Source organism: Bacillus sp. L381 (assembly GCF_030284525.1).
In the GTDB taxonomy this organism is placed as follows: domain Bacteria; phylum Bacillota; class Bacilli; order Bacillales; family Bacillaceae; genus Bacillus; species Bacillus amyloliquefaciens.
In genome coordinates this window covers 1,266,117-1,323,213 of the sequence record NZ_CP127224.1, presented here as the reverse complement: position 1 = coordinate 1,323,213, position 57,097 = coordinate 1,266,117, and the positions used below count along the sequence as shown (strand labels likewise).

The 57,097-nt window shown below is 45.7% G+C and carries 59 protein-coding genes and 5 riboswitches (1 of these 64 running past the window's edge); of the genes, 19 read left to right on the top strand and 40 right to left on the bottom strand.

The annotated features are described in order from the left end of the window. Window positions 1-243, bottom strand: the start of a protein-coding gene (glcT, locus tag QRX25_RS06755) for a glucose PTS transporter transcription antiterminator GlcT (protein WP_502872426.1). 603 nt of this gene lie to the left of the window's left edge; 243 of the gene's 846 nt are visible here — the first part of the coding sequence; the start codon lies at window positions 241-243; its stop codon lies beyond the left edge, outside the window. A gap of 71 nt (window positions 244-314) precedes the next feature. Next, entirely contained in the window at window positions 315-1,280 is a 966-nt protein-coding gene (locus QRX25_RS06750) for a LacI family DNA-binding transcriptional regulator (RefSeq protein WP_115997179.1), read from the bottom strand. A 98-nt stretch (window positions 1,281-1,378) separates the two neighbouring features. Here QRX25_RS06750 and QRX25_RS06745 point away from each other — a divergent pair, with 98 nt between their 5' ends. Next, on the top strand, window positions 1,379-1,504 hold the full coding sequence (locus QRX25_RS06745; RefSeq protein ID WP_257784737.1) for a hypothetical protein: 126 nt from the start codon (window positions 1,379-1,381) through the stop codon (window positions 1,502-1,504). A gap of 57 nt (window positions 1,505-1,561) precedes the next feature. Here the strand turns inward: QRX25_RS06745 and QRX25_RS06740 are convergent, their stop codons facing one another. From QRX25_RS06740 to ykzS, 6 genes are all read right to left on the bottom strand, one after another. Next, window positions 1,562-2,656 carry a M24 family metallopeptidase gene (locus tag QRX25_RS06740; protein WP_115997178.1) on the bottom strand — a complete coding sequence of 365 codons (1,095 nt, stop codon included), beginning with the start codon at window positions 2,654-2,656 and terminating at the stop codon, window positions 1,562-1,564. Between the two features lie 111 nt (window positions 2,657-2,767). Then, window positions 2,768-4,681: a heavy metal translocating P-type ATPase gene (locus QRX25_RS06735; RefSeq protein WP_212101192.1), complete on the bottom strand. Its 1,914-nt coding sequence runs from the start codon at window positions 4,679-4,681 to the stop codon at window positions 2,768-2,770. A 242-nt stretch (window positions 4,682-4,923) separates the two neighbouring features. Next, complete coding sequence (gene stoA / locus QRX25_RS06730; protein WP_014470467.1) at window positions 4,924-5,418, bottom strand: endospore biogenesis thiol-disulfide oxidoreductase StoA; 495 nt, start codon at window positions 5,416-5,418, stop codon at window positions 4,924-4,926. Window positions 5,419-5,480: 62 nt separating this feature from the next. Further along, complete coding sequence (locus QRX25_RS06725; protein WP_065981323.1) at window positions 5,481-6,821, bottom strand: polysaccharide biosynthesis protein; 1,341 nt, start codon at window positions 6,819-6,821, stop codon at window positions 5,481-5,483. 113 nt (window positions 6,822-6,934) lie between these two features. Beyond that, a complete protein-coding gene (locus tag QRX25_RS06720) occupies window positions 6,935-7,558 on the bottom strand; it encodes a cell wall hydrolase (RefSeq protein ID WP_014470468.1) in 624 nt (207 codons plus the stop codon). A gap of 273 nt (window positions 7,559-7,831) precedes the next feature. Further along, window positions 7,832-8,026, bottom strand: coding sequence for a protein YkzS (ykzS, locus tag QRX25_RS06715; protein ID WP_013352047.1), 195 nt, complete (start codon window positions 8,024-8,026; stop codon window positions 7,832-7,834). A gap of 163 nt (window positions 8,027-8,189) precedes the next feature. Between ykzS and QRX25_RS06710 the strand changes: the two genes are divergently transcribed. Continuing rightward, the gene (locus QRX25_RS06710) at window positions 8,190-8,375 is read left to right on the top strand and encodes a YkvS family protein (RefSeq protein ID WP_013352046.1); all 186 of its coding nucleotides are present in this window, start codon (window positions 8,190-8,192) and stop codon (window positions 8,373-8,375) included. A gap of 73 nt (window positions 8,376-8,448) precedes the next feature. Here QRX25_RS06710 and QRX25_RS06705 read toward each other — a convergent pair whose 3' ends face one another. From QRX25_RS06705 to QRX25_RS06675, 7 genes are all read right to left on the bottom strand, one after another. Further along, entirely contained in the window at window positions 8,449-8,724 is a 276-nt protein-coding gene (locus QRX25_RS06705; RefSeq protein WP_212101189.1) for a DUF3219 family protein, read from the bottom strand. Window positions 8,725-9,025: 301 nt separating this feature from the next. Then, window positions 9,026-9,520, bottom strand: coding sequence for a preQ(1) synthase (gene queF / locus QRX25_RS06700; protein WP_065981321.1), 495 nt, complete (start codon window positions 9,518-9,520; stop codon window positions 9,026-9,028). A gap of 18 nt (window positions 9,521-9,538) precedes the next feature. After that, the gene (queE, locus tag QRX25_RS06695; protein WP_212101186.1) at window positions 9,539-10,270 is read right to left on the bottom strand and encodes a 7-carboxy-7-deazaguanine synthase QueE; all 732 of its coding nucleotides are present in this window, start codon (window positions 10,268-10,270) and stop codon (window positions 9,539-9,541) included. Further along, window positions 10,263-10,703 (bottom strand): 6-carboxytetrahydropterin synthase QueD, encoded by a 441-nt coding sequence (gene queD, locus QRX25_RS06690; RefSeq protein ID WP_045506490.1) that lies wholly within the window; start codon window positions 10,701-10,703, stop codon window positions 10,263-10,265. The genes queE and queD overlap by 8 nt, the downstream gene beginning before the upstream one ends. Further along, window positions 10,704-11,363 (bottom strand): 7-cyano-7-deazaguanine synthase QueC, encoded by a 660-nt coding sequence (queC, locus tag QRX25_RS06685; RefSeq protein WP_003154679.1) that lies wholly within the window; start codon window positions 11,361-11,363, stop codon window positions 10,704-10,706. It abuts the gene before it with no gap. Window positions 11,364-11,460: 97 nt separating this feature from the next. Next, window positions 11,461-11,505: riboswitch (PreQ1 riboswitch) on the bottom strand. 109 nt (window positions 11,506-11,614) lie between these two features. Next, window positions 11,615-12,736 carry a hypothetical protein gene (locus QRX25_RS06680; protein WP_212101183.1) on the bottom strand — a complete coding sequence of 374 codons (1,122 nt, stop codon included), beginning with the start codon at window positions 12,734-12,736 and terminating at the stop codon, window positions 11,615-11,617. Window positions 12,737-12,834: 98 nt separating this feature from the next. Continuing rightward, window positions 12,835-13,872 carry a YkvI family membrane protein gene (locus QRX25_RS06675; RefSeq protein WP_071346919.1) on the bottom strand — a complete coding sequence of 346 codons (1,038 nt, stop codon included), beginning with the start codon at window positions 13,870-13,872 and terminating at the stop codon, window positions 12,835-12,837. Between the two features lie 399 nt (window positions 13,873-14,271). Between QRX25_RS06675 and clpE the strand changes: the two genes are divergently transcribed. The 3 genes from clpE (at window position 14,272) to motB (ending at window position 18,122) form a co-directional block, all read left to right on the top strand. Further along, on the top strand, window positions 14,272-16,368 hold the full coding sequence (clpE, locus tag QRX25_RS06670) for an ATP-dependent Clp protease ATP-binding subunit (protein WP_212101179.1): 2,097 nt from the start codon (window positions 14,272-14,274) through the stop codon (window positions 16,366-16,368). 172 nt (window positions 16,369-16,540) lie between these two features. Next, complete coding sequence (gene motA / locus QRX25_RS06665; RefSeq protein WP_045506501.1) at window positions 16,541-17,353, top strand: flagellar motor stator protein MotA; 813 nt, start codon at window positions 16,541-16,543, stop codon at window positions 17,351-17,353. Then, a complete protein-coding gene (gene motB, locus QRX25_RS06660) occupies window positions 17,325-18,122 on the top strand; it encodes a flagellar motor protein MotB (RefSeq protein WP_212101176.1) in 798 nt (265 codons plus the stop codon). Before motA ends, motB begins: the two co-directional genes overlap by 29 nt. Before the next feature lie 36 nt (window positions 18,123-18,158). Here motB and mhqR read toward each other — a convergent pair whose 3' ends face one another. Next, a complete protein-coding gene (gene mhqR, locus QRX25_RS06655) occupies window positions 18,159-18,605 on the bottom strand; it encodes a MarR family transcriptional regulator MhqR (RefSeq protein WP_065981314.1) in 447 nt (148 codons plus the stop codon). Between the two features lie 199 nt (window positions 18,606-18,804). Here mhqR and kinD point away from each other — a divergent pair, with 199 nt between their 5' ends. Beyond that, complete coding sequence (gene kinD / locus QRX25_RS06650; protein ID WP_115997171.1) at window positions 18,805-20,322, top strand: sporulation kinase KinD; 1,518 nt, start codon at window positions 18,805-18,807, stop codon at window positions 20,320-20,322. A gap of 208 nt (window positions 20,323-20,530) precedes the next feature. Here the strand turns inward: kinD and spo0E are convergent, their stop codons facing one another. The 6 genes from spo0E to QRX25_RS06620 form a co-directional block, all read right to left on the bottom strand. Further along, entirely contained in the window at window positions 20,531-20,791 is a 261-nt protein-coding gene (gene spo0E / locus QRX25_RS06645) for an aspartyl-phosphate phosphatase Spo0E (RefSeq protein ID WP_065981312.1), read from the bottom strand. Between the two features lie 281 nt (window positions 20,792-21,072). Beyond that, complete coding sequence (mtnD, locus tag QRX25_RS06640; protein ID WP_212101173.1) at window positions 21,073-21,609, bottom strand: acireductone dioxygenase; 537 nt, start codon at window positions 21,607-21,609, stop codon at window positions 21,073-21,075. Window positions 21,610-21,624: 15 nt separating this feature from the next. After that, window positions 21,625-22,254, bottom strand: coding sequence for a methylthioribulose 1-phosphate dehydratase (locus QRX25_RS06635; protein ID WP_212101170.1), 630 nt, complete (start codon window positions 22,252-22,254; stop codon window positions 21,625-21,627). Next, complete coding sequence (gene mtnX, locus QRX25_RS06630) at window positions 22,212-22,916, bottom strand: 2-hydroxy-3-keto-5-methylthiopentenyl-1-phosphate phosphatase (protein ID WP_212101167.1); 705 nt, start codon at window positions 22,914-22,916, stop codon at window positions 22,212-22,214. Before mtnX ends, QRX25_RS06635 begins: the two co-directional genes overlap by 43 nt. Next, window positions 22,913-24,127: a 2,3-diketo-5-methylthiopentyl-1-phosphate enolase gene (gene mtnW / locus QRX25_RS06625; RefSeq protein WP_212101165.1), complete on the bottom strand. Its 1,215-nt coding sequence runs from the start codon at window positions 24,125-24,127 to the stop codon at window positions 22,913-22,915. Before mtnW ends, mtnX begins: the two co-directional genes overlap by 4 nt. Before the next feature lie 81 nt (window positions 24,128-24,208). Beyond that, a riboswitch (SAM riboswitch) is annotated at window positions 24,209-24,308 on the bottom strand. A 36-nt stretch (window positions 24,309-24,344) separates the two neighbouring features. Further along, window positions 24,345-25,541, bottom strand: a complete 1,197-nt coding sequence (locus tag QRX25_RS06620) for a pyridoxal phosphate-dependent aminotransferase (RefSeq protein ID WP_212101163.1) — start codon at window positions 25,539-25,541, stop codon at window positions 24,345-24,347. A 92-nt stretch (window positions 25,542-25,633) separates the two neighbouring features. Here QRX25_RS06620 and QRX25_RS06615 point away from each other — a divergent pair, with 92 nt between their 5' ends. The 3 genes from QRX25_RS06615 (at window position 25,634) to mtnA (ending at window position 29,023) form a co-directional block, all read left to right on the top strand. Next, complete coding sequence (locus tag QRX25_RS06615; protein ID WP_212101161.1) at window positions 25,634-26,413, top strand: carbon-nitrogen family hydrolase; 780 nt, start codon at window positions 25,634-25,636, stop codon at window positions 26,411-26,413. Between the two features lie 92 nt (window positions 26,414-26,505). Continuing rightward, window positions 26,506-26,661: riboswitch (SAM riboswitch) on the top strand. 109 nt (window positions 26,662-26,770) lie between these two features. Next, window positions 26,771-27,955 carry an S-methyl-5-thioribose kinase gene (mtnK, locus tag QRX25_RS06610; protein ID WP_212101159.1) on the top strand — a complete coding sequence of 395 codons (1,185 nt, stop codon included), beginning with the start codon at window positions 26,771-26,773 and terminating at the stop codon, window positions 27,953-27,955. Window positions 27,956-27,961: 6 nt separating this feature from the next. Further along, window positions 27,962-29,023: an S-methyl-5-thioribose-1-phosphate isomerase gene (mtnA, locus tag QRX25_RS06605; protein ID WP_212101157.1), complete on the top strand. Its 1,062-nt coding sequence runs from the start codon at window positions 27,962-27,964 to the stop codon at window positions 29,021-29,023. A 241-nt stretch (window positions 29,024-29,264) separates the two neighbouring features. Here the strand turns inward: mtnA and QRX25_RS06595 are convergent, their stop codons facing one another. After that, entirely contained in the window at window positions 29,265-29,762 is a 498-nt protein-coding gene (locus tag QRX25_RS06595) for a methylated-DNA--[protein]-cysteine S-methyltransferase (protein WP_212101155.1), read from the bottom strand. After that, window positions 29,759-31,978: a PAS domain-containing sensor histidine kinase gene (locus QRX25_RS06590; RefSeq protein WP_212101152.1), complete on the bottom strand. Its 2,220-nt coding sequence runs from the start codon at window positions 31,976-31,978 to the stop codon at window positions 29,759-29,761. The genes QRX25_RS06595 and QRX25_RS06590 overlap by 4 nt, the downstream gene beginning before the upstream one ends. Window positions 31,979-32,234: 256 nt before the next feature. On the opposite strand from QRX25_RS06590, the gene QRX25_RS06585 reads away from it, so the two are divergent. Next, on the top strand, window positions 32,235-33,257 hold the full coding sequence (locus tag QRX25_RS06585; protein ID WP_212101149.1) for an acyltransferase family protein: 1,023 nt from the start codon (window positions 32,235-32,237) through the stop codon (window positions 33,255-33,257). A gap of 41 nt (window positions 33,258-33,298) precedes the next feature. Here the strand turns inward: QRX25_RS06585 and ykzE are convergent, their stop codons facing one another. From ykzE to htpX, 4 genes are all read right to left on the bottom strand, one after another. Continuing rightward, window positions 33,299-33,469, bottom strand: a complete 171-nt coding sequence (gene ykzE, locus QRX25_RS06580; RefSeq protein WP_013352024.1) for a protein YkzE — start codon at window positions 33,467-33,469, stop codon at window positions 33,299-33,301. Window position 33,470: 1 nt separating this feature from the next. Beyond that, on the bottom strand, window positions 33,471-34,145 hold the full coding sequence (locus tag QRX25_RS06575) for a DUF421 domain-containing protein (protein WP_065981301.1): 675 nt from the start codon (window positions 34,143-34,145) through the stop codon (window positions 33,471-33,473). Window positions 34,146-34,240: 95 nt separating this feature from the next. Beyond that, window positions 34,241-35,593 (bottom strand): Ktr system potassium transporter KtrD, encoded by a 1,353-nt coding sequence (gene ktrD / locus QRX25_RS06570; RefSeq protein ID WP_065521431.1) that lies wholly within the window; start codon window positions 35,591-35,593, stop codon window positions 34,241-34,243. A 157-nt stretch (window positions 35,594-35,750) separates the two neighbouring features. Beyond that, window positions 35,751-36,644 (bottom strand): protease HtpX, encoded by an 894-nt coding sequence (gene htpX / locus QRX25_RS06565; protein WP_045506544.1) that lies wholly within the window; start codon window positions 36,642-36,644, stop codon window positions 35,751-35,753. A 148-nt stretch (window positions 36,645-36,792) separates the two neighbouring features. Between htpX and htpK the strand changes: the two genes are divergently transcribed. After that, entirely contained in the window at window positions 36,793-37,494 is a 702-nt protein-coding gene (gene htpK / locus QRX25_RS06560; RefSeq protein WP_013352020.1) for a transcriptional regulator HtpK, read from the top strand. Window positions 37,495-37,630: 136 nt separating this feature from the next. After that, on the top strand, window positions 37,631-37,825 hold the full coding sequence (locus tag QRX25_RS06555; RefSeq protein WP_013352019.1) for an alpha/beta-type small acid-soluble spore protein: 195 nt from the start codon (window positions 37,631-37,633) through the stop codon (window positions 37,823-37,825). A gap of 6 nt (window positions 37,826-37,831) precedes the next feature. On the opposite strand, the gene QRX25_RS06550 is transcribed toward QRX25_RS06555, so the two are convergent. The 4 genes from QRX25_RS06550 to QRX25_RS06535 form a co-directional block, all read right to left on the bottom strand. After that, complete coding sequence (locus QRX25_RS06550; protein WP_212101146.1) at window positions 37,832-39,010, bottom strand: anti-sigma-I factor RsgI family protein; 1,179 nt, start codon at window positions 39,008-39,010, stop codon at window positions 37,832-37,834. Continuing rightward, complete coding sequence (gene sigI, locus QRX25_RS06545; protein ID WP_212101143.1) at window positions 39,007-39,762, bottom strand: RNA polymerase sigma factor SigI; 756 nt, start codon at window positions 39,760-39,762, stop codon at window positions 39,007-39,009. The genes QRX25_RS06550 and sigI overlap by 4 nt, the downstream gene beginning before the upstream one ends. Window positions 39,763-40,037: 275 nt before the next feature. Further along, entirely contained in the window at window positions 40,038-40,820 is a 783-nt protein-coding gene (locus QRX25_RS06540) for a TerC family protein (RefSeq protein WP_212101140.1), read from the bottom strand. A gap of 244 nt (window positions 40,821-41,064) precedes the next feature. After that, window positions 41,065-41,715: a DedA family protein gene (locus tag QRX25_RS06535; RefSeq protein WP_212101137.1), complete on the bottom strand. Its 651-nt coding sequence runs from the start codon at window positions 41,713-41,715 to the stop codon at window positions 41,065-41,067. 118 nt (window positions 41,716-41,833) lie between these two features. Between QRX25_RS06535 and QRX25_RS06530 the strand changes: the two genes are divergently transcribed. From QRX25_RS06530 to QRX25_RS06520, 3 genes are read left to right on the top strand one after another with little or no spacing between them, the layout of a single operon-like run. After that, a complete protein-coding gene (locus QRX25_RS06530; RefSeq protein WP_212101134.1) occupies window positions 41,834-44,239 on the top strand; it encodes a bifunctional diguanylate cyclase/phosphodiesterase in 2,406 nt (801 codons plus the stop codon). 60 nt (window positions 44,240-44,299) lie between these two features. Beyond that, a complete protein-coding gene (gene ku, locus QRX25_RS06525) occupies window positions 44,300-45,181 on the top strand; it encodes a non-homologous end joining protein Ku (RefSeq protein WP_065521434.1) in 882 nt (293 codons plus the stop codon). Window positions 45,182-45,183: 2 nt separating this feature from the next. Continuing rightward, the gene (locus QRX25_RS06520) at window positions 45,184-47,019 is read left to right on the top strand and encodes a DNA ligase D (RefSeq protein ID WP_212101131.1); all 1,836 of its coding nucleotides are present in this window, start codon (window positions 45,184-45,186) and stop codon (window positions 47,017-47,019) included. Window positions 47,020-47,028: 9 nt separating this feature from the next. Here QRX25_RS06520 and QRX25_RS06515 read toward each other — a convergent pair whose 3' ends face one another. The 4 genes from QRX25_RS06515 to ykzB all read right to left on the bottom strand — a co-directional run bounded on the left by QRX25_RS06515 (window position 47,029) and on the right by ykzB (window position 48,793). Next, entirely contained in the window at window positions 47,029-47,583 is a 555-nt protein-coding gene (locus QRX25_RS06515; protein ID WP_065981294.1) for a YkoP family protein, read from the bottom strand. 176 nt (window positions 47,584-47,759) lie between these two features. Continuing rightward, entirely contained in the window at window positions 47,760-48,224 is a 465-nt protein-coding gene (locus QRX25_RS06510) for a MarR family winged helix-turn-helix transcriptional regulator (protein ID WP_013352011.1), read from the bottom strand. Between the two features lie 142 nt (window positions 48,225-48,366). Continuing rightward, window positions 48,367-48,549, bottom strand: a complete 183-nt coding sequence (fbpA, locus tag QRX25_RS06505) for a Fur-regulated basic protein FbpA (protein ID WP_013352010.1) — start codon at window positions 48,547-48,549, stop codon at window positions 48,367-48,369. 88 nt (window positions 48,550-48,637) lie between these two features. Then, window positions 48,638-48,793 carry a protein YkzB gene (gene ykzB / locus QRX25_RS06500; protein ID WP_101605506.1) on the bottom strand — a complete coding sequence of 52 codons (156 nt, stop codon included), beginning with the start codon at window positions 48,791-48,793 and terminating at the stop codon, window positions 48,638-48,640. 193 nt (window positions 48,794-48,986) lie between these two features. Here ykzB and QRX25_RS06495 point away from each other — a divergent pair, with 193 nt between their 5' ends. Continuing rightward, entirely contained in the window at window positions 48,987-49,319 is a 333-nt protein-coding gene (locus QRX25_RS06495) for a MerR family transcriptional regulator (RefSeq protein WP_013352008.1), read from the top strand. A gap of 37 nt (window positions 49,320-49,356) precedes the next feature. Here QRX25_RS06495 and mgtE read toward each other — a convergent pair whose 3' ends face one another. The 3 genes from mgtE to QRX25_RS06480 form a co-directional block, all read right to left on the bottom strand. Continuing rightward, window positions 49,357-50,712 carry a magnesium transporter gene (gene mgtE / locus QRX25_RS06490; protein ID WP_212101128.1) on the bottom strand — a complete coding sequence of 452 codons (1,356 nt, stop codon included), beginning with the start codon at window positions 50,710-50,712 and terminating at the stop codon, window positions 49,357-49,359. Window positions 50,713-50,946: 234 nt separating this feature from the next. Next, window positions 50,947-51,112, bottom strand: a riboswitch (M-box (ykoK) riboswitch). Window positions 51,113-51,218: 106 nt separating this feature from the next. Then, window positions 51,219-51,356, bottom strand: coding sequence for a transcriptional regulator SplA domain-containing protein (locus QRX25_RS06485; RefSeq protein ID WP_003154740.1), 138 nt, complete (start codon window positions 51,354-51,356; stop codon window positions 51,219-51,221). A 90-nt stretch (window positions 51,357-51,446) separates the two neighbouring features. Then, window positions 51,447-52,709, bottom strand: coding sequence for a glycosyl hydrolase family 18 protein (locus QRX25_RS06480; protein ID WP_065981292.1), 1,263 nt, complete (start codon window positions 52,707-52,709; stop codon window positions 51,447-51,449). A 160-nt stretch (window positions 52,710-52,869) separates the two neighbouring features. Beyond that, window positions 52,870-52,983: riboswitch (TPP riboswitch) on the top strand. A gap of 181 nt (window positions 52,984-53,164) precedes the next feature. Here QRX25_RS06480 and QRX25_RS06475 point away from each other — a divergent pair. Genes QRX25_RS06475 through thiX form a run of 3 tightly spaced genes read left to right on the top strand, consistent with a single transcriptional unit; the run spans window position 53,165 to window position 56,124 of the window. Then, window positions 53,165-53,764, top strand: coding sequence for an ECF transporter S component (locus QRX25_RS06475; RefSeq protein ID WP_065981291.1), 600 nt, complete (start codon window positions 53,165-53,167; stop codon window positions 53,762-53,764). Beyond that, window positions 53,751-55,388, top strand: coding sequence for an ABC transporter ATP-binding protein (locus QRX25_RS06470; protein ID WP_212101125.1), 1,638 nt, complete (start codon window positions 53,751-53,753; stop codon window positions 55,386-55,388). Before QRX25_RS06475 ends, QRX25_RS06470 begins: the two co-directional genes overlap by 14 nt. Continuing rightward, window positions 55,363-56,124, top strand: a complete 762-nt coding sequence (gene thiX / locus QRX25_RS06465; RefSeq protein WP_115997140.1) for an HMP/thiamine ABC transporter permease ThiX — start codon at window positions 55,363-55,365, stop codon at window positions 56,122-56,124. The genes QRX25_RS06470 and thiX overlap by 26 nt, the downstream gene beginning before the upstream one ends. A 45-nt stretch (window positions 56,125-56,169) precedes the next feature. On the opposite strand, the gene QRX25_RS06460 is transcribed toward thiX, so the two are convergent. Then, window positions 56,170-57,003 (bottom strand): STAS domain-containing protein, encoded by an 834-nt coding sequence (locus QRX25_RS06460; RefSeq protein WP_212101122.1) that lies wholly within the window; start codon window positions 57,001-57,003, stop codon window positions 56,170-56,172. Window positions 57,004-57,097: the final 94 nt, after the last annotated feature.

Sequence of the window (57,097 nt, the reverse complement as noted above, 5' to 3'; positions counted from 1 at the left end):
GACGTCATTGGAGATGTCGACAAGTGTCTCGTCCACATAACCGAGGAGCTTTTTAAATTGTTTTTGTTCTTTTTCATCCTTTAAGATGAACATCTTGTCATATCCTTTATCTTCAATGACATCCGCTTGTTTTTTTCCAAAGCCGATCCCTTTCCCGATTAAGACGACCTCACTGTATCTATCATGTGTTGCGATGAGCACATTGTTATTTAATACCTTCTCAACTGTAAAGGACCCCTTCATGATCCTCAGCTCCTTTGTCATTCAATACCTCATATCGTACAAAACGAACGGAAAGCGCGTCAATTCTTTTTTTAGACGGATGATCGTTCAATAAGCCGGTAGTCAAGAACCTTCCTTGACGGAGGCTCGCCGCTGATCCGATTCTCAAGCATGTGAAAAGCCTGCTTTCCCATTTCTTTCGTTTGTATATCTATTGTGGAAATACCCAGCATCCTGCTGATATCATGATTGTCGATGCTCAAAATCGCAAGCTCTTCCGGAATTCTGGTCCCGTTTGCTTTGGCTTCAAGGTAAAGACCGGCAGACACTTGATCATTCGCCGCAAACAGCGCAGTCGGTTTGTCATCCCAGCTCCGCCATCTATGAAAAAGGGCTTTTCCGTCAAGCAGCGTCAGCGCCTTTTCCACAACCAGCTCTTCCCTGTAAGGCTGGCCGATCTTCTTCAGCGCCTCTTTGTATGCGGCAATGCGGACTTGACTGTTTTTTCCCTTTTTTCTCGCCAGGCTGATCGCTATTTTCCGGTGTCCCTTTTCTATTAAATAATCCAGACCGTGCCGAAATGCTTCCCGGTGCGGATTACTGATTGAGGAAAGCCCCGCCGTATCAGTATACTGGCAGAGGATGAGCGGTTCTTGCACGGAAAGCAGATGCTCATCAGGAATTGCTTTGGAGCAGAAAATCAGGCCGTCCACCTGGCGCTCCTGTAATTGTGATAAGGCAAAGCGTTCTTTTTGCTGCTGATAATCCGTCTGGTATAAAGAAAGATGCACGCCTGACGCTTCGGCAGCCTCGGCAATTCCCGCGACAAGGTCTGCAAAATACGGAAGATTTACGGACGGAAGCACAACGCCGATCATATCTGAAAAGCCTTTGGATAAATGCACAGCATGAATGTTGCGCGTATACCCGAGCGATTGCACCGCTTTTTTCACTCTTTCTCTTTTGTCTTCACTTACATACGGATGATCGTTTAATACTCTTGATACCGTTGTAACGGAAACCCCGGCAGCGCCGGCAATGTCTCTGATCGTAGCCATGGCGTCCCCCCTTTCTTTTTTCCCTTGATCTGGAATGCGTTTCATACAGTAAGCTAAAAACAGATACAGCCTATTCGTTTGAAAGGAGAATAACAGTGATGGGGATTCTTTGCTTAATCGGTTTATGTCTGGCCGTACTCGGCGGCAGTTATCTTGCTGTGCGGCCGCTGCGGGAAAAGCATGATATCAAACCATTTCAGCATTTTGATGATTTTTTCATTTAAAAGGTGATAAAAAAGGACGCTGCCTTCCAGAACCGTCCTTTTTTATCACGAAGCTTTCTATTTCAGGATCGTTAATTCTTTCGGATATTGCGTTAATGTTTCGACGCCGTCTTTTGTGACAAACACATCGTCTTCAATGCGCACGCCGCCTACATCAGGCACGTAAATCCCGGGTTCTATTGTGTACACCATTCCTTCTTGAAGGAGTGTGTCGTTCGCACTGCTCATTGATGGATATTCGTGCACTGAAATTCCGAGTCCGTGGCCGAGACGGTGCGGGAAATAGTCCCCGTATCCGGCTTTTTCAATAATGCCGCGGGCTTTTAAATCAAGATCGCCGATTCTGACGCCGGGTTTGCTTAATTGAAGCGCCGCCTGTTCAGCTTTAAGCACCGTTTCGTAAATCTCTTCCTGTTTCGGGCTGATTGATTGGTATGCGAATGTTCTCGTAATGTCTGAGCAGTAGCCGTCAAGAATAACGCCCAGATCAAACAGAACGAAATCGCCTTTTTTCAACCGGTCTGTACCCGGATTTCCATGAGGCTGGCCTGATTTTTCTCCGAACAGCACCATTGTTGAAAATGACATGCCCTGCACGCCTTTTTTCTTCAGCTCAAACTCAATCTGCGCCAGAACTTCTGTTTCACTCACACCCTCTTTAAGCGCCGCGACACCGACTTCAACTCCGTAATCCGCGAGTTTTGCCGCTTCCCTCAGAATGCTGATTTCTTTCTCATCTTTGACGAGACGGAATTGGTTGAGTGTTTCTTCTGCCGAAGCAAATGCGGCGCCCCCTGAAGCGTGCTTAAGTTGTTCTGAGCGCGAAAGTGAGATCGAATCCTTTTCAACCGCGATGGAATCAAGCCGCACATTCCGTCTTGCAAGCTCGGCTTTTATCAGCTCCCACGGATCTTCGTGATCACCGTATCCGATAATATCATGCTCCCACCCAGCGCTGCGGGCTTGTCCGGCTTCCATTCCGGGGCAAACGAAAAACGGCTCCTGTTCCTGAAACAGGAATAATCCCATCAGCCGCTCATGCGGGTCTGTATAAAAATCAGTCAAATAAAATACGTTTTCCTTTGTATGTATAAACGCCGCGTCATGCCCTTCTTTTTTCAGCCAAGATGAAACTCGTTCTAATCTGTTCATTTTTGTTTTTCCTCCTTACCAATGTGACTCTTTTTTCATTCTATCAGTTTTCCGGCGTTTATGCTGTGAACGAAAATTAAAAAACAGCCGCCCGGTGTGCGGCTGTTCTGCTTATTTTAATAATCTCAGTCCGTTCAGTATGACCAGAATCGTGCTTCCTTCATGTCCGATCACGCCAAACGGCAGTTCCATCACCTGCAGAAAGTTGGCGCAGATCAGCAGGCAGATGACCGAAAGCGAGAAAACAATATTCTGCTTAATAATCCGGTTCATTTTCCGTGAAAGCCTGCACATTTTCACAAGCTTATGAAGATCATTTTTCATGAGGACCAAGTCAGCGGTTTCTAAAGCCACGTCCGTCCCTCCGCCCATTGCAATACCGACGTCAGCGGTTTTCAGAGCGGGCGCGTCATTAATGCCGTCTCCCACCATGGCGATGGTGCCGTACGTTTCTTTCAGCTTCTTCACTTCTTCCGCCTTTTGGTCGGGCAGACAATCTGCAACAACCGTCGTCATGCCCGCCTCTTTTGCGATGGCAGCCGCTGTTTCAGGCTGATCGCCTGTGAGCATGGCTGTTTTAATGCCTAGTGATTTAAGTTCAGCCATCACCGCTTTAGCTTCAGGGCGGATTTGATCCTTTAAAGCAAAGCAGCCTGCTATCCGATCATCTTTCTTAACGAAAACAAGCGTAAAGCCTTTACCTTTTAACTCTTTTCCCGATGTTTTCAAAAAAGCGTCTGCTGCCTCTTCGCCTGCAAATCCCGCTTTTCCGACCATCCATTTGACTCCTTCTATATCAGCCTGAACACCGAATCCGGACGTCTCGTCAATTGATGTATGGCCTGCTGCGGCGGCGACTCGGCTTTCGGCAAATTCAGCTATCGCTTTTGCAAGCGGGTGGCTTGATTGCTTTTCAATCGCATACACCGCTTGCATAAGCTCATCTTCATTCACATGTTCCGCCGCTTGGAAAACCGCGACTGCCGGCTGTCCTTTCGTTACCGTGCCGGTTTTGTCAAACGCAATCATCCGAACGCTTCCCAGCTGCTCTAAAAATACACTTCCTTTGACCAATAATCCGTTGCGGGCCCCATTTGAAATAAGGGAAAGCGCAGCGGGCATAATGGAAGCGACTAGTGCGCACGGCGAGGCGACCACCATAAACACCATCGCCCGGTAAAAGGTTTCACTCCAGCTCCATCCTAAAGCAAAATGAGGAACAAATAAAAGCAAAGCCACGGCTAAAAGCACGCCTTTTACATAGACACTTTCGAATCGCTCAATAAACGCCTGGGCCGGTGACACACTGTTTTGAGCCGATTCCACCAGCCTGATAATTTTTCTGAATAAAGACTGTTCATTTGTTTTCGTAACACGGACTGTTAAGGAGCCGTTTCCGTTTACCGTTCCTGTAAACACGGAATCTCCGGGTGTTTTTTCCGCCGGCATCGCTTCACCCGTCAGCGCCGATTCATCAAGACTCGTCGCGCCTGACTCAATGATCCCGTCTGCCGCTACCCGTTCGCCCGGCTTAATGACGATCATGTCTCCGATCTTCAGTTCAGCGGCCGGCACCCGCTTTTCCTGTCCGTCCGCAATCAGGGTCGCTTCCTCCGGCTCCAGTTTCATCAAAGAGGTTAAATCACGGCTGCTCTTATTCATCGTATATGTCTCGAGCGCGCCGCTTAACGAAAAAATAAAAATAAGGACGGCGCCTTCCGCCCAATAACCGATAAGGGCAGAACCGACAGCGGCGAAAATCATCAGCAGTTCAACATTTAACGCCTTCGTCTCGAGGGTATCCTCGATTCCCTCTTTCGCTTTTGCAAATCCGCCGATCAGGAAGGCAAGGATATACAAAGTGACGGACAGGCTTTTTGTTTCGGTGAAAAACCAGGCCGCAAGAATGAGGGCGCCGGATACGAGAGCCGCGATGAGCTCCGCATGCTGGAGCCACTTTTTTCCGGACCGTTCTTCTTGTATCTGCTGTTGTGAATGGGTTTGAGACATCACTTGTTCATTCATTATGAATTCTCCTCTCTAATTGAGAACGCAAATCATCTTCAATTCCCCGATAAAAGCAAAAACAGCCGCCTAACAGGCAGCATTTTCACAGTATTATCGCGGTGTTTTCTTTATTATAGCATGCCGGCGGAAGATTTCAATTAAAATTGTTTTAATTTCTTTTTGATAATAATTATCATTAGTGCTCCTTCAGCTGTTCATTATATGCAAAAAAGGCCGGGAGGAAATCCTCCCGCGCCTTTTTATTTCTCAGACCATTCTTTTAATTGTGATGCGGTCATCGGACCGACGATCTTTTTTTCGATTTCCCCTTTTTCATTCAGCAGAAATGACGTGGGAATCGTCATAACATTGTATTCCTTCATGAGCTCGCCTTTAGAGTCAAGAACAATCGGGAATGTGAGATGGTGCTGATTGACAAAGTTTTGAACGGTATCTTTGTTTCGCTCAGCATTCATCAGATTTACCGTTACAAGTCTTACATCATCGGACTGACTCTGTTCATAGTACGTTTGGAACTGAGGCAGTTCTTTTTTGCACGGCGGACACCATGATGTCCAAAAATGCAAAATTGTTTTCTGCCCTTTATCCGGGATCGATATCTCGTCTCCTTCAATCGTCTTCATCAGAAACACGGCGGGAATTGCCCGTTTTTCTGATGAGGCTTTCGCTTCAGGCATCCAGACGGCTGCAGCTATCAAAAGGACTGCACATACAATAAGGCGGGTTTTATGCATATGATCTTCCTTTCACGCGTTTCGGATAGCTTGCCCTTCCTTATTGAAATGTATCAGCCTTTTCAGCCTTCGATCCGGGGCGCTGTTCTTCCGCCTCCCGTCAGAAACACGGAGACACCGAGGTCTTTGCAGATCGTCGCGTAATGTAAACTTGTCAGAAGAATCATGCCAGTATTCATGCCGAGTATAATGCCGAGCATTTGCAATTCCGGCATAGAACCGAGCACATACATCATCGAAAGCGCCACGATATGGCTCCATACATTATGATAAAACGCCGTCTTTACATGGCCGATGCCGATCAGACAGGCCTGAAGCGGCATCACAAACAGATGAAAAAGAAAATACGGCCACAAAAGCTGCAAATAATACTGCGCTTCCGGAGACTGAAAAAACAAATGGGTCAGCGGGCCCGCGAACTGAAACATAATCCAGACAGCCGGAATGCCGTAGCCGAATGTAATAAAAATCGATTGTCTCAGGCGTTTCAGTACAATATCATATTGAGACAGCGCGTACGCTTCTGAAATGCTCGGAATCATAACCACCATCAGCGAATGAGCGATAAATGCGGGAAACGAACCGATCGTCACCGCTACACCGGCAAGCATGCCGTATTGATCAATCGCAGCGACCCCGGCTGCCCCCGACGCCAGCAGCGCTCCTTTTACTAAGAAGGGTTCAATGGCGTTTGTCACCGCGTGAAAAATACGAAGTCCCGTTGTCGGAATGGATACGGCCAGGAGACGTTTCCGCACATCCTTGCCGCGCAGGTGAATATGCTGATGGCCGGAAAGCGTCCTCCGGGCTAAAATAAACTGCGTATACAAGTAAACGAACACCACGACATCGCTTGCGACCAGCACAAATAATGAAATGAGCACGGCCATATCAATTTCAAACGAGTACCATTGAAAAAAGATAAACAGACAAAGCACTTGAATGATTTTTTTCAATACATTCGCAACCGCGATTTTCCCCATTTGCTGCACACCCATAAAATAGCCTCTGGCGATAGATGTAAAAGCGACGACGGGGATCAGTCCGATGACAATCCCTTTGATAAAAGGGTGATACGTATCGAATACAGGAATGAACGGCAGCGCGATGCTTGCGGCCGCGGTTGAAAACGCGGTAAATACGGCGGTCATTCTGAAGGCATGCCGCAGCATGCTTTCATGCAGCTTCTGATTGGATTCCGCGATGAATTTTGAAATGGAGATCGGAAGCTCCAGACTGGCGATCACGATAATTAAAAAAATGGTGGGCAGAATGCTCATGTAAAGCCCCATCCCATGCTCGCCAAGCTCCCGCGCCAGTATCATATTCACGACAAATTCCAGACATTCAGCGAAAAAGGCGGCAATGGATAAAAGAATGATCCCTTTCACAAATCGATTCATGGTGTCTCTCCTTGTCTCTCGTTCTTCCATCATCATATGAGACAAGTTCTGAAAATATTTTCGATTTCTTAAAATTGAAAAAAGCATAGCCGGGATATTTGATCCCGCTATGCTTACATAGCAAATACGTGTCTGCCGATCCGTTCGATAATTTTTCGGGAACGGATCCAGTTGTCAGACGCCGTTTTCGGATTGTAGAAAAACAGTGCGCTCGTTTCTCTGCCCGGATGGTCAAGCGCCTCATTTGCGGCGGCAATGGAATCCTTATCCGGCTTTTGATTAATGCTTCCGTTTGCTACCGGCTCAAATGCATTCCTTTGATAGATCACACCCCGAATGGTATCCGGGAAGCCGTTCTTTTCAGTCCGGTTCAGCACTACGCTGGCTACCGCAACCTTCCCTTTATAAGACTCACCCTTCGCTTCCGCGTGAACGAGACGTGACAGAAGTTCTCTGTCAGCACGGGAATACGTCTTTTTCGGCGGCTGATAAGCCGTTTCCTCCGGTTTGGCTTTCTTCTCCAGATGAGATGACAGCTTTATCGGATGGATAGAATGCTTCTGATCAGTTTTTGAAAGCTTCGGAACCGAACCTTTTCTATTTAAATCAGCAACCAGTGTGCTGGATTCTTGCTTTGGCTTCTTCGCTAAAGTAAACAGAGCTTCTGTATGTTCAATTTTTGTTGCAGGCATAAAACAAAGAAAAAAGACAGCCAAGGCAGCAAATTTTGTCGTCATACGATTTCCTCCTTAAATACTTCACTACCTTAACAAGAGCTGTACGCAAATTCACGGTTAAAGATTTTCCAGCGCTCCCAATCAGCTTTTATGATGGAAGAAGTTCGTTAACAGCCTTGTTATTGGAAGGAAAACGGCTGTCATTCTCACAACATTAACCAAATAGCAGTAAAAGTATCCATCGGAGGGATTTTACATTTTGTTTACATCTGTTACAGCAAGATGAAATGAAACATCGAAAACAAAAAAAGACTCCTCATGTGCGAGGAGCCGTCAGCTTCTTGGCTGTTCTAAATACTGGAATACAACATCTCCGCCCTGCTGGGCAATACCGCGGAAATGCTTAAAATCTTCCTGCTTCGACAAAACCGCTCGAAATGCAAGAAAATGTTCTTTCTGCACCCTGAATTCTTTGACTTCACCGGTGCGTATTTGGTTGATACGTTCTGATATTTCCTCAGGCAGCAACAAACACACCCCCCTTTTCTCGGCTTTTTCCCGAAAATCAATATACCATCTTTCCCCCGCCGGGACAATGATTGAGCAGGCTGATACCCATATCGCTTTACTTCTTAAAGAAAATACTGCAAAATATTTTCAAACAGGATTTATGATAAAGGAGAGGAAGCTCGTGAAAATTGCTAAGGTTGGAAACGTCATTGAATTTAAAAACGGATTAACCGGTATCGTTGAAAAGGTAAATGAAAACTCCGTCATCGTTGATGTAACCATCATGGATAATTATCGTGATCTTGAATTAGATTCCCTCACTGTCGTCAACCATAAGAATTACAAAATCATCAAAGACTCCTATTAAGCCCCACCAAACCACCCGAACCATTTACATATCCCGTACAAAAGCTGCCGCCCGGCAGCTTTTTCAAATGAATTCAGATCTCGGTCATTTCAACAAAAAAATCTCCGGTCTCGTCTTTATTATAAAGATTTGTGACGGATGTATAGTAGTTGATTATTTTGCCGCGGAATTCAAGACCCCGCTTGGGCACCTTGATTTCAAAAATTTTTTCATACAAAAGGACGGCAATATCATGATACGTTTCAGAGGTCACCTTCAATATAAATGAGATAACACGGCCGTTTTTGCCCGCACATTCTTTACAGTCATACATCTTAAGCCTTACACCGTTTAACTCTAACGGCTCCATGAAAAACACTCCTTCTTTTTACAGGACATGCTATCATTCTGATCATTTATTCACAATTGATCCGCTCCGCATGGAAAAAAACGGCGCAGGCCTTTACAAACATACGTTCCCTATTTTATAATGAAACAGACGAGCTGCCATCCAGCACCCGTCACGTAAAGAAGCGGCGAGTACACTCCCCCCGGGTTTACTCGTCTTTTTTCGTCCCTTCAGACTTTTCCCGCAGCGTTTTGCAGACAAAAAAATCCCCTCGCCCTAAAAGGCGGGGGATTTAGGCTGCGTCCCGAGTCCGTATCGGTATTTAACGGTTATCAACCGTTTCCGGGTACATATCATGGTTCATCATCCGATGTTCGGCCATTTTTTCATATTTTGTTCCCGGTCTGCCGTAGTTTGTATACGGATCAATGGAGATTCCGCCTCTTGGCGTGAATTTGCCCCACACTTCAATGTAACGGGGGTCCATTAATTCGATCAAGTCATTCATGATGATGTTCATGCAGTCCTCGTGGAAATCTCCGTGGTTGCGGAAGCTGAAAAGATACAGCTTTAACGATTTGCTTTCCACCATTTTTTCGTCAGGAATATAACTGATATAGATGGTTGCAAAGTCCGGCTGTCCCGTTTTCGGGCAAAGCGACGTAAATTCCGGACAGTTGAATTTAACGAAATAATCACGGTTCACGTGTTTATTCGGAAATGATTCCAAAACCTCCGGCGCATATTCAAATAAATAGTTTGTCCCTTGATTCCCCAGGAGCGTAACCCCTTCTAATTCTGATTCTTTTCTAGTCATGTAAATTCTCCCTTTCTATTAAACTCCCCGTTTATTTCCCCAGAGCAGTGTATGCAGCTGAGGCAGGACTCTGACGAGATTCAGATCTGCATCGGCAGAAACCTTATCAACGAGTTTTTCATACTTTCCGAGCAGATGCGCAATTAATGCCCGGTCGTCCGTCGTATGGACGTTATCGTTTCCGACCTGAAGATAAAACGGGATATTCGGGTACCGCTTATGCACGGTTTTCGCGAATTGCAGATCTTCATCATTAAAAATAACGACTTTTAAGCTGACCGCGCTGAGCCTTTCTGCCGCATCAAGCGAAGACACAATATGATCGAGCTTTGCAAAATCGGTTGTCATTCCCGAGCTTGGCGGCTTCGGTGAAATGGTCAGATCGTTAATCATGGTAAACCAATCCTGATAGACCGTTCCCTGCGTTTCTAAAGCGGCGCGCACACCGTGCTCTTTCAACAGCAGAATCAGCGCGTCAAGCTGCTTTAACAGCGCCGGGTTTCCTCCTGAGATGGTGACATGGGAAAAGGCGTCTCCGCCGATTTCTCTCAGCTCGCGGTAAATGTCTTCCGCCGTCATCCAGCGGATATCTTTTTTGGCTGAGCCGTCCCATGTAAAAGCAGAGTCGCACCAGCTGCAGGAGTAGTCGCAGCCCGCCGTGCGGACGAACATGGTTTTCTGGCCGATGACCATGCCCTCCCCTTGTATCGTCGGTCCGAAAATTTCTAATACCGGGATTCCTTTAGCCATTCATATCACCTTTTTTCGGGCGGTATACGCAATAGCTCGTCGGGGTTTCCCTGACAAAAATCTGGACGCAGACCGGCTGATTCTCCAATGTTTCAAGGTAGGACTGAACCTTATCGTAAATCGTTTTGGCCACGACTTCAGTTGTCGGCAGCGAGTATCTGTCATCATCAGAAAATTCATCATGATCATTCAGCAATGTGTGGTCGTAAGCGCCGTGCACCAATTTCTTCAGCACGCTGAAATTCACAAGAAAGCCTGAATCATCCAGTTCATCCCCTGCGACGGTAATATTTACTGTATATGTGTGCCCGTGGACTCTGCTGCACGCTCCGGCGCTTTCACGGGGAATAAAATGCGCGGCTGAAATGTGCATGTCCTTATTCAATTCAAACGAATAAGGGTGCTGAACCTGCGGGTAAATTTGAGAAAGCAATTAATTCCGCTCTCCTTTCATTTTCATATATTCATCATATCCTTTATTGCGGAGCAGACATGCCGGGCATTCGCCGCATCCGTCTGCAATGATGCCGTTATAGCAAGTCAGTGTGTTATTCTTTACAAAATCAAGCGCGCCGAGTTCATCAGCAAGTTTCCACGTCTCCGCTTTGTTCAGCCACATAAGCGGCGTATGAATGACAAACGGCTTTTCCATCGCCAAGTTGACGGTGACATTGCAGGACTTGACAAACTCGTCACGGCAGTCCGGGTAGCCGCTGAAATCAGTCTCGCAAACACCAGTAATGATGTGGCGCGCGCCGATTTGATACGCAAGAATGGAAGCAAACGATAAGAACACGAGGTTGCGTCCCGGCACAAACGTTGTCGGCAATTCCCCGTCCTTCGCTTCAATTTCGATATCATCCCGTGTCAGCGCGTTTGGCGCAAGCTGATTTAAAAGAGACATATCAAGCAGATGATTTTTGACGCCGAGTTTTTCGGCAATCGATTTTGCCACATCAATTTCTTCTTGATGACGCTGATTGTAATGGAATGTAACGGTTTCTACTTCTTCAAAGTTTTGCAAAGCCCATAATAAACAAGTCGTGCTGTCTTGGCCTCCGCTGAACACCACAACCGCTTTTTCTTTTTTCATTTCATTCTCTCCCTTATCTATCATTCCATAAAAAAAGCGCCTTTCTCGGAGAAGGCGCCCTAAAAAACATAAAAAAAACCGTATCCAAGGATACAGCTCGTCCTTAGTTTTTTATAGAGGGTGTAGCTAGAACCTCTCCCGCATAAATACGGATTTTCTTCTTTTTTCACTTTTGCTATCATACCATAATGTTGTTTCCTATGACAATAAAAAAACAGCCTGAATACCTGTGTCAGGCTGCAAAAGCCGGTTTAAGCCCCGCGCTTCTTCTTCGGAAACGCCATCAGCGCAATTCCGATCAAAACAAATAAAGCAGGCCAGAAAACAGAAACCGGAACGATCGGCTGATACGTCATCATAAAGCAAAGTGCTGTCAAAGTCAGCACCGCAATCGGGATGAGCAACGCCTTTTGTTTCCCGTCGAACAGCCACAGCTCAAATAAACCGAATGCCGCCGCCAGCAGGTAAACAGGCCACGTCACACCGGAATAGGACCAATTGGTTGCCGTTTCAAAGACAAACAGGAGCCCCGTGATCAGTAAAATGCCGCCCGGTACGAGAAGCCCCGCGTTTTTTACCGGTTTCGGGCCAAAAATCGGAATGTGAAAAGCGGCGGCAAGCAAAAGAATGAGAGCGGGCCAGCCGCGTTCGCTGATAACTTCATTTGCATTGGTGAATATGCCGAAAATCCCTATAGCGCACAGAACCGCCGCAGAAGCCAAAAGCCCTCTTTGCTTTCTGCCGAACATCCAAGCTTCAAACAGGCCGAACGCGACGGCAAAAGGATAGACAGGCCAGCTCACATTTGCGTATGTCCAATCCGTCAGCGTTTCAAACCATAATAAACCGCCCGTCACAAGCAAAATGCCGCCCGGAATGAGAAGGCCCGTTCTTTTTTTCGGCTGCATCAAGGCAGCGGCGTGAAACACAAGCGCGGCAGCAATGATCAAAAGCGGCCACAGCCCTGTCATCACCATACCGGCAAAACATAGTGCGCCCGCCGCTGTCAGGATCAAAGCGGAAATCAACGCACCTGTCTTTCTCCCGCCAAAATACCACAGCTCAAACAGACCGAGAGCAGGCGCCCAAATATAAACAGGCCACGTCATGGCTGAATACGCCCATCCCGTTGCCGTCTCAAACCAAAATAAGCAGCCCAGCACAAGAAAAATTCCGCCGGGAACGAGCAGCCCCGCTTGTTCAGGCGCTTTTTTCACAAAAATAAATCCGGCGTGAAACCCTGCGGACATTATAATGAAAAGAAACGGCCACGCCGAACCAGCGGATATATGTATAACTCCAGCCTTCTGTAAAAAAAACGCAATGCCGATACAAATAAAAATAAATCCCAATAACACACGTCGATCTTTCATCTCTTACTCCTCCCCATCATTTCCCAATTCATTATACAGAAATGACAGGAAAAAAGAAGGGGAATTCCCAAAAAATACAGACATTTTCCTTATATCCGTTATTTTTCTTTCGGGATTTTTTTGCAAACCAAAGCGCCGATAAAGGCCAGGCTCACATATCCAAACACCGGGTAAACAGTGGAAATCAGCTGTCCGTAGCCGATTTGGCTGACAATAAAAGCAAACACCAAAATGCCGCCGTAAATATATGTACTTTTTATATGAAGAAAACTGTTTAATTGTTTTTCCAATCCGTATAAATTGCCGATGACCGACGTAAACACTTCCCCGAAAATAATAATCAAATAAATGAGATGAAGCGATCGTGAATAGAAATAGACAACTTGAGCCATCGGAATGTCAAACTCCAGCACATCCGGCAGCACCGATAATGATAAGAAACTCGCGGCAAGCACCAATGTCAAAAGAGCGCCGCCTAAATAAGCTCCCCTTCTGATCACCTTCTCTGATGACATTTCGTTCGCAAGCGGCACAAGGACAGCTTGGGCGAGCGATAAATTTAACGCGCCGTAAGAGACGGCTGACAAAAGCCAATTCCACTTGTCAGGCCATACCCATTCTTCCGCATTTCTCGTGCTTGTAAATACAAAAGAATCAGCGGCAACGATAAAAGAGAAGGAAATTAAAAGCGGCACAACCAATACATTGACGCCGAACACACCTTTAACGCCGCTTGTCATGACGGCAAAACTCAATACGATCGTCAGAAGTATCCCCGCTTGTGCGGGCCAGCCAAGCTGTTCATGAAACAGCGCTCCCGCTCCGGACAGCATGACAGAAGTCACTCCCAGCAATATAAACATCATAAACATGTTAACGGCGCGTCCGATAGACCGCCCGAATAAATACGTGTTCAATTCCTGGTAAGATGCTGCATGAATCCGTTTGGAAATGATCATGATTTTGGCGCCTAAATATATAAACATCAGACCGCTTACCATGATACCGAACAGACCGATCCAGCCAAACCTGAGAAAAAACTCAACGATTTCCCGTCCCGTGGCAAAACCGGCTCCTACAACCGTTCCTACGTATACGAATGCAAGCTGACTTGCAGAACCTTTTGTTTGTCCCATTTCACCCTCCGGCTAAACGCAAATTTGTCCAGGCCTTTTTATATGCTTATGAGACAAGTCGCCTGAAAAGAAGAACAAATCGTCTTCCCCGGGAAAAAACAGATTCAACTCTCTCTTCTAAGCAGAAATATTGAAAGAAAAAAAGGGCCGGCGTATACTCTTCATCAAGAAAGGTCAAAGCATTTCATTTCCTTTCTGATCATATTGGTCAATAATAATCAAACATCACTTATAACACTTAACATGCCGGAAACTTTGATTTTTCAAGGTTTAAAACAAAATACTTGAAAGTCAAAGAAGGTCAGAGTATACTATTAATCAAAGAAGGTCAAAGTTACGGCCTTATTTTCTAATTTATTTGGTCAAAGATGATCAAACATTTTAAGGAGGTTTTGGCAAATGCGTTGTCAACATTGTCAGAAAAACGAGGCGACGATTCGCCTGAACATGCAAGTCAATTCCATTCAAAAACAATTCGTTTTATGTGAAACATGTTATACAGAATTAACCCGAAAACCGTCTATGAGCATGGGGCCGCAATCTTTCGGATTCCCGTTTGAGCAAGGTTTCGCTCCGGATCAACATAAACCGCAGGCCGGCCGTAAAAAAGGCCTGCTCGACGAGCTCGCCCAAAACGTCACAAACGGCGCAAAAGCAGGTCTGATTGATCCTGTGATCGGCCGCGATGATGAAGTGGCGCGCGTCATTGAAATTTTGAACCGCCGGAATAAAAACAACCCGGTGCTTATCGGTGAACCGGGTGTCGGTAAAACGGCTATTGCAGAAGGCTTAGCGCTTAAAATCGCTGAAGGCGATGTGCCGAATAAATTGAAAAACAAAGAGCTTTATCTGCTTGACGTCGCTTCCCTCGTTGCCAATACAGGCATCAGAGGCCAGTTTGAAGAAAGAATGAAACAATTAATGAACGAATTAAAAGAGCGGAAAAACGTCATTTTGTTCATTGATGAGATTCACCTTCTTGTAGGCGCCGGCTCGGCCGAGGGATCAATGGATGCCGGGAACATCCTGAAACCTGCGCTTGCCAGAGGCGAACTGCAGGTCATCGGGGCGACGACATTGAAAGAGTACCGCCAGATTGAAAAAGATGCGGCGCTTGAAAGACGCTTCCAGCCTGTCATGGTTCACGAACCTTCAATAGAACAAGCCATCAGCATTCTTGAAGGCATTAAAGATAAATATGAGAAATATCACAGCGTCACATTCAGCGATGAAGCAATCAAGGCGTGTGTTACGCTTTCTTCCCGCTACATTCAGGACCGCCACCTGCCGGATAAAGCGATCGACTTGTTAGATGAAGCCGGCTCCAAAGCAAATCTGGAGCTTGATACCGTAAATGAAGAAGAAGCGGCTGAGCGACTCAAAGCAATTGACGCGGAGAAAACAAAAGCGCTTCAAGAAGAAAATTATGAGCTTGCCGCGAAACTGCGTGATGAAGAAGCGGCATTGGAAAAGCAGCTGGCACAAGAATCACCGGCCTCTTTTTCAGAAATCGGGGCGGAGCATATTCAAGCCATCATTGAACAGAAAACAGGCATTCCGGTCGGAAAACTGCAGGCTGATGAACAAGTCAAAATGAAAGAACTTGAAGAGCGCCTTCATCAGCGCGTCATCGGTCAGGAAAAAGCCGTGAAAAAAGTGGCGAAAGCGGTAAGACGAAGCCGCGCCGGCTTAAAATCCAAAAACAGACCTGTCGGCTCCTTCCTCTTTGTCGGACCGACCGGGGTCGGAAAAACCGAGTTATCAAAAACACTCGCGGATGAACTTTTCGGCACAAAAGATTCCATCATCCGGCTCGATATGAGTGAATACATGGAAAAACACACCGTTTCAAAAATTATCGGTTCACCGCCGGGATATGTCGGACACGATGAAGCCGGTCAATTAACGGAAAAAGTGCGGCGCAATCCGTACAGCATCGTGCTGCTTGATGAGATTGAAAAAGCGCATCCTGACGTCCAGCATATGTTCCTGCAGATTATGGAGGACGGACGTCTGACAGACAGCCAGGGCAGAACGGTAAGCTTCAAAGATACCGTTTTGATCATGACAAGCAATGCGGGAACCGGCGAAAAACAGGCGAAAGTCGGGTTCCAATCTGAAGAAAGCGTCATGGAAGAACAAACGCTGATTGATTCACTGAGCTCGTTCTTTAAACCTGAATTTTTAAACCGGTTTGACAGCATCATTGAATTCCAATCTCTGAAAAAAGAACATCTCGTAAAAATCGTCAGCCTGCTTCTCGCAGAGCTTGAAGACACATTAAAAGAGCGCGGCATCAGTCTCTGCGTCACAGACGATGCGAAAGAAAAAATCGCTGAAATCGGCTACCACCCTGCTTTCGGAGCACGCCCGCTCAGAAGAACGATCCAAGAATTGATCGAGGACGAAATGACAGACCTCTTATTGGATGACAATGAAATAAAAGCCTTCCATGTTGTAATGGAAGAGGATGACATCAAAGTCCGTGCACAATAAACAATAAAAAAAGCGGTTCCCTGTCGGGGAGCCGCTTTTTTGTTTCTTTTGCTCTGCCGGAAAGGCAGAAACTGTGAAGAATTCGGGAACAATTTCTCAATCACTCTAAAGTTCCATGCACTGCCACCGATATTAACCATAGAAAGCTAGTATAAAGGATTTGGTGAAAACTATGGATAAAACATCGATTATCGGTATCATCCTCGCCTTAATTGCTTTAAGCGTGGGCATGGTGCTGAAAGGGGTCAGCTTAAGCGCACTCGCTAACCCGGCAGCTATTCTGATTATTTTGTTCGGTACGATTTCTGCGGTGATCATCGCATTCCCCGGAAAAGAAATCAAAAAAGTGCCTGCCCTTTTTAAAGTGCTGTTTAAAGAAAACAAACAGCTGACCATTGCGCAATTAATTCCCATGTTCTCTCAATGGGCGCAAATTGCAAGACGTGAAGGGCTGCTCGCATTGGAAGCAAGCATCGAAGACGTGGATGACGCGTTTTTGAAAAACGGCCTGAGCATGGCGGTTGACGGACAAAGCGCAGAATTTATCAGAGATATTATGACTGAGGAAGTTGAAGCGATGGAGGACAGACACCAGGCCGGCGCAGCTATCTTTACCCAAGCCGGCACATATGCGCCGACGCTCGGCGTCTTGGGTGCAGTTATCGGCCTCATCGCCGCTCTTTCCAACATGAACAATACCGAGGCGCTCGGACATGCCATCAGTGCTGCGTTTGTCGCCACCCTTCTCGGGATTTTTACCGGATATGTACTATGGCATCCCTTTGCCAACAAACTGAAACGCAAATCAAAACAGGAAGTCAAACTGCGTGAAATCATGATTGAAGGCGTTCTGTCAGTGCTTGAAGGACAGGCTCCGAAAGTGATCGAACAAAAACTTCTCATGTATCTTCCTGCGAATGAACGCGCAAAAGTCATTGAAGAAGGAGAGGCAAACAATGGCGAGAAAAAAGAAGAAGAAGCATGATGACGAGCATGTGGATGAGTCTTGGCTGATCCCGTACGCGGACCTTCTCACCCTTCTTTTGGCTCTGTTCATTGTATTGTTCGCCATGAGCTCGGTCGACGCGGCAAAATTCCAAATGCTGTCTAAATCATTTAACGCCGTTTTTACAGGAGGCACGGGTGTCCTTGAATATTCAAGCGTCACCCCTCCCGAAAACGAAAAAGACGGCATTGATCAGTTAAAAAAAGACAAGGAAAAGGAAAAAGAAAAAGATAAAGAACAGAAAAAGAAAGAAAGAGAAGCAGCCGACCGCCAAGAGCTTGAAGGTGTGCAAAAGCAAGTCAATCAATTTATAAAAAACAAAAAGCTTGAGCATCAGCTGGAAACAAAGCTGACAAAAGAAGGCCTCTTAATTACCATTAAAGACAGTATCTTTTTTGACTCGGGACAGGCGGTTATCCGCCAGGAGGATATCCCGCTTGCGAAGGAGATCTCGAATCTCCTTGTACTGAATCCGCCAAGGAATATTATCATCAGCGGACATACCGACAATGTGCCGATTAAAAACTCACAATTTCAATCAAACTGGCATTTAAGCGTCATGCGGGCCGTCAACTTCATGGCTATTCTCACGGAAAACCCTAAACTTGACGCAAAAGTATTCAGCGCCAAAGGTTTCGGCGAGTATAAACCGGCTGCGTCGAACAAAACCGCAGAAGGGCGCAGCAAAAACAGGCGCGTCGAAGTATTGATACAGCCGAGAAACGCCGCCACTGACGAAAATCAGTAATATAAAAAAGGAAGCCTTTCAAATGGCTTCCTTTTTTTATTTCTGATGTAAATGTTTAGCGTTTAATCCCACTCTTTTCAGCATTTCCGTACACAATTCTATCTCTTCATCACTCAGCACACTGATCATTTCTTTAATCTCGTCAGCATGATCAGGGAAAATATCGTCCAAAAGACGGATTCCCTTTTCAGAAATCTGTGCGAAAGTCACTCTCCTGTCAGTCGGTGAAGCTTTTCTGATGAGAAGTTCTTTTTTCTCTAATTTGTCAACAACGTATGTAATACTTCCGCTTGCTAATAAAATTTTGTCGCCGATCTGCTGCAGCGGCTGATTGCCTTTGTGATACAGCAGCTCCAGCACAGCAAATTCCGTCGGGTTCAGGCCGTGCTTATGAATATGTTTATTCATATGGTCGTTAATGGACCGGTAAGCACGCGACAGTACAATAAATAATTTCAATGAGTTTTCTGTTTTATCCGTCATACATTCAATCATCCTTTTGCAAAAGAAACCGTTACAGAGAAACATTAATAAACAAAATGAAAAATGTCAACAAAAATGTTTCCAAAATTTCTCTTCTTTTTGACAAACCTTAATAAAATAATTTGTTTTTATATCATTTTGGTTATTTTTTCTTATTAAAGAAGTATAAACAATGATATAATACCTCTATTCAAGTGTAATGTTGGAGCGATGCAGAGTGAATACATTCAAAGGTGCCCGGGGAAAGATCAAGCTTTATCTCATATTGGTGATCATCCCGGCACTTATTATCAGCTTTTTCATTTATGAAAAAGAAAAACAGAAAATAGCCGATAAACACATACAGGAAGCTAGTATGATGCTCAACCTTCACCGCAACAAGCTCAATTATTTAATCGGTGAAACAAAAGCCCGGATGACAACACTTGCGATCGCTGTCGATAAGCCTGTCAATGAAGAAAAGATAAGTGAAATTCTCGATCAGGCTTTTGAGGATGAACCCAGATTCAGCGGACTGTATATGCTGAATGCCAAAGGTGACGTCATCGCAAGCACGACCGATCTGAAATCAAAGGTGAATTTGGCCGACAGACCGTATTTTACGAAGGCAAAAAAGACGAAGAAAACAGTCATCACAAATGACTACCCCAGCAGAATTACAGGCCAGCGCATCTTTACGATCTGCGTGCCCGTGTTAGATGCAAACCGGGAAGTCACCGATTATTTAGTGGCCGCCATACAAGTCGATTATTTGAGAAATATGATCAATATGCTAAGTCCTGACGTTTATGTCAAGGCAACCCACCAGGATAAAGTGATATTTGCCAGCGGACGCGCTGATCAATCAGAAGGCGTGCAGCCGGTCAGCGGCTATCTGGATGATATTAACTGGAATATCAATGTTTTTCCGAAACCGGTTGAGCTGAACGAGCTGACCAAAAGCGTGCTGCTGCCGATGTCCAGTATCGCCGTGCTGCTGAATATTCTGTTCATCCTCGTTCAATATTATCTGCTTAAGCGCAAGACCCAGCTGGAGCGCGCTCAAAACGAGGCGCAGAAATTGGAGCTGATCGGAACGCTTGCCGCAAGCACCGCCCATGAAATCCGGAACCCGCTTACAGGGATCAGCGGCTTCATTCAGCTTTTGCAGAAAAAATATAAAACAGAGGAAGATCAGCTGTATTTCTCAATTATTGAGCAGGAGATTAAACGGATCAATCAGATTGTCAGTGAGTTTTTAGTGCTCGGCAAACCGACCGCGGAACGATTAGAAGTGAACTCTCTGCAGGATATCCTTGATGAGATTATGCCGATTATTTATTCGGAAGGGAATCTTTATAATGTGGAAGTAAATGTGGAGATTCTCGTCAATCGGCCGCTCAAGGTCAATTGCACGAAAGACCATATTAAACAGGTCATCTTAAATGTCGCGAAAAACGCGCTTGAGTCAATGCAGGAAGGCGGCCGGCTGTCCATCTATTTAGAAGCCCGCGACCATAAAGCAGTCATTAAGGTTGCTGACAACGGAATGGGTATTTCTGAAGATATGCTTGAGCACATTTTTCTTCCGTTTGTAACGTCAAAAGAAAAAGGAACCGGTCTCGGCCTTGTCGTGTGTAAACGAATCATGCTGATGTACGGCGGTTCGATTGACATTCAAAGCGAAGTCGATAAAGGCACAGAGGTCACCATTACCCTCCCTGCCGCTTCACGATGAAAAAACACCCTGTAACAGGGTGTTTTTTAGATAAAGAAGAATATGTGTAAGAGGATATACCGGGGAACGGCATCATAGCCGGCAGATAGATACGAGGCGCTTCGTGAGCTGTGCCGGCGGAAAAACCCGCTGACTGTACGCGGTCATCTTTCGGATGCGGCGCTTGATCAGGAAGCGCATTCAGTCTTCGTTATCTGTTTATCATTAATTATTTGTTTGCTTCATATGCAGGCATGATGTCACCGCGGGAGAACAAGCCTATTTTCTTCACAAGGCCCTGTATTCCTTGGTGATGTGTGCGTTCACGGTTTATCAGCTGCTGATATGCGTTCATCAGACAGTCCAGTTCCTGGCTGTGCCTGATCGTGTCATATCCTGTAAACCCCTGCCTGTTAGCCGCATCTATCATCATTTTTCTCTTTTCATCAATAGATACAAGCAATTGTTCTTGTTCAGAATAACTGCCCATTCACTTCACCCCTCACCGCTAAAAGAATAGGAAACAAGTTTGATTGGGTTATTGAGCATTATTACAGATTATACTTTATTTGTAAACATTTTTTTACTAAATAACTTAATTTTTCATTTCATATTGGAATCTTTAGCATGATTACGAGAATAATACCCATTCAGGTAATGATATAAACAGAATGCGGCATATTTCAACGCACAAAAAACAGAGACAGCTGATTTTATATTAAAATAAAAAACCTCTCATGCCGCTGGCTGCATGAGAGGTTCGCAAGTCTATCAGTTTTGCACACTTTCATTTTCGTAAATCGGCACCCAGCCTTCAGTCGTCACGAAGATTCGGATGGCGACGACCCGGCGGTCTTCCTGAAGCGTAAAGTAGTGGCGGATGTTCTCCGGAACCGAAATCAAATCTCCCGGATTTAAACGGACATCAAAAAAAGTGCCGTCTTTGCCTTGAATGACGAAGATGCCGTGCCCGCTGACAATAAAGCGGACTTCATCATCCGTGTGGTGATGTTCTCTTTGGAAATTTTTCAATAATTCATCTAGATTCGGCGTTGAATCTGATAAAGAAATGACATCCTGAGACTGATAGCCGCGCCGGGCTGAAATATCCTGAATCTCCTTGTCAAACGCCGCGAGAATCCGCTCTTTTTCAGCTTCGGTTACATCATATTTCTCCGAAAGCTCAGGCGGAAGTTTTTCAATATTCCACTGCTCATAGATTACCTCTTGTTCGTCTAAAAAGCGCGCTACTTCTTCCTGATTTTCAATGATCGTATTCTTTTCATCATGAATTCTGATTGTCGCCATTTTGCATTCCTCCTTTTATTTTACGAGCTGCGGCCGAAGTGACAGAAGCTTGATGTGACAGCTGAATAAAAATTCATAGGCTTCCAGCACCCTTTTCGCCTCAAACGCGGTCCGCCCCCATGCCGTAATGCCGTGATTGCGGATTAATACCGCGCCTGATTCGGTGTCTGCATGGCGCGCGAAGCTTTCGGCCAATGCCGGGATGTGCGCCGGATTGTCAATGATCGGAACGGTCACCGCCGCGTTTTCCTCCCACAATCCGAGCGCCTTAATAATCTCCTGCCCCTGAAAGGTGATTTGTTTTTCATCTCCGTAGAGCTCTGAGATGACATTATTATTAACGGTATGGACATGCAGACAGCAGCCTGCGTCTGTCTTTTTGTATAAGTAAGTATGAAGAAGCGTTTCTGCCGAGGGTTTTAAGGAATGGCCGGTCTCAGCGGGCTTCCCGTTCTCATCGACTAAGAGAAAATCTTCGTCTGTTTCTTTTCGTTTGTCTTTGCCGCTTGCCGTAACGAGAAAAGTCAGCGGCCCGTCGGATACTTTAATGGAAAGATTTCCGCTCGTTGCCGGAAACCAGTCTCTTTCAGCCAGCTCGCGCTTTACCTCGGCAAGTTCGCGCCAGCGTTCTTCTTTTGCAGCCATGCCTGCACCTCCCCGATGTTTTCGATGCCTGTTTTCACCTCATGAAAATCTTGAAAAGGCAGATGCCGAAGACCGAGTTCTTTGCATTCAGTCAAAAGATAATCCCTTGCAAAGCACATATCGGATAATTTTGCAGCCTCGAGGTCCGTGACCGAATCACCGATCATAATGAGAAAATTCTGCTGATCGGACAGCTTTCGGATCACTGACGGTTTGCAGCAGCCGCATTGATTCGTGCAGTCGCCGTCACAGGCGTGCGGCCAATTGATATGAATATATTCATTGTCAAAGGAAGCATGATTGCAGAAAATCCGCTCCTTTTCTACGATGCCTTCCAAAAGCGGGTGCACAAAAAAGTCCATTCCCCCGCTTACGATATAAAACGGGAGATCGTTTGACCGGACAAACGAGACAAAATCCAAAAAGCCGTCCCTTATTTTCGCATCCTTCAGGATAAAATCAGTCAGCTCTTCTTTTAAACTGCTCGGCAGCAGCCCAAACATCCGGCCGACTCCTTCCTGGATTGATAGGCTTTTAGACAGAACACCGTCTTTTAATTCAAGCCACTCAGGAGGCGCAAATTCTTTCATCATACTGACAATGTTGTCGTTCATGGTAACCGTTCCGTCGAAATCACAAATAATCAGCGGTGTGCGGGTCATACGGCTTCCACCCTTCCCCATTTGTCTAATGCGAGCTGAAGATCTTTGCACGACGCGGCTTTTTCTTCAATCGGCTGGGCTTCAAGCACCGCATCAATGATGGCGCGGAACGCTTTTCCGCCTCCCTCTGCTCCGTTCGGATGGCCGTGAACGCCTCCGCCGGCATTAATGATGTGATCAATGCCGAAATCACGCATCAGCAACGGCACCATGCCGGGATGAATGCCTGCTGACGGGACGGCAAACGAGGGATGAAAGACATCGTCTTTTACACATTCATCGTGAATCGCAAGCGCGGACTCCTTCGGCAGTGCAACGGATCCGTAAGGTGACGGAAATAAACTGAAATCAGCACCGCAATAGCGGTTCAGCTTGCCGAGCAAAAGCGCATGCGATAAACCGTAAACGGGAGATGATGTGAATGCGCCGCTGACTGCCGGATGCGCCATAATCGGAAGCGGGATTTCCCCGTCTTCCGCAAGGCTTTGCATCACATCCAAACCGTAGGCGAACACATTAAGTAAGAGGGCGTCCGCCCCGAGCTCTGCCGCGCGTCTCGCTTTATCCCGCAATTCAGCAGTTCTCCCCGTCAGGTTCACGGCATACAGCGTTTTATGTCCCGTCTCCCCCCGGGTTTCCTTCAGGACTTGTTTCCCTTCGATAATGCGGGTTTCAAACGGAGCCAGCTCATTTTCAAAGAAGATTTCGTCGTCTTTAATAAGATCAACGCCGCCGAGCGCCTGCTGTCTGAGCTGTTCTTTAATGTCACGGAGATCCCGTCCGATCACCCCTTTAAATATGCTCATCAGAAGCGGTCTTTCAAATTCGCCCAGCAGTTTGCGAATGCCGTATATGCCGAACTTCGGCCCGGGAAGAGAGCGTTTAAACCCTTCGGAAAATTCAAGATCAGTCAATTTTATTTTTCCGTCCAGTGACAGCTTTCCGAATACAGTCGTCAGGACGGCGGGTATGTCTCTTGAAAAGTTCGCCTCAGGATAGGCGATGGTGATGACGGCCTGTTTTTCGTTTTCCGGGGATCCTTCTTTCTCCTCAACTTTTACGACCCGGCCTTTATGCTTTCTGAGCTGTTCTTGCTTCACAAGGGGCAGATCTGTCCAGGAACCTACCGTCAGCCCCGCTGCAATCTGTTCCGCCCGCTTTTCACTGTCTGTTGTGTCCGTCAGAAGATATGTTGCCAATACTTCGCTCATGCGTGAACGCCTCTCTTTCTTTCGAAAAACATAAAAAAACCTCTTCCGTATGAGCAGAAAGAGGCTTCGTGTTATGTCCGAATCTTATCTCTCAGCTCCTGCTGCAAGAATTAGCACCGTGCTTTAACAGTCGGTTGCCGGGCTTCATCGGGCTCGTCCCTCTGCCTGCTCTTGATAAGAATAATGATTTTATAAAGTATTTTGAATTATCGCATTGTTATTTTGATATGTCAATGCTTTTTCGGGTGAAAAGATTGAGTTTCCCGATCCGTTCCGCAGCCTCTTTAAGTCTTTCTTCACTTGTCAGAAGGCCGACTCTGATATAGCCCTCCCCCCATTTTCCGAACCCGTTTCCGGCTGCGACCGCAACATTTGCTTTTTCCAGCAGCAGATCTGAAAACGACTGTGATGTATAACCGTCCGGCACCGGGAGCCATGCAAAAAAAGAGCCCGCGGGAGCCGTGACATCCCAGCCGATATCGCGGCATGCTGCAATCCATGCATTTCGTCTCGACTCATATCTGTTATTTTGAGCTGCGACGCACGCCTGATCCGCTAAAAGAGCTGCTGCCGCCGCCTGCTGCGCGGCGGGAAACAGGCTGACAAACATATGATCCTGATAAAGGTTGATCGCTTCGATAACAGACGCGTTTCCGACGGCAAATCCGACACGCCAGCCCGCCATGTTATAAGTTTTTGACAAGGTATAGATTTCAATTCCAGTCTCTTTTGCACCTTCCGTCTCCAAAAAGCTCAGCGGTTTATGCCCGTCAAAGCCGACTGCTCCGTACGCGAAATCATGAACGACACAAATGCCGTTTTGTTCTGCAAAGCTGACCGTTTCCTCAAAAAACGCCTCTGTCGCCACGGCGCCGGTCGGATTATTCGGATAATTGAGATACAGCAGCTTCGCCTCATTTTGCACCTTTTCAGGAATTGCGCTGTAATCAGGGAGAAATCCTCTATCTTCCGTCAGCGGCATCATTTCCATTTTCGCTTTCGCAAGAGCGACCCCCGACCAGTAGTCAGGATATCCGGGATCAGGCACAAGAATTGTATCTCCCGGGTTCAAAAGACATTGCGGAATCTCTACAAGTCCCGCCTTGCCTCCGAACAGCACGGCCACTTCCGTTTCCGGATTAAGCGTAACCCCGTACTCCCTTTCATAAAATTCAGCGGCTGCTTTTTTGAAGCTGTAAGCGCCCCGGAAGGATGAGTATTTATGATTTTCCGGCCTTTCGACGGCGCGCTTCATTTCCTCAACGATATGCTGAGGCGTCGGCTGATCGGGGTTCCCCTGTCCTAAATTAATGACGTCTTTGCCTTCTTTCAGCTTTTGATTCACTTTTTGCACCAATGATGCGAAAAATTGTTCCGGCAGCTGTTTGAGTACATCAGAGATTTCAAAGTTCATATTTTCACCTTCTAAAAATTTCTTGAAATGATAGTCCATCATCATATATGGTTAAATAAAAAAAGTAAAGAGAAACTTGGGGTGTTAAAAAAATGAAATGGACCGTTTCTTGTTTGCAATTTGATATTTCATACGGAAATCCTTCAGAAAACTTCAAAAAAGCAGAATCTTTGATTGAGCAAGAAAGCCGCCGCGCTGATGTCATCGTGCTTCCTGAGTTATGGACGACCGGCTATGACCTCACACGGCTTGACCAGCTGGCGGATGAAAACGGCGAAACCTCGGTACAATGGCTTAAAAAAACGGCAAAAAGATTCAATGTACACCTCGTTGCCGGATCTGTCGCGGTCAAAGAAGGAGAAAATGTCTATAACACCATGTACATCGCCGATAACAGCGGACAGATCGTGAAGCAGTATCAAAAAGCCCATCTGTTTCAGCTGATGGATGAACATATATATCTGTCAGCCGGAAACAGCGACGGTTCCTTTGAGCTTGACGGTGTCAAGTGCGCCGGGCTGATCTGCTATGATATCCGTTTCCCCGAATGGATCAGAAAGCATACGTCCCAGGGAGCGAATGTACTGTTTATCTCTGCGGAATGGCCGTTGCCCCGCCTCGATCATTGGCGAAGCCTGCTTATCGCCAGAGCAATTGAAAACCAATGTTTTGTCGCCGCCTGCAACTGCACGGGATCCAATCCCGATAATGAATTTGCCGGCCACAGCCTGGTGATTGACCCATGGGGCCGGATTTTGGCTGAAGGAGACCGGACGGAAGGCGCAGTCCGGGCGGAAATCGATGTTTCAGATAGCGAGGCTGTGCGCGGCACCATACCGGTTTTCCAAGATTTGCGGCGTGATTTATATTAATTTTCAAAAAAACGTTGACAAGAATATTCGGCACCTGCTAATATTTTCATCAACTGATTAATCCGAATTGTGATACAAATCAATATATTTTTCTCTTATCGAGAGTTGGGCGAGGGAATTGGCCTTTTGACCCCAACAGCAACCGACCGTAATTCCATTGTGAAATGGGGCGCGTACATTTTGCGCCGAGACATTGTCTCATAAGGCACGGTGCTAATTCCATCAGATGTTTATCTGAGAGATAAGAGGCGGACTGCACTGTTTCAGCCTCCTTCTCTTTCAGAGAAGGGGGCTTTTTTTCGGGCGTATTCTCCGTCACGATCTCTTACAGCCACTACATAATAGGAGGGTAAATCCATGTCTGCAACTAAAACAAGTCTTTACGAACAATTAACAGAAAGCTCCGCCGCCGCGCTAGCCGTGAAGCTCGGCTTGTTCCAAAGCAAAAGCACCCTGACATGCCGTGAAATCGGCGACGGCAATTTGAATTACGTCTTTCATGTGTACGATAAAGAAAACAAAAAGGGACTGATTATCAAGCAGGCGATTCCTTACGCCAAAGTCGTCGGTGAAAGCTGGCCGCTTACGATCGATCGGGCGAGAATCGAAAGCAGCGCCCTCATCCGCCAGGGCGAGCATGTGCCGCACCTTGTTCCGGCCGTTTACTATTCCGATACTGAAATGGCCGTCACGGTAATGGAAGACCTCTCGCATTTAAAGATCTCAAGAAAAGGGCTGCTGGAAGGAAAACATTATCCGAACTTATCGGCCCATATCGGTGAATTTTTAGGAAAAACGCTTTTTTACTCATCCGATTATGCGCTTGATGTGAAAGTAAAGCAGCAGCTCGCAAAGCAGTTTACAAATCCTGAGCTTTGCAATATCACAGAAAGGCTTGTGTTTACAGAACCGTTTCTCGATCATGAAACAAATGATTTCGAAGAGGAGCTGCGCCCATACGCAGAAAAAATTTGGAACAACCCCCGGCTGAAAGAAGGCGCTGACGAATTGAAAGCCATCTTTCTGAATTCAGCGGAAACATTGATTCACGGCGATCTGCACACGGGAAGCATCTTCGCCGATGAACATGAAACAAAAGTCATTGATCCCGAATTTGCTTTCTTCGGACCGATCGGCTTTGACATCGGCCAATTTATCGCCAACCTGCTGTTAAACGCCCTCAGCCGGGACAGTGACGACAGACAGCCGTTATATGATCATACTGTTGCCGTATGGGACACATTTGTGAAAACATTCAGTAAAGCTTGGGAGAAAGACAGCTTGCCTTCCTGCAGACATCTGCTGGAAGATACACTGAAAAACACGTTTGAGGAAGCGGTCGGTTTTGCGGGATGCGAACTGATCCGGCGCACGATCGGCCTCGCCCATGTGGCTGACTTAGATGAACTCACTCCGTTTGACAAACGAATCGAACGGAAAAAGCTGGCGCTTGAAATCGGCGCCTGTTATATCGAAAACAGAAAAGAACTGAAGCATATCACTGAGGTTCTGGATCAATTTAAGCTCCGTGTAAAGGAATGATGCAGCATGACCAATGAATTTGCCATCCCCCGTTCTGTGGAATGGAAAGAAACTTACATCCGTATTTTAAATCAGCAAAAGCTCCCTGACGTCACTGAATATGTCGATCTTGAAACAAAGGAAGATGTATTCGACGCGATTATCACACTGAAAGTAAGGGGCGCTCCGGCCATCGGTATAACGGCGGCGTTCGGACTCGCGCTCTCTGCCAAATCGTTTGAAGTCCGCGATCTTTCTGATTTCCGCCGTCAGCTCGCGGATGTCAAAGCGTATTTAAACAGCTCGAGACCGACTGCCGTCAACCTCGCGTGGGCGCTTGACAGACTGACGGATTCCGTAAGAGATGCGATCTCAATCAATGAAGCCAAGACCACGCTCGTACATGAAGCCATTCAAATTCAAATTGAGGATGAAGAAACATGCCGAATGATCGGCCAAAATGCTCTGCACCTTTTTAAAAAAGGCGATCAGATCATGACCATCTGCAATGCGGGTTCAATTGCCACAAGCAGGTACGGTACGGCGCTTGCCCCCTTTTACTTAGCGAAACAAAAAGACCTCGGTCTTCATATTTACGCATGTGAAACAAGGCCCGTTCTGCAGGGGTCGCGGCTGACGGCGTGGGAGCTGATGCAGGGCGGGATTGATGTCACGCTCATTACTGACAGCATGGCCGCCCATACAATGAAGGAAAAGCACATTTCAGCGGTCATTGTCGGCGCTGACAGAATTGCTAAAAACGGGGATACTGCCAACAAGATCGGAACGTACGGCCTCGCTATTTTGGCAAACGCCTTTCAAATTCCGTTTTTTGTGGCCGCACCGCTTTCGACTTTTGACTTACGGATTGAAAACGGTGATCAGATTCCTATTGAAGAAAGAGATCCGGATGAAGTCAGACAGATCTCCGGCATACGCACCGCACCTGAAGATGTACCGGTCTTCAATCCTGCCTTTGATACTACACCGAGCAGCCTGATTTCAGGCATTATAACCGAGAAAGGCATTGTGACTGGTTCTTACACGGAAGAAATCGAACAATTATTCGCAGACTGCCAGCTGAGCTGAAAAACCGCTGATGATATTGCCTCAGGCAATGTCAGCGGTTTTTTTGTCTGCATAATGTAATCACTTCATCTTTTTGGGCGGCTGAAATCAGATGCATTTTAAAAAACAGCTCTGCATAGCCGGCTATCTTTTGCGGACGGCTCAATCTCATCAGGCTTCGTCCTCCTTTTTCGTCAGACCAACTTTTTTCACTTAATAAAATGATATGTCGGACGTGAAAAAACGGAACGTGCCATATGCTTTATTTTTCTTTATAGGATATTTGTTCGATGTTCAGCAGCACCGCTTTTACATCCGTCTGGGTGCCCGCGTATCCCGTTAAAGCGCTGTTTTTGCCGATTACCCGATGGCACGGGATCAAAATCGGCAGCCGGTTGCGTTTATTGGCTTGTCCGATGGCGCGCACCGCTTTCGGTTTACCGATCATTTCCGCCATATCACCGTAGCTCCGGGATTCACCGTATGGAATCACCGTCAGCGCGTTCCATACCTTTTCCTGAAAGGCTGTCCCTTTTTGTCTCAGAGGCAGAGAAAAATGCCTTCTTTCTCCGGAAAAATAAGAGGTCAGCTGCTGTTTCGCCTCCGACAGCAAAGCGGTTTCACACGATTTTACGCCGGGCGTATTTTTCCGCCATTTCTCAAAATCTTCCCCGTTGAGAAACAGGCCGGTAATAAAGCCCTCTTCCTCTGTCATGAAGACGGTTCCAAAAGGTGCCTTCACACTTGTAAAACAGATCATTCGCCGCTCCTTCTTTCTTCAGTATTCTGCCGGATCGGAAGCGTCAAATGAAAGACGGTGCCCTTCCCTTCTTCACTCTCCACATGAATGCGGCCCTGGTGCTCTTCAATGATTTTATAGCTGACCATCAGACCGAGCCCCGTTCCCCTGTCTTTTGTCGTGTAGAATGGTTCACCAAGACGTTTTAATTTGTCTTCGGAAATGCCTGTCCCTTCATCTTGAAGAGAAATCAGAATGTGGTCTTTATCAGAAGGCTGAATGGTCACATAGATATTGCCGCCGCCCGGCATGACTTCAATGGCGTTTTTTAAAATATTGATAAACACCTGTTTTAATTGATTCGGCTCACAGTAAATCGGCGGGATGTTTCCGGTCAGGTTCAAATGAATCTGCACATTGACAAGATTGGCCTGGGCATTCAAGAGATCGGCCGTGTCTTTCATAATCTGCGTCACGTCTTTTTCTTCATATAATATCGCCTGAGGTTTTGCTAAAATTAAAAATTCAGTGATGATAGACTCGATGCGTTTTAATTCTGAGGTAATGACGTTAAAGTACAGGGAATGTTCGCCTTCAATGCTTCCTTGCAAAAGCTGAATGAACCCTTTCAGCGCCGTCATCGGATTTCTGATTTCGTGGGCGATTCCCGCCGCCAGCTCCCCTACGACGTGAAGAGTGTCTGATTTCCGCAGCCTCTCCTCAAGCTCTTTGCGCTCCGTGACATCTTTAAAGATGGCCAGATTCATATTTTGAATGATATTCCTTTTGAAGGAGAATTCCAGTTTGCGGTTGTCACTGCTGCTTAACAGGAAGGGGATTTCATTATCCATTCCTTCTAAATCAATCTTTCTGGCGGGCACACCCGCGTTTTCAATATCAAATAATGAAAGAATATCCGGAACGGTGTACGCTCTCAGCTCCTCATCCGGCATGCCGAGTATACGGCTTGCGAGAGGGTTCGCGTCAATAATGCGGAATTGGTTGTCAAACAGGACTTTGCCGTCCATTGAGCCGTTGAATACTTTTCTGAATTTCAGCTCGCTTTCCCTCAATTCTTTTTCCATCCGCTTTCGATCGCTGACATTTCTTAAAATGGTTAAATGCTGACCCTCAAGTATGGTTCGTTTTGATGTGAATTCAAGCTCTTTATATTGGCCGTTTGCCATCTGGAACAGCATCTCTTCACGGATTTCCCCGTATTTTTCATATTTTTTCTTAATCTGTTTGTATTTTTTCTGCGGATCAACGATAAACGTACATAAATTCCGCTCCACCAGCTTATCCATCGGCAGTTCGAAAATGCGGCACGCCGACTCGTTTGCTTTGGCAATCCTTCCGTCATCAGACCAAATGACAATCGCGTCCATGGCGTTTTCAAAGATTTCGCGGAAACGTTCTTCGCTTTTAAAGAGTTTCAATTCCATCGACCGTTTCTCCGTTATGTCTCTCATAATGGACATGTAAAACCCGCTGATCAAGTTGGACGTAATCGTAAATTCAAACAGCTTCTCCTCGCCGGACCGGAGCTTGACAGGCAGTTCTCCTTGGGCTTTTCCTTTTCTGTCGAGGGTGTCCCAGATTTCTTTCAGGTGCCTTTTGTTTTCTCCGTCTGTAAAATGGCGGAGCGACAGATGGGACAGTTCATTCTGACCGATCTCAAAGCTTTTGCAAAAAGAGAGGTTCGCATCAATAAACCCACCGTCCTTGTCAAACAGCACGATGCCATCGACAGCTCTGTCAAACAGATCTTTAAACAGCTGCTCGTTCATGGAAAATTCACGCTCTAGTATTTTTTTAGAGGAGATATCCCTCATCACCACAAAAAAATAATCCTCCCCAATTCCGTCTTTGGCGAGGAATTCAATGTATTTCGTCGCGCCGCTGTCAAGCTTAATCGGCACCTCTTTCCACAGATGGCCCTTTTTCAAAAATTTTTTCACGGCCTTATTCAGTTCTTCCTGAGGCACAGAATATAAAAAGTCCAGTACGGAGCGGTTTATGAGACTCTCTGCCTCAATCTGCATCATCCGGGCCGCAGCCTCGTTCGCCTGGACGATCTTCATTTCCTTATGGCATATAAAAATGGCATCAAGCGTATTATTCATAATCACATGATACCGGTGCAAATCACTCTTCAGGCGGTCATTTTCCTCCTTCATCCGCTTCAGCTGCTCATTCAGCGACTCCTTTGTTTGCAAATCCAGAGTTTCAGCCATTCAGTACACTCCTTCTTCAAAAACCTATCCTTCAATATTTCTACAAAATACCTCATCTTCCTTCATTCGCCCTATACATTTCAGAAAATTTCAATGATATGACAAGTTAAAGTCTTTTTCTACGATCCTTACCTCCCCATTACATCATCCTAACAATCCCTTTTGTCCTCATTCAATTTTTTGTTTTTTATTTTAAAATGAACATCATCAGGAAATAATCATGCAGTGGATGATTTTTTGAAAAGAAGGTGATGCAATGACAAAATCGCGAGACAGTTACTTTGACAACGCCAAGTTTATCTTGATTTTTCTGGTGGTGTTCGGCCACATTCTCCGGTCATTTATTAACGGAAATGAGTTTATGCTTCATCTCTACAAATTCATTTATACTTTTCATATGCCGGCCTTCATCCTGGTTTCCGGCTATTTCGCGAAAAACTTTAAGCGGAAAGGTTATGTGAAAAAGCTGGCTGTGAAGCTGATTATTCCGTACCTGATTTTTCAGGGCATCTACTCGGTTTTTTACTACTTGATTCAGGATGAAAGCATGACAAGCGTCAATCCGATTGATCCGCAGTGGTCTCTCTGGTTTTTAGTCAGCTTATTCTTTTGGAATTTGCTGCTGTACCCTTTTACGAAGCTGCCAAAAATGTGGGCGCTTGGAGCGAGCTGCGGGCTTGCCGTTATGATCGGATATCTGGATTTCATCAGCAGCACGCTGAGTCTCTCACGGACGTTTGTCTTTCTTCCGATGTTTCTCGTCGGGTTCTATTTGAAAAAACAGCACTTTGATTTGCTGCGTGCCAAAAGAGGCAGGCAGATTGCCGCCGGCGTACTCGGCATTGTTTTCCTCTTATGCTGGTGCATTGATTTTGATTACTCATGGCTGTTCGGGTCGGAGCCTTATTCCACATTCGGCACAGTGACGCTGTTGAGCGGTCTGTCGCGCATCGGCTGGTATGTATTGGCCTTTGCCGCCACATTCAGCTTTTTGGCGCTCGTTCCGCAAAAGCGTTATTTCTTTACGAAGTGGGGTACGAGGACGTTTTACGTGTATCTGCTGCATGGATTCATTATAAAAACGCTGCGCCAGATCGGGCTTGAAGATCACCTGTCTGATTACCAGAATTTAGTCATGCTCTTGATTTTAACGGCCGTTCTAACTTCCATTCTCTCCAGCAATGCGGTGAAAACGGCCGCACAGCCGTTTATTGAACTGCGGATAACCGGCTGGCTTGAAGCGGTGAAAGGAACAAGAAACGGTGTTTATTCGAAATAATAAAAAATGCCTCTTAAGCGTTATCGCCTAAGAGGTATTTTTTATTTTTTGCTGTCTTCTTTTTTCTTGGGTTTCGTCTGTTCAAGCGTTTCAATCAGTTTTCCGGCATTATAATCACCAAGCTCGCTTGAAAATTCTTCTTCAAGCAATTCAGGGTCCATCGGCTTTTTATGGTTTTGCATGTCTCTACTGTGGCGATTTTTTTTCGTCATGTTATTCGCCTCCTTGTTTGCCGTGTTTTGATTTGCGGTTTGCGCCTCTCAGTCCGGGATCACCGTCATATTGCGTTTTGTATGCATCTTTGTCCATGCTCTCAGTCGGTGTATTGTTATTGGTCAAAGCTTCATTCTTCGCTGCCTTGCGTTTCATTTGATTTCCTCCTTCTGTCAGCAAATCTGTTTTGAATTCATCAAGCATTTTTTTCAGGTCGCGCACTGTCACGTTTTTGGCATCATCAATAAGCTCATAGCCGATCTGTCCGTTCGGCTCAAGCAACACATATTTAAAATCTTGTATATCCCCGAGGCCTTCCTGCCTAATCCGCATTGACAGCTGCGCCTCGGTGAAACGCATCTTTTTTAAATTTTCCGGGATGATTTTTCCGTCTCTGACAACGGCGACGGTCTTTCCTGAAAATAAAAACTCAAAAAAGCTTGATTTGATTTCTAAATACTCCATCAGGATCAGTACTGCAATAAAAATGGCTGCCGCGAAAATGGTTTCCCATAAACTATGTTCAATAAACGGCTGAATAATAATCGAGCCGATGGAAATCATGATGACTGTCTGGGTCACCGACAGCTGGCTGATCGATTTCCGCCCGGCAATTCGCAATAAAAAGGTACCGACCGCTATCATAATCACAGATTTCCAGAGTACGGCAAACAATGACGTCACCTCTTTACAAATAGAATCTCCAAAAAAACTGCTGCCACACATCCATTTTCCGGAAATAAAAAACACCGCTTTTTAAAAAAGCGGTGTCAGCCAATTATAATTCTTTCCTTCGGATAGTGATAATTCGCTTCGATTTCTTTTCGGCCGATTAAATAAAGGAAAGTCAGGATGCCGATCCGGCCGATAAACATGACGATCATGATCACGCATTTTCCGATGTCGCTTAAATGGGGGGTAATCCCAAGCGAAAGCCCGGTCGTTCCGAAAGCGGAGCAAACTTCAAAAAGCAGTCCGAGCAGCGTCTGATTTTTCTCCGTCACAGCCAGAATCAGCGTCGATCCGAACACAAGCAGAATCGCCATCATCGTAACGACCAGCGATTTCATGACATCAGCCTGATGAAGCTCGCGTTTAAAGACCTTGACCGCTTTATTCCCCCGGGCAAAATGAAACAGAGCAAGAAGGTTAAGCGCAAATGTCGTGGTGCGGATTCCGCCGCCGACTGAGCTCGGCGATGCGCCGATGAACATAAGGGCGCACATGAAAAATAATGCCGGCGCCGACAGCTGGCTGATATCAATAGTCGCAAGCCCTCCGCTTCTTGTAGCGGTTGATTGAAAGAGACATAAAAATAAAACATCATGCCAGCTTTTTCCCTTCATGGCATGGCTTGCTTCAAGCGCGTAAATTCCGACGGCCCCGAATAAAACGAGCATCCCGAACGTAACGGTCGTAATTTTCGTAAACAGCGTAAATGAGTATCTGCGCTGTTTTGAAAACAAAAAGTCCTTTACTTCTACGAGCACCGGAAACCCGATCGCACCGAAAATAATCAGAAGCATCGTAATAAACTGCACGAAATAGTCATGCCTGAACGGAACTAGTGAATTTCCCGTAATATCAAAACCGCCGTTTGTCGTAGCACTGACACTCGCAAAGAATCCGTGCAAGTAAGCTTGTTCAAACGAATGGTAATACGTTAAAAAATATGTTCCTAAGATGATGCCGCCCAAAAACTCGATTAATAAAATCAAAAACAGAACTTGCTTCATCAAGTTGACGATTCCGGAAAACTGCGATTGATTCTGATCCACCATAATGAGCTTCCGTTCCCGTAAACCGATCCGTTTACCCATAATCAGCCAGACGAATGTTCCGAGCGTCATGATGCCGATTCCGCCGAATTGCAGCACGAATGCCAAAATGACAATCCCGGTCGTGCTGAATGTATCAGCCGTGTTGACCACCGTTAAACCCGTTACACTGACTGAGCTGACAGCCGTAAACAGCGCGTCTATAAACGACCAGCTGGCCCCTTGTTTGTGGGCTGCCGGCAGACTTAACAATATAACTGCCACCGTTACAGCAAGAAAATAATATAACGCAATCAGCTGTGCAGGCGACAAGATCTGTATGAATTTCTTCAGCATTAATTTCATAAGATAATTCCTTTTGCCTCTCATTGTAGTACGTAATTATTCTAATGATATTGGGAGAATTTTTAAAGGTCTTTTTAGAAAGATTTTTTATTTACCTTATGTAATTTGCCGATCTTTAATCAAAAAACCTCTGAACCAATGTCAGAGGTTTTGTTGTTTATTTGGCTTCAAGCCTGCGGATGCGCTCATCCAGATCAGGGTGTGTGGAGAACAGTGACGAATGCTTTTTGCCGTTGATTTTCAACGTCTGCACCGCCGTCTGATCCTCTTCATTCACGTGTCCTGTGTAAGACTTCAGCGTACGCAGGGCGTGAATCATTTTATCCTTGCCGGCAAGGTCGGCACCGCCGCGGTCAGCGTGGAACTCTCTGTGACGCGAGTATGCGAAGACGACAAGACTGCCGAGAATGGAAAAAATAATCTGAAACACGATCATCGCGATAAAATGCACGACCGGTGCGAGGTCTTCTTTGACAAAGCGGCTTGCAATCCATGCCGCGATACGGGAAAGGAAGACGACGAACGTATTGACGATTCCCTGAAGCAGCGTCATCGTGACCATATCACCATTTGTAATGTGTGCGACTTCGTGGGCAAGTACCCCTTCCACCGCAGCATCATCCATCTGCTGCAATAAACCTGAGGAAACCGCGACAAGCGAGCGGCGCTTAGAAGGTCCGGTCGCAAAGGCATTGACCTCAGGGGAATGATAAATGCCGACTTCAGGCATTTTCGTCATCCCTGCAGTACGGGCCAATCTGTGCACCCGGTCCACCAATTGCTGCTCTTCATAGCTGAGTGACTGTTTCTTCGGATTTAACACCCGGACACCCATCATTGTTTTGGCCATCCATCTGGACATTCCCAGGGAAATAAAAGAACCGACAAAACCGACGACAAGACTGAACACGAGCAATGCCGTCAGATCGACGCGGCCATTTTGTATATACGAGCCGACACCGGTGACGCTTGTAATAATCGTAAGCACAATTCCGATTGTCGTAATGACCAAAAGGTTTGTTAAAATAAACAGAAATATTCTTTTCGCCATAATTACCTCCGTCTTTTTTAAGATCATAAGAACTTATTTAATTAAATTATAAATGATCTGTTTGAAAATGCAACAATTTCGACGTATGATGTTAATGTAATTCTCAGTGATACAAGAAAGTGAACACGTAATCAATCAGAGGTGAACAATGAACACGTTTAAACTGACCCGAACTGATATGGTCCGGCTTCTTTACGCGTTAAAGGGCCAAGGAGACGCAACCCCTCTCCAAATCTTATTGCAATCTGCGGATATGACATTGGATGAAGCGGAAAACCGGCTGCATATCCCTGAATTTCTGACGAGATTCGAGCGAAAAAAAGAGAAAAAAGAATACGGACTTTCAACAAACGAGATTGTCGAACTGGGAAATTTGTGCGAGCTGACGTCTTTAAAATCAACCGCCGTCCAAAACTGGGTGAAACGCGATATTAAAGATTTGATCGGCCACCCCTTACTCGGAAAAAAATATACAATTGAACAAGCTGTCATCCTTCTCATTGTACGTGATTTAAAATCAATTTATGACTTCGAACATATACGCGGCATACTGAAGATCGCATTTAACACGATCACCGACAGAACAGATGACGTCATCAGCCCGATCAGCTACTATGAGAGCTGCGCTCAGGTGATTGATTATCTCCATCATAAGGGCAACCCGCCGATGAAGGAAACGAGCCTGCAGGAGCTCGTTGAACAGCAGACGGACAAGCTCAGAGGCTGCTTTAAAGAACTCGGAAACGGGCAATGGAACAATATCAGATCCATACTCGCCGTTACGGTGCTCTCCGTTTTGACTTTCCATATTCAAGCCTCCGCCTACAAAATGACCAGCCATTTATTATAATTCATAACGTTTCTTAGCCCCGGTGTCTGCGCCGGGGTTTTTTTCAGCTACACAACAATTGCCAGCATAATCAATGCGGTTCCGTTTGAAACTAAAATGCGTAAAACATCTTGCCAGAGAAAAGGAGATGAAAAAGATGGCGAGCAGAAATAAACTCTTAGTTCCAGGGGCTGAGCAGGCACTTGACCAATTTAAATACGAAGTGGCTCAAGAATTCGGCGTGAACCTTAGCTCTGATACAGCAGCACGCGCAAACGGCTCTGTAGGCGGGGAAATGACAAAACGGCTTGTACAGCAGGCTCAATCACAATTAAACGGCAAAACTCAATAATGTAGCTTATTCGCCGGGATTTCTCGGCGAATTTTGATATTTATCGGCATTATCCCTTCCGTGCCGGTAGCCGTTCGGGTTCCTGCGGTCTGACGAATCTTCATGGCGCCGATAAGATTCCCGCTGTTCATTGCGCTCATGATCCCGCTGATTCCAGTAATGATTGTTATACCTGTGCTTAGGCTCTTTGTCGTTTCCGTTTTCCTGAGGATTTTGTGTTGGGGGCTGCTCTGTTTCCCCATCTTGTTCCTTCTGTGTGTTTTCCTCTGATCCGGAAGCTGCATTTTTTTCGGTTTGCTGATTGCCGTCCTGACTGTCCGGCTTCGCTTCTTCCGTGCCGGGCGTTGTTTCATTGTTTTCCGGCTGATCCGCTGCCTTTTCTTCATCAGGAGATGTCTGATCATCAGCCGCCGGCTTTTCTGTGTCCGGCTGCATGTTTTGATCAGTATCTGTTTCATTGTTATTCTGATCGGTTTCTTGGCCGTCTGTATTCTTTTCAGGCTGTTTTTCTTCTGTTTTCTTTTCGTTTCTTCTTATGTAGCTGCCTGTTGACATACCTTCCTGTTTCGCTTTTTCTCTTGTTTCCATATCTGATTCAAGCGATTGAAGCTGGTAGGTGCCCTTATATTTTTCAGTCATGTCAGCCAGCTGTTTTTTGACGCCTTTTTTATATGTATTGTCATCTGTATTTTCATAAACCGTGGAAATTAAAATCTCTTTTGATTCCTTTACATATCCATGCTTGCTGCAATCGGTAATAATATCACTGATGACTTCCTTAAAATCGCTGCTTTTCCAGTCTCCGATGTCATTAATAACCTGTTTGGCGTCATGGTTCAGCGGTGTAAGTTCAATGACTTCATATTTGCTGTTTAAAGCCATCTCAATGCTTGGATTAATGTCCAGCGTCATATATGCGTAAGCTTTGTTATCAGAAAAAACCGGGAGCATGATTAAAATAAATAGGATAATAGCAGTCATCGTAAACACTCCCAATTTAAAAGGGCGCAGTTTCAGAAAATCAAAAAAGCTGGCCCTTCTTCCCATACGCGTTTCGCCTTCAAACGTAATTTCCTCTCCGATTTCACAAGTGCGGTGATCATTTTTTGTTTTTAAAAATTGTCCGTCAGGGGTTAGCAACGTGACGAATTTTTTATTTTTCTCTACTATGATCCCTCTTCTCATGAGTGCAACACCCCTTTAAGATAATCTTTTAAATAAATATAATCACCGGTAATTATAATACTCATGGCGATGATATATTTTCGGTTCCGTTCGATCGTTTTTCTGCTGACCGACACGAGCTGCTCCAGCTGTTTGACAGGAAGCTGTTTCTTCTGGTGCAAAATGGACGCCAGCTCTTCATTTTCAACAAGCGTGTAAGCTACCTTAATCGCATTCTGCCTCGCATCTGTATGCTTCGGCGATTGTTCCAGCAACTCTTTAAAAGACAGCCCGTATTCTTTCAGCTGCTTCTGAAAAAAAAGAATTTCTTCCCGGCGCTGCTCCTGTTCTATCTGTTTGCGGTATTCATCAATGGAAAGCTCTGCTTCGATAAGACTCTGCGAAGCCTCCTGGTCGTCGCCTTCCTGCACATCCATATTAATGTGCTGAGCGGTTCTTGCTTCTTTTCTGATATAATCTATTACTTTTCTTTTTATGATAAGCTCTGCAAATGCAAGCAGCGAATTACCTTTTTCAGCCGAATATTTTTCAATGGCTTCGTTAAACGCGATCAGCCCGATGCTGAATTCGTCGTCTTTTTCATCTATATATCGTTTACAAACGGATGAAACCGTCTTTGCGATAAAAGGCTTATATTGCTGTATTAAATCGTTCTGCAGATCTTTGTCGCCTTTTTGTATTTTTTCAACAGATGTTTCAAGCGTTTGCTTCTTTTTTCCCAATTTAAACAAAAGGCTAAGCACTGGTTTCACCTCAGTTCCTCCCTATAACTACTCATAATCATAGCTAATTTAGTAGGGATTCGCAAAGGAAGAAAAAGAGAAATCGATTTCATTTGTCTCAATTATGACAAGCCAATAAGACGTACTATACATGATTTCGTGCCCTCAAGCAGAATTAAGGGGGTTTTCTGTATGTTTTTTGTAACAATGCTGTTATAAAATTGTTATCATATGTCTTAAATGTAAGCGTTTCAAACAAAAAAAGGAACCTGTTTTTTAAAAAACAGATCCCTCTATGACCCTTTTTACGCGTGTTCTCTTTCTGCGGATGCCGCGTCAGTCTCTATTTGTTTTGCTCCTGACATAAACCATCCGCATACCGCAATGGCTGCCAGAACCGCCCAGAAAATCATTTTCCAGGCCGCTGAATGGATCACATCTGCCGGAACTATGCCGAGTTCTTCATGGGCAAGAGTATAAAGAGCGAGTTTCACGCCTACCCACCCGACAATAACAAATGCAGCCGTTTCAAGGCCCGGCCTCGTTTTTATTAAGGAAACGAACATTGATGCCGCGAAGCGCATAATGATTAAACCAATAACCCCGCCGGCTAAAATGACGAGAAATTGACCGCCGTCCAAGCCGCCGATGGCAGGAAGCGATGTTCCCGGAAGCGTTACTGCAAGCGCGACCGCCGCTAAAATGGAATCAACGGCAAAAGCAATGTCCGCCAGCTCCACTTTCAATACAGTCTGCCAAAACCCGCTTTCTTTCTGCTTCTTCTGCCCTGTGTTATGTTTGAATACATACCGCTTCAGCAAATGGCTGACCGCGATGTAAAACAAATATAGGGCGCCGACGGCCTGAACCTGCCAAACATTTACCAAGAAAGAAATGGCGAACAGCGACCCGAAACGTAAAATAAAAGCCCCCGCCAAACCGTAAAATAAAGCTTTCTTCCTTTGTTTTTCCGGGAGATGCTTCACCATCACAGCCATCACCAGCGCGTTATCCGCCGCTAAAATCCCTTCCAGCCCGATTAAAACGAGAAGAACCCATCCATACTCCAATAATAATGATAAGTCCAATCCAATCCCTCCGTCTCTTTTCTGTCATCCGAGCTTATACCGGCGGTTTTTTTACGCAAAAAAGACCTTTGCCGATATAAGGCAAAGGTCTTGCTAGACATGAATTATTGGCATGCCAACAAAGCCGATGGATATGATCCATGAATTGACGACTTTGTTTCCGGAACATCCGGACGCTACTCCCCTTTGGGATTTCAAGAAATATTTGTTTATACGCTCATGATAAAGCCTGTTTCTTCATTTGTCAACGCTTAACTTTTTTAACAAATTGCGAAATATTTTCTGTTTTGACCCGCTTCTTTCTTCTCTTTAAAACGATATAAGAGACGAGAAGCACTGCAATGAATATACCCAGCGGCAGCATATATTGATCAAGAATGGATCCGACGTTTTTCCAATTTTCCCCGAGTTTCATTCCGAGGTATACGTAAGCAAACGTAATCGGAAGCATCGCTGCATATGTATAAAGCGAGAAGACCCAGACATTCATCTTCGCAATGCCGCACGGCAAAGAAATCAGCGTCCTGATCCCCGGTATGAAACGGCCGCTGAACGCTACCAAACCTCCGTGCTTCTGAAAAAAATCGTCTGATTTCTGCAGGGTTTCGGGTTTGATCCATATATACTTTCCGTACTTCAGCAAAAACAGCCGACCGCCCAGCCTGCCGATTCCATATAAAACAAGCGGGCCTGAAACACCGCCGAGAGAGCCGGCAAACACGGCTCCGGCAAGCGTCATATCCCCTTTTGACACCCAGTAGCCCGCAAGCGGAAGAACAATTTCCGCCGGAATGAATTCTATACTCAGCGCCAAAAAAATTCCTGCGTAGGATAAGCTTTTAAACGCCTCTATTATTGATATGATAAAACCTTCGATGTGTATCACTCCCGGCATAAGTCTATATTCCGAAACTTAAGAATGATTTTAACACAAAATCTCGAGACTGAAATATTTTTTAGACATGCCGATATAAATGAGAGTTGTTTCACGGTTTAGTAGGAGGAATCATCTTTTGGAATTACATGTACATTACTATCTTCCGCTTGTCGGGTTATCCATTCTGATTGCTTGTCTGGCATCGTTTACTTCACTTGAAATCTCCAGAAAAGTAACGCTGAAAACGGGGATTCGCAGTAAACTGTGGCTGATCGCCGGTTCAGTTATCATGGGTTTCGGCATATGGTCAACGCATTTTGTCGGGATGCTCGCCGTTTATGTGAACATGCATATGAATTATGAAGCCGTACCGATGTTCTCTTCTTTAGCCGCTGCGATTTCCGGATCTTTCGCGGCTTTATATATCGTCAGCCGAAGAATCTTAACACTCAACCGGCTGATCACCGGATCTGTTTTTATGGGAGCGGGAATTTCACTTATGCATTACATGGGAATGTCGGCCATTTCCCGGGTAATGATTATGTATAATCCTTTTTTGTTCTGTTTGTCTATTCTGATTGCCATTGTTGCTTCTTTCGTTTCGCTGAAAGTATTTTTCGGTTTGGCAGTGAAGAAACCGACAGAACATTTGACTTTTCAAAAAATCATCAGTTCTGTTTTCATGGGCGCGGCCGTCTCAGGGATGCATTATACCGGTATGATGGCAGCGTCATTTTATGCAGACACGCGAAGGCCGGGCAGCGATATGGAAATTCATTCGTTTCATTGGTCCGTTTTTATTACGCTGATTATTTTTTGTTTTCAGATGTTATTATTTTTCAGCTCACATTTCGATCGTCAGTTTTTCCGCCACGATGAACGTATGAAGGATCATGAACAGCGGTTTCAATCATTAATTAAACATAACATTGATCCCATTTTCATCCTTTCTCCTTATGGTAAAATTCTTTACTCGAATGAAGCAGGGGCCGAGATGATACACAGTTTCGGACTGGACAGCCAAAATTGGCGCAGACATATCAGCAGTCCGCTGAAGAACTATTTCAAACAGGTAAAAAAAGAACAGCAGGCACTGCATTTTGATGCTGATCTGAAGACAGATATCGGTTTATTTTATATTAATGTTACCTTTATTCCCGTTTTGGTCGATAACGGACTGGACAGTGTATATGTCATCTGTAAAGACATGACCAAACAGCGGCAAGCCGAGAAGGAAATTCACCGCATGGCGCATTATGATTCTTTGACCGACCTTCCGAACCGCCGCCATGCCGTGCAGCGATTGACGGAAGTTCTGGAAAAGAAACATTCGCATGGGCATTTGACCGTTGTGTTCTTTCTCGATTTAAACCGGTTTAAAGTCATTAATGATGCTCTCGGGCACAATGTCGGAGACAGACTTCTTCAATCAGCGGCTGAAAGACTTTCTTCCATTATCCCGGATAATGGTTTTATCGCCCGTCTTGGCGGCGATGAATTTATTATTATTTTAACGGATGCCCGGTCTGAGGACGATGACATTGATGATTTAGCAAAACAGATCATCCTGCAGTTCGAAAAACCGTTTATCGTTCAGGAGCATGAGCTGATCACCTCAGTCAGCATCGGCATCGCCGTCTCTCCAAAAGACGGGTCGGACGGGATGGAACTGATGAAAAAAGCCGATATGGCGATGTACGCCAGCAAAGACCGAAACAAAAGCAAATACAAATATTACTCTGCCCAAATCGGAGAAAAAGAAGCGAAAAAGCTCCGGATTGAGATGGAACTGAGAGAAGCAATTGAGAAAAAAAGGTTTGTCCTTCATTATCAGCCTCAATACAGCTCCGCCGATCAGCTCATAACGGGAGTTGAAGCGCTTCTGAGAGTTGCCGGCGCTGATGGAAAACTGCAGAACCCCGGAGACTTTATACAGGCCGCCGAAGAAACCGGCCTGATTATCGACCTCGGCAAATGGATCATTACCGAGGCGTGCCGACAGGCTAAGGAATGGCACGAAAAAGGTTACCATCTTCCTGTCGCCATTAATATTTCGGCCAAACAATTTCAGTCGGAAGAACTTGTCCCGTTTATTCAGAAAACACTTACCAATTACAAGCTTCCTCCCGCACTACTTGAAGCAGAAGTGACCGAAAGCATGACGATGGAAGACCGCGAGCACAGCAAAAAAGTGCTGACGGCGCTAACTGAGCTGGGAATCAGCGTAAGCATTGATGATTTCGGGACGGGCCATAGTTCTCTCAGTTACCTAAAGGACTTTCCGATTCACAGATTGAAAATCGATAAATCATTTATAGATGATCTCCAGATTCATCCTAAATCCGCGCAGATCACAGGCGCCATTATTGCCATGGGACATCAGCTTTCTCTTTTAGTCGTTGCTGAAGGGGTTGAAACGGCGATGCAAAAAAAGCTTTTAGATGAAAAAGGGTGCGATTTTCTCCAAGGATACTATTTCAGCAGGCCATTGCCGCCTGAGGAGATTGAACAGCTGCTCCATGAAGCGCCGCGCCACCCATAAGTTGCTACACATGGAACGGACCCGTTTATCCACAATAAAGACAAAAAGGAGTTTTTATTCATGCACACGATGTGGAAGGGTTCGATCAGTTTCGGCCTCGTCAATATACCGGTCAAGCTCTTTGCGGCCACTGAAGATAAAGATATAAAATTCCGCAGTCTTCATAAAGAAGACCATGCGCCGATTAAATACGAAAAAATCTGTACCGGATGTGAAAAGAGTCTGGAGCCTGATGAAATCGTTAAAGGCTATGAGTATGTAAAGGGAAAATACGTCATTTTGACAGACGAGGACCTAAAAGACGTAAAACAGGAACATGAAGAAAAAGCGGTTGAAATTGTTGACTTTGTCCAGCTGCAAGAAATTGATCCGATTTATTTTAACCGGTCTTATTATGTCGGGCCGGGAGATAACGGTACAAAAGCCTATACACTTTTGCGGGAAGCGCTGAGGACGACAGGTAAAATCGGGATTGCCTCTATTACGATCCGTTCTAAGCAGCAGCTTGCGATTCTTCGCGTGTATGACAACTGCATCGTGATGGAATCCATTCATTATCCGGATGAAGTCAGAAACGCCGGACATGTGCCGGGGGTTCCCGAGCAGACAGCCGTTAATGAAAAAGAACTGCAGACGGCGATTACGTTAATAAATGAGCTGACAACCGAGTTTGACCCAGAGCAATACGAAGACACATACCGGAAAGCCCTCCTCGCCAAAATTAATGATAAGCTCGAACATGAAGAAGCAGGCGTGACACCGGCTGCTCCCGGTCCGCGTGAAGATGTCATTGACCTTGTCAGCGCCCTGCAGGCGAGCATCGACCGGACGAAGCGGCCGAATCGCGAGCAGGCTGCACCGGTGCGGACAAAAGACACTGCGTCCGCAGGCGGCGAAGGCAAAAAGCGGAAGACGACCAGACAAAAAGCCGGAACGTCTTAATTATGGTGCTGACGATGCAGCCGATTCTGACTTCTGCACCGCCCACAGGCAGTGAGTGGCGCTATGAGGTAAAGTATGACGGATTCCGCTGTCTTCTCCGCATAGACGAAAGCGGCGTCACATTAACCAGCAGAAACGGCCAGACGCTGACGAATCAATTTCCGGAAATCACAGCCTTTGCCGTCCTGTGTTTTCAGCACATGAAAGACAGGTTCCCCATTACGCTTGACGGAGAGCTTGTTTATTTAGTGAATCCGTACAGAGCGGACTTTGAGCAGATTCAAATCCGCGGACGTTTAAAACGGACGGAAGCCATTGAAAATACCGCCAATAAACGGCCGTGCCGCTTTCTGGCATTTGACCTCTTGGTTCTGAAAGGTGCCGCGACAGTCTCATTGCCCTATGTGAAACGGAAGCACGCCCTTTCCAAACTGTTTGAAGAAGCAAATCTTCCTTTAAGCCCCCGTCACTTAGCGAAAGAAGCGATTCAATACATTCCGGAGCACACTGACTTTGAAGCGCTCTGGGACAAGGTCGTCCGGCACGACGGAGAAGGCATAGTAGCAAAAAGGGTATCGAGCGGCTGGGCGGAAAATAAACGGTCTCCCGACTGGCAGAAATACAAACATATGAAAACGGCACATGTGCTGTTAACCGGATTCAATCCGAAAAACGGGTATGTGACAGCCTCGGTTTTAAAAGACGGCACCGCTGTTCCTGTCGCTTCCGTTTCCCACGGCATGCAGGCGGAGGAAAAAAACGCCGTCAGAACCATTATGGAGACACACGGAAAAAAACTGAAAAACGGCGAATATTCACTAGAGCCTTCCATCTGTATGACCGTGCAATATTTAACCATATTGCAGGACACCCTGCGCGAAGTATCTTTTGTTTCCTTTCAGTTTGGGATGGATTGGACTGAATGCACTTATCAGCAGCTAATCCTCCGATCTAAAACGCTGCCTCCAGAGCTGCAGTTCACAAGCTTGGATAAGGTCGTTTTTAAGAAGCGTGAAAAAACGAAAGAAGATTTCCTTTGTTATATGGTGAAGATGAGCGATGTTCTTTTGCCCTTTCTTAAAGACCGGGCTGTCACAGTAATCCGATATCCGCACGGGGCGCCGGGCGAATCTTTTTTTCAAAAAAACAAACCGGACTACACGCCGGACTTTGTCTCAAGCGTGTTTGACGGAAGCCATGAGCACATTGTGTGCAGCAGCATACCGTCTCTTTTATGGCTGGCCAATCAGCTGGCGCTGGAATTTCACGTTCCTTTTCAGACAGTGCATTCTAAAAGGCCCTCAGAAATCGTCATTGACCTTGATCCTCCGTCAAGGAATGATTTCCCTATGGCTGTGGAGGCGGCGCATGTGCTGAAAGAGCTGTTTGACTCATTCAGCATTACATCATTTCCGAAGCTTTCCGGAAATAAAGGCATTCAGCTCTACATCCCGCTTTCACCGGAAGCATTCACCTACGAAGAGACCCGCGCGTTCACAATGCTCATTGCTGATTATTGCGTCCGGACGCGCCCGGATCTATTTACGACAGAGCGGTTTATCAAAAACCGAAACGGCAGGCTCTACCTTGATTATTTGCAGCATGCTGAAGGAAAAACGATTATCGCCCCTTATTCGACTCGGGGCAATGAATTAGGTACGGTTGCCGCCCCCCTTTATTGGAACGAAGTCAACTCCTCTTTAACACCTGATGATTATACGATTGATACAGTGGTGAATCGCGTCAGGACAGAGGGAGATCCGTTTTATGAGTTTTACCGCAATCCGCAGGACGGCCCGCTTTCAATCGTGCTTGAGCAAATCAAGAGAAAGAGCTGACGCTTTTCGTCAGCTCTTTTCAGTCTGATACGTGCACATCAGTTTTTCTTTGGAAATGAATAAATAGCAGGAATAAGGAATGTTTTTGAGGGTGAGCTGTTTTGCAGTAAAATATAAAATCGGAATATGGGCCGCTTTCTTAAACAGCCTGTAGCAGCCGCTGGACGGCGTTATCACATCAAACCCGAGTCTTGCCGCCCCTTTATGAAGCATTGTAATGCCGACGACGCCTTTTATCTCGTCTTTCCGTTTATGCTGGTTAATATAATCTGCTAAATGAGGCATGGATTGATAAACTTTCTGATATAGCATAATCCCCCTTCTGACCGCGCTTTCAATAGGCTGCAGCTCTTTCAGGAGTTTGACATTATGGAGATGAATCTTCACTAACACGTCGTTTTTTTTAATTCTCGTTCCGTCGCTCAGGATGACTTCTTTTCCTTTATATCTCGTCAAACGGACGCGGAATACATTTGATTGCCGTTTATCAATCAGCGTCAGCCGGGTAAAGAAGAAATAAAGCGGATCAAGTAAGTACCATATAGTCAGCAGACAGCTTCTCACACGTTCACCTTCTTTATATTCAAAGCACCTTCATATTTTGGCATGGGGCATATCACATTATGTTTGGTAAATAATGATGCCGCCCTATATCAGCATATGCAAAAACGGCTTCAGGCTCTACCGTCGGGACAGAAAAAAACACTCTCCCTGAAGAAGAGTGTTGTATCCGCTTTCTTTTAACGGAAAAGCAAATGCTGGCTGTGAATTCCCGCTTTTTTCAGTAAGGCTATCAGCTGTTCCTGTTCATCAGGCATAAGTCCTGAAAACGCTCTCGCAATTCTCAATGAATGAATCGGATAAATTTTGTCCAAATACTCGTTTCCTTTATCAGTTAAATGGGCGTAAACAGAACGTTTGTCCTTCGGATCTTGTTCTCTGACCAAAAAGCCGTTTCTTTCGAGCTTATCGATGACATAGGTGACATTCCCGCTGACAAGCAAAAGACGCGAGCCGATTTGCTGAAGCTTTTGCGGACCTCTCGTATACAGCAGCTCCAAAACGGCAAATTCAGTCGGATTAAAACCGTGTTCTTTACTGTCGCGGATGCTGTGTTCAGACACACTCTTGAAAGCCCTTGCAAAAACTTTGTACAAATTCATCGCACGCATCACTTCTTCTTCATTAAATGATAATCTCATCATATCTACCCCGTATTTAAGATTTTTATAAAAAAATAATGTAAACCCTTACAATTCATAAGAGTCGTTCTCTGTTTTATATTCTATTCGTGCCGTTTTTCAGAATTCCTTCTTTTTTATATAAAAAAATACCCTTATACATCATTTAATTTGTATAAGGGTTACGTTCTTTATAGGGAATGTTCCGGAAAAAATACGCATATTCCTTTCTCAGCTCCGTGATTGTCATGGAATTCAGTATTTCTTTCGTATAGACTCCGATCTGAAGAAGCTTTTCGGAATAATGGTTTCTCTCTCTGTCCAGTGCATTTTGAAGCAAATGACTCATGGCGGCCTCCTTTGTTTTCCGTTATTCTATGATCAGAATAACGCTTTTATTTCAATGACGTATGAAGCTATTGTAAAACTTCTGTGGATTATGATGTTTTTCGGTAAAGTCCGTTCTGGACGGCTCTGAGCAGCGGAAAAGCATGTTCCCCGGCAAGCTGCATAAACGTCTCCAGCATTTCATCGCGTTTCATATCTAATTCAATGATTTCTTTTGCCAGCGAAACCGCTTTTTCTTTCTCCATTCATATCCTTCCTCCTCATTGTGTCTGTACAGTAAGCATAAAACGGGACACAGAGCCATGCATTAACCTTGTCAATTTTTCTGCCGCTTTTTCTTCTAAAATCTTCTATTCCACGTCAGAAAACCTGACAAACGTCAGGTTTTTTCTTTTTTTTCTTATATAATATGAGTAAAAGACATCCAGGGGTGGAAAAATGACGACAGACGAACAATCTTACAAAGATAAAAAAGTAATCTCGATCGGCATTGTAAGCGAATTAACCGGATTGTCAGTCAGGCAGATCAGATACTATGAAGAACGGAAATTGATCTACCCGCAGCGCTCATCGCGGGGAACGAGAAAGTATTCCTTTTCGGACGTTGAGCGGCTGATGGATATTGCCAACAAGCGGGAAGACGGCGTACAGACGGCTGAGATTTTAAAAGACATGCGAAAAAAAGAGCAGGCCCTCAAAAACGACCCGCAGCTCCGCAAAAAAATGCTGGAAGGACAGCTTAATGCTCATTTTAAATATAAAAACCGCTGACAAAAAAAGTCCGCCTCCTGTGAGACGGACCTTTTTTTTATAAAGCATGAAGAAATGCAGTGGCAATGCCGAAATAAATTAATAAGGACAAAATATCATTCAGCGTCGTAATCAGCGGCCCGGATGCAATCGCCGGGTCAATGTTCAGTTTATGAAGAATAATAGGGACGATCGTTCCGGCCATCGTACCGATAATCAGCGTTGCAAGCAGCGATGAACCGACGACAAAACCGAGCGTTAAGTCTTTCTGCCAGACGGATGCGACAATCGTGATCGCGATCGCACAGACGATGCCGATATAGATACCGGCCCTTAATTCACGGAAAATCAATTTAAAGATGGTTTTTTTATTCATTTCTTCTTTAGCCAATCCCCTGATGACGACGGCGAGTGACTGCGTACCTGTATTCCCCGTCGTTCCCGCGATCATCGGCATGAAAAATGCGAGGGCGACTACTTTTTGCAATGTATCTTCAAAATAATTCAGGATGCTTCCGGAAATCAATCCGATAAACAAAAGAAGAATGAGCCACGGCAAGCGGCGGTACGCCGCAACATACGCTTTCGTATCAAATGTAATCGCCTTACCGGAGGCGGCGAATTTTTCGTAATCTTCATCAGCTTCTTTAATAACGACGTCAATAATATCATCGACAGTGACAATACCGACAAGTACATTATTTTCTTCAACAATGGGTATGGCTAAAAAGTCATACCGCTGGATCAGCCGGGCGACTTCTTCCTGATCCTGGAGCACTCCGGCTGAGATGACGCGCGTAAACATGAGGTCCTGCACCTTATCTTCAGGATCGCCGAGAATTAAATCTCTGTAAGAAAGCACCCCGACAAGCTGCTTACTGTCATTAATCACGTACAAATAGTTTATTGATTCTGCGATTTCTGCAAAGCTTTTCAGCTTCACGACCGCATCTTTTACTGTATAATGCTGCGGAATCCAGACGAAGCGGTTCGTCATCATCCGGCCCGCCGATTCTTGCGGATAGTTCATCAAAAGCTGTACGGCCTTTGATTCCTCAGCCTCCATGCTGGATAAAAGCTGCTCTTTCAGTTCTTCATCCATCTCTTCCAGCAAAGCGGCGAGATCGTCGTTATCCATTTTATTCATTGCGAGAGTGGCTTTTGTTTTACCGACTTTATGCAAAACGGCAAGCTGAAATTCCCGTTCAAGCTCTCCGATCATGTCGGTGATATCGTCAACCGTCATATATGACAGATAGCGGGCCCGGTGCTTTTCCGGCATTTCTTTAAATAAAAACGCCATATCATAGGGCTGAAGCTCATCTATCATGCTCCGGAATTCTTTAATTTTCCCGTCCCGCAATAAAATGATAATACGTAATATGAGTTCGTCATAGGTCATGTTTTGGACCATCGGGACTCGTACCTCCTTTACGGAGACGCGCCGTCCGTCAAGGGAAGTGCGGCGGTTTGTCTCCTCATCATGTCGTCATTGGTTATCTGGCTGTATATGGGTACTTCTTCTGACATACTCGAATGGGGAGAATCCATACTCCGCACCTCCTTATCATGCTCAGTCATGTACGTTTTGAGGCATAAAAAAAACCTTCCGATATGAAGGCGAAAACAAGCACGGCAAATAAACGTGCGGGGCCTTCAATCGTAGAGCTTTAGCACTGTATGGCATAGGACGGCCATCCAGCTGCGTTAAGAATCACCTTATGTCGATGATTCCTGTTGACCCATTGGCGTCTTTGGACATTTTTGGGCAGCAGCGTATCTCCATACAGGAGCCTCACCTAACGAAGTTCTTATTTGAATTGACACACTGAGATTACAGAAAAAAAAGGAATGTGTCAACCTTAAATTTGTTATTTCAGCATATGCCTATAAAATAAATGGAATAAAGGCATAAAGCCCTTATTCCGGCAGATCGCTTTCATCTTCTTCAGAAAGGAAATGATATGATTCATGCAGCATGAGCGCGTATTCCCCTTCTTTTGTCGGGTGCGGTACATACTCAGCCTCGTTGATATACTGCTCTTCCCTTTTCTTCATGGGACAGACCTCCTTTTCAACTTTAGATTGTCCAAAAGAAGATCCGTTATCATAGGAAAGAAAAAATCACCAGATGAAGCGGACATACAGCTATATTTTTCGGATCGTGAAGAAGTTCCGCAGCAGCCACGGTCCCGGTTTGAAGCCGAGCGTTAATTGCCACGCGCCGATCGCCTGCAGTCCGTACTGCCGCACGAGAACCATTTTTTCACTCATGCTCCGCACATCCTCAAACCATACTTCATGCGTTCTCCCATTTTCATCAGTATACCGAAAGTAAGGGGAACGATCCTGCTGGGAATAATGGATCACTGATTGATGCTTCATGGCTGTTTCCATGGCGCGCTGATTGGAGATGGCGGATCCGATCGTTCCGGGGCGGTACGGAATCACCCAATCATACCCGTACAGCGGAACACCGAGTATCACTTTTCTTCTCGGGACCCTGCTGATGGCAAAATTGATGGTTTCTCTGACCTCTGTCAAAGGCGCCACGGCTCCCGGCTCACTGCCTGCGTGGTGCCAATCGTACGCCATAATAAACATATAATCGACGACTGCTCCGATTCCGCCGTAATCATATCCCCTCAGCCACGGCACTGCTTCACTTGTTTTCGCCGGAACCGATATTGTTAACGCGAGCTGGTGCTCCGAGAGCCGGGTTTTTAACTGCCGGAGAAATCCGGTAAAAAGATCCCGGTCGGCTTCTCTGACCCGTTCAAAATCAATATTTACACCGCCGTATCCCTTTCTTACAGTCAAATAGACGATATTGTTGACGAGGTTTGTTCTCGCCGTCGGGTTTTGCAGGACTTGATGAGCTAATTCAGGGCTGAACCCCCCTTCTGTCAGATTCGTGATGACGGCAAGCGGCCTCACTCTGTTTTGCCATGTGGTTTCTATCGCGGTTCTGTCGTTTAAATTATTAATGATATCTCCGTTCGGGCCAAAATGATATTCAAACAAAGAAATCGCCGATGAATAGGGCGCAAAATCATTAATTAACTCTCTGTCCGCTTCAGGTGTCCGAATGACATAAAATTGCAGGGTTCCTGCCAGATAGTTAGATATATCAGGGATCTTCACTTTCATACCCGGCCGCAGCCGGTTCGGCTGAATATTCGGGTTTGCCTGCATCAGCTGCATCTGCGACACATAGGCCTTACTTGCGATAACAGCATACGTATCATTCGGCTGAACCGTATATTCATTAAGAGGGATCAAAAGCGCCTGCCCCGGAACGATATTCGTTTCCTCAAGTCCGTTGACGCTTCTGATGCTGTCAACAGGATATCCGTACTTTCTGCTGATGGAAAATAGCGAGTCGCCAGACTGCACTGTATGAACAAACATAGATGTCCTCCGTTTCCTTTTGATCAAAAGGGCGTGATATACACTCTTCCTATCTTTATGAATGATTATCCGGTCCGATTCCAAACTCTGTTTTCGAGAAAGGCTGTTTACAAATCAGACATGATCAACTATGATGATGTCATCATAAAAAACTGTATAGGAAACGCACTAGGGGTGCTGTTATCGGCTGAGATAAAACATGCGGCAAGCGTGTTTTGATCCCTTATAACCCGATCTGGATAATACCAGCGTGGGGAAGTGCAGATTGACCGGAGCGCGGGTTCTTTCCCATGCGTTTTCGTTCTGCTGCTGCATATTCCCTCGGATATGCAGTTTTTTATTTTTCATTAAAAAACGGGGGAGGACACCGCATTATGAAACTGAATATGAACCGCCTGTAACAGAATCAACTCTTTCATACATAGGACTATCCGATAAGAAAGCAGGAGATCAGAATGAAAAATTGGAAAATGAGAGAAATTGTCGTCATGTCCGTCATCAGTGTTGTATTCGCTGTCATTTATTTATTATCAACTCATGCAAGCAATATAGCGGCAGGGTTTTTCGGCCGGATGAGCTACGAACCGATTTACGGCATTTGGTTTATCGTCTCGGTGATTGCCGCCTACATTATTCAAAAACCGGGAGCGGCGCTCGTTTCTGAAATCATCGCCGCGTTTGTGGAATGCTTACTCGGAAATCCGTCAGGACCGATGGTGATTCTGATCGGCATCGCACAGGGAATCGGTGCGGAAGCGGTCTTTTTAGCGACACGCTGGCGGATTTATACCCTGCCTGTGCTTCTTTTATCCGGTATGGGATCTTCTGTGACGAGCTTCATTTATGATTTGTTCGTTTCCGGGTACTCTGTTTTGAACCCGGGTTTATTAACCGTCATGCTTCTCATCCGTCTGGCCTCAGGCGCGCTTCTTGCCGGCCTTCTCGGCAAAGTAATCAGTGATGCGCTGGCTTACACGGGAGTGCTGAACGGCATGGCTCTCGGAAAAGAATTGAAGAAGAAAAAGAAACAGGTGAACCAAGATGCAGGTATTTGAACCCCTTCTATCGGCCCGCCGTCTTACCTTTTCTTATGATCAGGATGAAAAGCCGATTTTTCAAAACGTGTCATTTCAGCTCCGCAAAGGAGAGCGGGCTTTATTGCTCGGACCGAGCGGATGCGGCAAAAGCTCGCTCGCCCTTTGTTTAAACGGCCTGTACCCGGAAGCCTGTGATGCGGTTCAAACGGGAACCGTTTCCTTATACGGAACACCGCTTTCAAACTTGGCAGAGCCCGCCGCTGCATCCATCGGAGTGGTGTTTCAAGATCCGGATCAGCAGTTTTGCATGCTGACGGTTGAAGATGAAATAGCCTTCGGTCTGGAAAATTTGCAATATACAAAAGAAGATATGGATACCATCATCGATGACGTTTTGGAAAAATTAGAAATCACTCATCTGAAAACACGAACGATCGCCTCGCTGTCAGGCGGTTCAAAACAAAAAGTGGCGCTCGCCTGTATCATTGCGATGGATCCGGAACTCATTATTTTGGACGAACCGACGGCACAGCTTGATCCATATTCCGTCCGTGAATTTGTGCGGCTGATCAAAGAACTTCAAGCCAAAAGAAACTTCGGCCTTCTCGTAATCGAGCATCAGCTTGATCATTGGGCGCCGTGGATGGACAGGACGATTGTCCTTGACGAAACCGGTCAGATCGTGATGGACGGAGAGACGGACGCTATCTTTGAAACAAAGCTTGAAGAGCTGACGAGACTCGGCATTCCGATTCCGCGGGTGATCCTATTGCAGAAATACGTCAACATTCCTTTTACATTGTGCAAAGAAAGTCTGTTTCACAAATCTGTACCGGCTCTTCCCCGCCCCCGGTCCGCCGCGCTTTCGGCAGAGGAAGCACTGAGTGTTCACGGGCTGTCATGCAAAAGAGGAACGGATATCATTTTTCAGGATGTGAGCTTTTCCGTAAAAAAAGGGTCAATTACTGCGATTGCCGGTCCTAACGGAACAGGGAAGTCCACGCTCCTGTCCGCCGCGGCCAAGCTCATCCGTCCTGTGAGCGGAGACATCAAAATAGACGGCAGACCGATAGATTCCTATTCTGAAAAAGAGCTTCGGCGCCTGATGGGATATGTTTTCCAAAATCCTGAACACCAGTTTGTCACAGATTCCGTCATTGACGAGCTGCTGTTCGGCTTTGAAGACGGCAATGCCGCAAAGGAGAAAGCTCTTCAGCTGTTAACCCGGTTCGGCCTGAGACGCCATGCCTCACAGCATCCATTTTCTTTAAGCCAAGGACAAAAACGCAGGCTCAGCGTCGCGACGATGCTTATGCACAATGTGAAAGTTTTGCTGCTTGATGAACCGACTTTCGGGCAGGACGCAAAAACGGCGCGTGAGTGTATGCAGATGCTGCGGGAGATTCAAAAGGAAGGCACGGCTGTTTTGATGGTGACACACGATATGGAGCTCGTCTCAGATTATGCCGACACGATCCTTGTGCTCTGCGGCACGAAGCTGGTATACCGCGGAACTCCCGATTCTTTGTTTACTGATCATATCGGAACCGCGGAACAAGCGCATTTAGCTTTGCCGCTGCAGTATGAATGGATGAAACACGACAGGAGGCGGAGAAATGAACGTGCGGCTGGAAGCTGTTAACCCGTCAATTAAGGCGGCGGCTGTTTTGTTATGCGTCATTATGCTGTCGTTCATTTATAATCCGTACACCCCAGCTGTGTTTTATATCATCATTGCGGGAGGCGTCCTTTTGGCGGGAAGCGTGCCGCTGAAAAAATGGCTGCTGTTTACGATTCCATTTGTGATTCTCGCCTTCGGTTCTTTATGGACAGCCGCCGTATTCGGAAACGTCCCGACAACCGGAAGCAATCTGCTGTTTAAGCTCGGGCCGATTGCCGTCAACAGTGACAACGCGGCGCTCGGGATTGCTATCGCGTTTCGTATTTTATGTTTTTCCGCCTTGTCGATGATGTTTCTTTTCACAACCGATCCGATACTGTTTATGCTCAGTCTGATTCAGCAGTGTAAGCTCCCGCCGAAGCTTGCCTACGGCGTTATCGCCGGGTTCCGGTTTCTCCCTCTTCTGAAAGATGAAATCCTGATCATCCGGCATGCGCACAGAATCAGAGGCGCGGCGTCTGATTCCGGACTGAAAGGAAAGCTCTCCGCCTTCAGACGCTTCACCATTCCGCTTTTGGCGGGCGCAATCAGAAAGGCGGAACGAACAGCGATCGCGATGGAGTCTAAAGGCTTTACGGGCAGCCGAAACCGCACATTTTACAGAACGGTTACTGTGGGCCGCGCCGATTGGTTCTTTTTCCTGCTCGTGCTTCTGTTATTCGGCGCAAGCTGTCTCGTGTCACTGTTGTTTTTATAAAAACAGGCCGCCGGAGTGATTCGGCAGCCTGTTTTGTTATGTATGTTACTCATGGTAATTAAGAGCCTGAGCGAGGTTGGATTTGATCGTAATATCTGAGAAATTAATACCGAGCTGTACAGCGGTTTGGGCAATTTCCGGCCTGATTCCGGATAAAGTGGACGTAACGCCGATCAGGTTCAGCGCCTCAATTAATTTAAAAATCTGGTGCGCCACCATCGTATCGACAACCACTACGCCTGACAAGTCAATTAACAGATGCTCAATCAACCGATCCGCACATGTGCTCAGCGTATTTTCCAGAACGAATTTGGCGCGCTCCGTGTCAATATTGCCGACAAGCGGCAGAAGCGCCGTCCGTTTGCTCAGTGTAATAACCGGCGAGCTTAACTCTAAAATCATTTCTCTTTGCGCATTCAGCTGCATTTTTGAATTATGCTCGGCGTGATCGACAAACGTGTAAATCGTAAAATCAAATACTTGAACAATTAAATCCTCCCATCTCTTTCTTTCTCCCTCAGCAAACGCAGATTCATGTTCATCGGCAAACGCGTCATAATAACTGATATACAGCCTCCGGTTTCTCATGAATTCACGGACAACGTACTGGACGGGAGTATCGAGATGCTTCTGGTCTTTCGCAAGCTCAATCACCCACTGCTCGAACTTTTCTAAAAATTCTTTTTCCGGCATGATATACATGTTATTAATCTGCCGGTAAAATTCTTTATCCTGCTCCTTCAGTTCTTCTATGATGACGGGATTTGTCAAAGAATAAATCGAATTCGGATCCGAATCTTCCATTGTTTCGATCCAATCTTCCGCAATTTGATCAACCTGTCCTGAAAAATAGTCGTATAATGCTTCACTTATCTTCATACCTCTTCTCCTTTCCCATTTTCCAATTATAGCGTTACCGGGTGAGGAATCAAAATGAAAGTTGTTATACTATCCATTTATTTGAAATTTTTTA

Coding starts and splice junctions, on each gene's coding strand:
- queC (WP_003154679.1), bottom strand. CDS start 11,363: ATGAAAAAAGAAAAAGCGGTTGTGGTGTTCAGCGGAGGCCAAGACAGC.
- QRX25_RS06735 (WP_212101192.1), bottom strand. CDS start 4,681: ATGAATGAACAAGTGATGTCTCAAACCCATTCACAACAGCAGATACAA.
- queE (WP_212101186.1), bottom strand. CDS start 10,270: ATGGCTAAAGGAATCCCGGTATTAGAAATTTTCGGACCGACGATACAA.
- ykzB (WP_101605506.1), bottom strand. CDS start 48,793: ATGGAGAAAGAAAAAGCGGTTTCGCTGGCAAAAGAAATCATTGAATTA.
- QRX25_RS06595 (WP_212101155.1), bottom strand. CDS start 29,762: ATGATCTGTTTTACAAGTGTGAAGGCACCTTTTGGAACCGTCTTCATG.
- mtnK (WP_212101159.1), top strand. CDS start 26,771: ATGTCTGCAACTAAAACAAGTCTTTACGAACAATTAACAGAAAGCTCC.
- mgtE (WP_212101128.1), bottom strand. CDS start 50,712: ATGGTCCAAAACATGACCTATGACGAACTCATATTACGTATTATCATT.
- ktrD (WP_065521431.1), bottom strand. CDS start 35,593: ATGAAATTAATGCTGAAGAAATTCATACAGATCTTGTCGCCTGCACAG.
- clpE (WP_212101179.1), top strand. CDS start 14,272: ATGCGTTGTCAACATTGTCAGAAAAACGAGGCGACGATTCGCCTGAAC.
- motB (WP_212101176.1), top strand. CDS start 17,325: ATGGCGAGAAAAAAGAAGAAGAAGCATGATGACGAGCATGTGGATGAG.
- QRX25_RS06675 (WP_071346919.1), bottom strand. CDS start 13,872: ATGGGACAAACAAAAGGTTCTGCAAGTCAGCTTGCATTCGTATACGTA.
- QRX25_RS06615 (WP_212101161.1), top strand. CDS start 25,634: ATGAAATGGACCGTTTCTTGTTTGCAATTTGATATTTCATACGGAAAT.
- QRX25_RS06555 (WP_013352019.1), top strand. CDS start 37,631: ATGGCGAGCAGAAATAAACTCTTAGTTCCAGGGGCTGAGCAGGCACTT.
- QRX25_RS06705 (WP_212101189.1), bottom strand. CDS start 8,724: ATGGAGCCGTTAGAGTTAAACGGTGTAAGGCTTAAGATGTATGACTGT.
- QRX25_RS06680 (WP_212101183.1), bottom strand. CDS start 12,736: ATGAAAGATCGACGTGTGTTATTGGGATTTATTTTTATTTGTATCGGC.
- mhqR (WP_065981314.1), bottom strand. CDS start 18,605: ATGACGGATAAAACAGAAAACTCATTGAAATTATTTATTGTACTGTCG.
- spo0E (WP_065981312.1), bottom strand. CDS start 20,791: ATGGGCAGTTATTCTGAACAAGAACAATTGCTTGTATCTATTGATGAA.
- mtnA (WP_212101157.1), top strand. CDS start 27,962: ATGACCAATGAATTTGCCATCCCCCGTTCTGTGGAATGGAAAGAAACT.
- QRX25_RS06510 (WP_013352011.1), bottom strand. CDS start 48,224: ATGATGAGATTATCATTTAATGAAGAAGAAGTGATGCGTGCGATGAAT.
- QRX25_RS06635 (WP_212101170.1), bottom strand. CDS start 22,254: ATGGCTGCAAAAGAAGAACGCTGGCGCGAACTTGCCGAGGTAAAGCGC.
- kinD (WP_115997171.1), top strand. CDS start 18,805: ATGTTGGAGCGATGCAGAGTGAATACATTCAAAGGTGCCCGGGGAAAG.
- QRX25_RS06750 (WP_115997179.1), bottom strand. CDS start 1,280: ATGGCTACGATCAGAGACATTGCCGGCGCTGCCGGGGTTTCCGTTACA.
- QRX25_RS06460 (WP_212101122.1), bottom strand. CDS start 57,003: ATGAAGATAAGTGAAGCATTATACGACTATTTTTCAGGACAGGTTGAT.
- mtnW (WP_212101165.1), bottom strand. CDS start 24,127: ATGAGCGAAGTATTGGCAACATATCTTCTGACGGACACAACAGACAGT.
- QRX25_RS06745 (WP_257784737.1), top strand. CDS start 1,379: ATGGGGATTCTTTGCTTAATCGGTTTATGTCTGGCCGTACTCGGCGGC.
- QRX25_RS06480 (WP_065981292.1), bottom strand. CDS start 52,709: ATGTTTGTTCATACAGTGCAGTCTGGCGACTCGCTATTTTCCATCAGC.
- QRX25_RS06590 (WP_212101152.1), bottom strand. CDS start 31,978: ATGGCTGAAACTCTGGATTTGCAAACAAAGGAGTCGCTGAATGAGCAG.
- mtnX (WP_212101167.1), bottom strand. CDS start 22,916: ATGACCCGCACACCGCTGATTATTTGTGATTTCGACGGAACGGTTACC.
- QRX25_RS06740 (WP_115997178.1), bottom strand. CDS start 2,656: ATGAACAGATTAGAACGAGTTTCATCTTGGCTGAAAAAAGAAGGGCAT.
- QRX25_RS06725 (WP_065981323.1), bottom strand. CDS start 6,821: ATGAATCGATTTGTGAAAGGGATCATTCTTTTATCCATTGCCGCCTTT.
- QRX25_RS06470 (WP_212101125.1), top strand. CDS start 53,751: ATGCAGGTATTTGAACCCCTTCTATCGGCCCGCCGTCTTACCTTTTCT.
- mtnD (WP_212101173.1), bottom strand. CDS start 21,609: ATGGCGACAATCAGAATTCATGATGAAAAGAATACGATCATTGAAAAT.
- htpK (WP_013352020.1), top strand. CDS start 36,793: ATGAACACGTTTAAACTGACCCGAACTGATATGGTCCGGCTTCTTTAC.
- motA (WP_045506501.1), top strand. CDS start 16,541: ATGGATAAAACATCGATTATCGGTATCATCCTCGCCTTAATTGCTTTA.
- QRX25_RS06520 (WP_212101131.1), top strand. CDS start 45,184: ATGGTGCTGACGATGCAGCCGATTCTGACTTCTGCACCGCCCACAGGC.
- fbpA (WP_013352010.1), bottom strand. CDS start 48,549: ATGAGTCATTTGCTTCAAAATGCACTGGACAGAGAGAGAAACCATTAT.
- QRX25_RS06495 (WP_013352008.1), top strand. CDS start 48,987: ATGACGACAGACGAACAATCTTACAAAGATAAAAAAGTAATCTCGATC.
- QRX25_RS06550 (WP_212101146.1), bottom strand. CDS start 39,010: ATGAGAAGAGGGATCATAGTAGAGAAAAATAAAAAATTCGTCACGTTG.
- QRX25_RS06620 (WP_212101163.1), bottom strand. CDS start 25,541: ATGAACTTTGAAATCTCTGATGTACTCAAACAGCTGCCGGAACAATTT.
- QRX25_RS06585 (WP_212101149.1), top strand. CDS start 32,235: ATGACAAAATCGCGAGACAGTTACTTTGACAACGCCAAGTTTATCTTG.
- htpX (WP_045506544.1), bottom strand. CDS start 36,644: ATGGCGAAAAGAATATTTCTGTTTATTTTAACAAACCTTTTGGTCATT.
- ykzE (WP_013352024.1), bottom strand. CDS start 33,469: ATGACGAAAAAAAATCGCCACAGTAGAGACATGCAAAACCATAAAAAG.
- stoA (WP_014470467.1), bottom strand. CDS start 5,418: ATGCATAAAACCCGCCTTATTGTATGTGCAGTCCTTTTGATAGCTGCA.
- thiX (WP_115997140.1), top strand. CDS start 55,363: ATGAACGTGCGGCTGGAAGCTGTTAACCCGTCAATTAAGGCGGCGGCT.
- QRX25_RS06535 (WP_212101137.1), bottom strand. CDS start 41,715: ATGCCGGGAGTGATACACATCGAAGGTTTTATCATATCAATAATAGAG.
- queF (WP_065981321.1), bottom strand. CDS start 9,520: ATGACTAGAAAAGAATCAGAATTAGAAGGGGTTACGCTCCTGGGGAAT.
- QRX25_RS06485 (WP_003154740.1), bottom strand. CDS start 51,356: ATGAAGAAAAGGGAAGAGCAGTATATCAACGAGGCTGAGTATGTACCG.
- QRX25_RS06720 (WP_014470468.1), bottom strand. CDS start 7,558: ATGACGACAAAATTTGCTGCCTTGGCTGTCTTTTTTCTTTGTTTTATG.
- ku (WP_065521434.1), top strand. CDS start 44,300: ATGCACACGATGTGGAAGGGTTCGATCAGTTTCGGCCTCGTCAATATA.
- QRX25_RS06475 (WP_065981291.1), top strand. CDS start 53,165: ATGAAAAATTGGAAAATGAGAGAAATTGTCGTCATGTCCGTCATCAGT.